Raw genomic sequence first — 42,058 nt, 5'->3', positions numbered from 1 at the left:
CCCCCTCAGACCGGGAGCTTGAATCACACCGTCACAGCGGGAGCGAGCAGATCAATGGGTCCTGAACCTAATCTCCAGAAGCCGGGACTTCCGATAATAGAATTGACCCCTGAGCCGATCCCTGGGGAAGGCCCAATCGTCTCCTGCCATGCTGGCAAGTCTCCGATCTGCGGACGTCCGAGATGGTCATATCAGGCACGCTTTCATCTCGTGCACGCGTCGTGCCTGCGGAGCGGGAAATGCCTTTCATTCCTATTGGAAGCAAGACCGCGATGGTGGCGACCGCCAACTGTAGCGATAGACGCCATTCGGTTCGTCATGGTGATAGTCACAATCTTGAAGAAATGGAGTGCTCTGTTGCATGAGGCAATTGAGGCTTGGACGTGTCCTTGTTCTGGACGGGCCTCTGCCACGGCTTCTGCGACAGGTGTGCCGAGAGCTGGAGCCGTTCAGGGCGGTGACACGGACGCGGTGATGCTGGCCCTCGCCGAGAGAACCACTGGCAACGCCATGACCGTCGCCGGCGGCAACATCGAGGCGGCGCTGCCTTAGCGAGCGATCGAACGGCTGTTCCGCCCTGATCGCTATGCTACCCTAAGGAGATAAATGCTCTCCGGATCCGATTGCGCGGGAATCGAAAGCTATGTACGGGAAGCCCTTGCGGGCACCACGATCCCGCTGCGATCAATAGGGCGAAGCGGCGACATAAATGAAAAATTCGGACGTGCGCGGGCAGGGCAAGCAGGGCGCAAGCTCCTCCGCTCTGCCGAACGGCAAGCCAGACATCAGGGCCCGCATCCGATCCAGCGGACTCTTCGACGCCGACTGGTACTGCGCGCAGTACCCGGACGTGACCAGTGTCGGGCTCGACCCCCTGAAGCATTTCCTGCGCTTCGGCGCGCTCCTGCGGCGCGATCCGTCCCCGCATTTCGAGACCGCCTTCTACCTCGACTCCCACCCAGACGTCGCGGCGTCGGGGGTCAATCCCCTCGTCCATTACCTCCAGACCGGATGCGCCCAGGGCCATCTCGCCCGCGCGAACCAAGGCCGGGTCGCGCTGGTCGTCCATGCCTTCCACCTCGACGTCGTGGGCGACCTCGTGCGCTATGCCGCCAACTTCCCGGCCGGGGCCGACCAGTTCGTCACCCATCCCGAGGGCCTCGACGCGAAGGCGGTCGAGTTCCTGCGCCGGTCCTTTCCCGAGGCCCGCTTGGTCGCGGTTCCCAATGCCGGCCAAGACGTGGGCGCGCTGGTCGTGCTCGCCCGGCTGGTGGACCTGGGACGCTACGAGGCGATCTGCAAGGTCCATACCAAGAAGGATGCGAATGAGCCGCTGCGCTGGCGGCACGCGCTCCTGCGCGGGGTGCTGGCCAGCAAGGGGCAGGTGCGCCGGACGATCAAGGCGTTCGCGGAGGACCCGCGCCTCGTGCTGGCGGGGTCGCGGCAGCTCTACCTGCACGGGCCCTCCTACCTTTGGAGCAACGCCGAGACGCTGGAGCGGGTCTTCGGCCCCCTGATCGGTGGCTTCGATTTCCGGGCCTCCGACTGGGGATTCATCGGCGGCACCTGCTTCTGGATCCGGGGATCGGCGCTGCAGGAGATTGTCCGGGCCCTCGACGGCATGAAATTCACGTCCGCGGCCTATCGGGACGACGCCACCATCGCCCATTGCGCTGAGCACGTCTTCGGCATGATCGCGACGCTGAAGGGCGGACGGGTCCTGCTCCACGACGTCGAGCAGTCCGCTGGGTCCGTGACCGAAGGGCCGGGCTTCCCCGCGGATGGCGGGCGCAGCCGCATCATGATGGCCGACCTGCTTGGGCGGATCGCCTTTCCTGACTACGTCACCACGCCGCCCCCGCCGCGCGGACGGGTCCGGGCCAATCCCTCGACGGGCCGGGTTAGCGGATGGATTGCCGTGCAGGGGGACGACACGCCGCGCGAGGGCCTGATCCGCATCGGTGCCCACGAGATCCACGTGACGGCCGACCAGTTCCAGGCCGACCTGCGCAGCAACGGGATCAACCAGGGCCGGCACGGCTTTGTGGTATCCGCGCCAGACGCGCTGGCGAACGGCCAGCCGCACGAGATGGTGCTAATCGACCGGGCCACGGGCAGGGAGCTCCACCGCGCGACCGGAACCTGGGACAAGCCCACGCGGAGCTACAAGGACTTTCAGGGCTTCCTCAAGTCATCGATGACCCGGCCCCAGATCGATCTTCCCTTCGTCGAGGCCGACAAGCGCGCCTTCGCCGTTATGGAGGGCATCGCTAACCGCCTCACGCAGCGAGGGCTGGCGCTGGAGCCGAAGCCCCTGATCTCGGTCGTCATGCCGATGTTCGACCGCGCGGGCGTCGTGGCCAAGGCCATCGAATCGGTGCTGCGGCAGAGTTACGACGCCTTCGAGCTTCTCGTCGTGGACGACGGCAGCCGCGACGACAGCGTGGCGGTCGTGCGCGCCATCGGGGACCCCCGCATCCGGCTCCTGGAGCTCGGCCAGAACCGAGGCGTCGCGGCGGCCCGCAACGCCGCGCTCCGGGCGGCGCGGGGCGAGATCATCTGCTACCTCGACAGCGACAACGCCTGGGATGAACGCTACCTCGCCGCCCAAGCCGGCGCCTTCGACGAACTGCCGCAAGCCGATCTCATCTACTCGGGGGTCCTGCTCTATGAAGGCTACCACACGGAGCCGATGGCGATCCGCTACGGGCACTTCCATCCAGCCCTTCTCGAGAACCGGAACTACATCGACAACAACGTCATCTCGCACCGGCGGTCCTTCCTTGGCCTGCTGGGCGGGTTCGACGAGAGCTTGCGCCGTTTGGTCGATCACGACCTAATGCTGCGGGCGGCAGAACTGGGCCGAGTCTACTCGATCCCGATGCTCCTCTGCCATTATTACTACAACCGCATCGAGAACACTATCACCGGTGGCACCGACATGGAGGTCAATCGGGACCGGCTCCGGAGCCGCCTAGCAGAGCGCAAGGCGAAGCGCCTGGCCGAGTTGGACCGGGCCGAGCTCGACCGCCCCGTAAGCGTCGTCATCCCCAACTGGGAGTCGCTCGACGAACTGCGTGAGTGCCTCACGGCGCTCCAAGCGCGCGACTGGGGCGGCAAGCTCGATGTGGTGGTCGTGGACAACCTGTCCTCCGAGCCCGTGCGCGAGTTCCTGGCGGCCGAGCACGGGGCCGGCCGTATCGTCTTCGTCCCGCTAGACTTCAACTACGGCTTCACCTACGCCGTGAACGTCGGGATCGCCCGGTCGCGCGCGGATGCCGACATTCTCCTGCTCAACAACGATGCCATCGCGCAGCCGGGCGCAGTGCAGTCCCTCCAGCGGGCCTGCCTCGCACGGTCCGACGCCGGCATGACCGTCCCGCGCCAGATCCTTCCTGCGGGCACCCGGACGCTCCGGAGCCATGTCCCCTACGTCTCGGCGAACTACCCCTGTGACGTGAACGTCTCGGCCATCCACCAGAACGTCGCCGACATCCCCGTCTTCCATGATGGGCGCGGGCTGGAGCTGGTCTATGCCCCGTTCTTCGCCGTCTACATCCGCCGCGAGGTCATCGACGCCATCGGCCCGCTCGACGCCGAGTACGGCCGCCACTACCGGTCCGACCGCGTCTATTCCGACATGATGCTCAACCTGACGAACTATCGGATGTTCTACGTGCCGGACTCGCATTTCATCCACAAACTGCAGCAGGCGACCGAGCAACTGCGTGAGACCGGGCAGGGGGACAACAGCTTCGAGATGATGTTCCGCCGCAACCAGTGGGATGTGGAGACGGCGGCGCGGCTGGGCTACCGGTCCGCCCCGTGGGACGTGTTCTGAGCGCCGCCAGGATGACATCCACCCGGGACGCGTCCCCGGCGGGTCTACGGTCCGGGGCCGGCCCCGTGCGATGCAAGACGAGGAGAAGCTTGCTGTGACATCAACGAACCAACAGCGGGAGCGCCGGGCGCTTGTCGTTCTCGGCATGCACCGGTCCGGGACGTCCGCCTTGGCAGGGGTGCTCCACATTATGGGCGCGGAGCTGCCCCAGAATCTCATGCCGGCCACTCGCAACAACCCGGTTGGCCATTTCGAGTCGGTCGAGGTCTGCCGGCTGAACGACGCGATCCTGCGCTCGGCGAGCTCCTCTTGGAGCGACTGGTGCCCCTTTGACCGGGGCTGGCTCGACTCCTTTGCCGCCGAAACAATGCTGGACCGGGCGCACGAGGTCCTGTCCGGCGAGTGGGGCCAGAGCCGCCTGGCGCTCCTCAAGGATCCCCGCATCTGCCGTCTCTTCCCCTTCTGGCGGTCGGCGCTCGCGGGGGTAGGCTACGCGCCCGTGGTGGTCCACACGCATCGCGACCCGGCCGAGGTGTCGCAGTCGCTGCAGCGGCGCGACGGACTCCCGCCCGAGATCGGCCGTCTCCTATGGCTGCGGCACGTCTTGGACGCCGAACGCGCCACCCGCGGCCTGTCCCGAGTCTTCGTCAGCTACGAGGGGCTTCTGCGCGACTGGAGGCAGACGGTCGGCCGGATCACCGAAGGGCTGGGCATCCGCTGGCCCAAGTCCCCGGACCGAGCCCAGGCCGAGGTGTCGAGGTTCCTAAGCCCCGACCTGCGCCATCACCGCAGGGAGCGCGACTCTGCGGCGCCGGCCGGTGCCCTCGATCCCTGGCTCGAGGAGGTCCGTGCGATCCTCGATACCTGGGCCGAGTCGGGCGAAGTCGAGGTCGACCATGCCCGGCTGGACGCCGTCGCCGCGCAACTCGAGGCGGCGACCCCCGTCCTCGGGCCGATCGTGGACCTGGCGCTGCGTCTTGTGGCCTGTGCGGGAGAGTTCGAGCGGGAAGGCGGGCGGCTGCGGGCCGACCTCGATGGCGCATCCAAGGATAAGGCCGCGCTGGAGCAGCAGGTCGCCGAGTTGCGAACCAAGCTCGGTGCCCTCGAGCCCGAGCGGGACAAGGTCAGCCGCACGTTGGCCGAGGCCCAGGACCGCATCCGCGACCTCGACCGATCGCGGGCGGACGCCGAGGCCGCCGTCGAGGAGCAGGCCGATCGCCTGCGGCACTTGGAGGCCGAGGCCAAAGGGCTGCGCATCCAGGCCGCGCGATCCAGCGACGAGGTCGCGATCCTGACGAGGCAACTGGTCAAGACCCAGAAGCATCTTGCGGACGAGAGCTCGCGCCGGAAGAAGGCCGAGGCTCAGGTGTCGGCGCTGCGGTCGAGCACCTCGTGGCGGATCACGGCGCCCCTGCGCAGAACCAATCTCCTGCTGCGCCGGACCTGACCCGGGCCCAAGGGCCGGCTCCGGCCGCCGAGCCACGCTTCACCTGAACCCCGAAAGCCGTCATGAACAAAGAGCTTTATGTCGCCGTCGACTAGCCTTGGCAGGGGTGCAGCGAGATCCGCACGCATCGCTACCAGTCCGGGAACGAGGCCAACCTGGCGTTCCACATAGTCCGGGGGACGTCCGTCAGCGACGCCAACAATGCATCCTTCTGCGACTTCGGGCGCTTCGTCTTCTGGGACCAGCCGCGGCCTTGGTCCTTCGTGGCGCAGGGCGTCACGATGTTCGGCTTGGGCATGGTCCTCTGCGCCGGAAACCGGTTCATCCGGCAATCGCGCCACCTGACCGGGAACGTGCATAAGCGGGCCGAACGGTCCTGCTCGGGCCAACCGGCGAGAGACGCTCCCCAACGACCGGGTCTGGATCGTGGGCGGCCACGCCTCGACCAACAACTACTGGCACTGGACGGCCCAGAGACTGCCGTCGATCCTGCAAAACATCGACATGCTGGAAGAGGACGGCGTCCGCGATTGCGGCCTGCTGCCACCGTGAGAGGCTGGCCCGGCCCACTCCGAAGGAGCGGCACGTTCGGCTGACGGCCCCGCTGATCTGGGCGTGCTCCAGGATCCGCAGCTTGCAGCGGATCTCCCGCTGATCGTTAATCATCGACGACACTCTCCTTCTCCTCGCCGGAGATCATCGAAGGTGTCTCGCTGAATCGTGCAGTCCTACACCACTCGAGAGCCTCAAGGAGATGAGACGGGGGGCGATGTCATCGAGACTCCCCACCGAGGACAACATCCTCCGACTCATCTGCGCGGTTCTGCTTGGGTTTGCCGACGAGTGACAGCTCCAGCACTGCCCTATTCAGGTCGAAGCGATGGCCGAGCTCGATACCCCGCTCACCGAGTCTTAACCCTCATCTCCGTCAATATCGCATGATTATGGCCGCCCTCGCTATAGCAGTGATTTCTACCTCTTTGATGGTCATAAATTGGATTGCCCCTCGGCAAGGCTAAGCTGGTGCCTTGCGGAAGCCGAGGACCTGCCCGGCCGGGAGTCTGCGCCCGATGGGCGCCCGACCAACGCAGGATCTGTAAACTTTTGCTCTGTCGTTCGGGAACTATCGGCCCCTCTCAGGCATTCCTGTGGGGCGTGTTGGACCATACCGGGTTGCATAACGAAACCCTTTTGACCCTGGCCGACCTCACCGAGCCCCTTGATGACCACCTTACGGGATCGTCTGCGCGCTGACACCGCGCCTTGGCACGAGCGCGTCGATGACGCCTATTCGGTACTGGACCTGAGACAGACCGTCGACCTTGGCCGTTTTCTCAGGTCGCAGCTGTCGGTTCTGCTTGCTGTCCGATGTGGGCCAGGGCGGCACGCCGAGGATGCCGAGCGTCTCCGGAGATCCATGATAGGAGCGCTCCAGGCGGACCTGCGCCATCTGGACCTGAAGGCCGTCCGGCCCGCCACAGAACGACGGCTCGATGCAACGGCCGTCCACTACATTCTTCTGGGCTCACGCCTGGGAACGCGGGTCCTGCACAGGCGCTGGCTGGGGGCCACGGATGCCGCGGTCGCGGGTGCCGGACGCTATCTGGGAACGACGCCACCCACGGCGGCTTGGCGCAAGTTCTGCGCCGAACTGCTGCAAATGCCGGATCAAGGGACTGAAGCCGACCGGATCACGCATGACGCCTGCATCCTCTTCGATCTTCACCTCGACGTCCTGCCTGCCCTCGCTCCTCTTCGTCAGGGAGAGTCCGATGCCGCATGACCACACCGCGCGAAGCGACCGCTTGCCCGACCTGTCGGAGTGCGCTCGCGAGCCCATCCAGTTCCTGGGGCACGTGCAGGCGTTCGGCTGCCTGCTGATCATCTCCAACGACTGGGTGATCCAGAACGCTTCGGCTAACTCGACGGAGATCCTGGGCCTCACCGCAGGCGACCTGATCGGGACGCGCCTGCTCGACCACCTGTCCCCCGGAGCGATGCACGACCTCAGGGGCAAGTTCCAGACCCTCAGCGGCGAAGATGAGAGCGGTCGGGTGTTCGGCGTCGACCTGATGGGGAACGGGCGGTGCTTCGACGTGGCCCTGCACCGAACGGGTCGCAGCTATGCCATCGAGTTCGAGCGCAAGGCCGGCGACCGCCGGCGCGATGACATGGCGCTGGTGCAGCCGCTTCTGGCGCGGGTCCGCAAGGGCCGCACGCCTGTCGAGATGTGCCAGTCCGCGGTCCGGGGGCTCGCGGCGCTCACAGGGTTCGCTCGGCTGATGGTCTACCGCTTCGAGCCCGACCAGCACGGCGTGGTCATCGCCGAATGCCTCTCGGAAGGCATGGAAAGCTACTTGGGCCTGCACTTCCCTTCGGGCGACATCCCGCCCCAGGCGCGGGCACTCTACACCAAGAGCCTCCTGCGGATCATCGCCGACGTCGATGCGCCGGTTTCGCCCATCCTGCCTGACCGCGATCCGGAAGGACGCGTGGTCGATCTCTCGCTTGCCGTGACGCGGGCCGTGTCGCCCATCCATCTCGAATACCTGCGGAACATGCAGGTTCAGGCCAGCATGTCGGTCTCCATCCTGCGTGACGGCCAACTCTGGGGCCTCATCGCCTGTCATCATCCCGAGCCCCACCATATCGACTACGAAACGCGATCGGCCGTCGAGCTGTTCACTCAGCTCTTCTCCTACGAGCTGAACCTCTGCGAGGAGTGGGCCGAGCGAGCGCAGGTCGAGCGCGCCCATGACCTTCATGAACGCCTTGTCATGCTTTTCGAGGCGGGCGTCGACTTTGGCACCGGACTCGAGCAGATCGCCGAGGCGATCGGAGGTGTGGTGGGGTTCGACGGACTGGCCCTGTGCGCCAACGGATCCTACTGCACCCAGGGCCTCGCGCCCACCGAGGCGGAGTTCGGCCGCATCGAGCGTCATCTGGCGCGCGCGCCGGCCGGGCGGATCTTCGTCACGGACTTCTTGGATCAGGCCTGCCCGGAGGCGGTCGCGCCGGAGCGGCAGATCGGAGGGCTTCTGGCTCTTCCCCTCAAGCAGCATCCACGCCGGTTCCTCATGCTGTTCCGCCGCGAGGTGGCGCGCGACGTGGTCTGGGCCGGCTCTCCGACGAAGATCTCCGAGGAGGGTGGCCGCATACATCCTCGCAAGAGCTTCGCCGCTTGGGCCGAAACGGTGCGAGGCCGCAGCGCTCCCTGGTCGCCAGCCGAGCTGCGCGCAGCCGACTTGCTGCGCGTCACGCTTCTCGAACTGGTGCTGAAGCTGACCTCGGATCAGAATGCTGCAGGCCAGAAGCGCAGCCGCAAGCAGGAGGTGCTGATCTCCGAGCTCAACCATCGCCTCCGCAATGTCTTCGGCCTGGTCAGCGGCATCGTGGCCCAAGCGGACCCGGAGGGGCAGGCCAGCGGGCGCATCCGCGCGCTGGCCCGCGCCAACGATCAGCTGACCCAGGCACGGCGGGGCCGCTACTCTCTCATGAAGCTGATCCGGGACGAGGCCGTCGCCTTCGCGCCCGACCCGACGCGCGTCCTGGTCGAGGGGGGCGATGTCCTCCTGCCCGCCGCGACGGGGGATACATTGTCGCTGGTGGTCCATGAGCTGGTGACCAATTCGGTCAAGCACGGAGCTCTGGGAGTTCCGACGGGCGAGGTCCGCATCGCCTTCACGCGCACGGCCCAGGGTGGCGTGGAGTGGCGTTGGCACGAAGCTGGCGGACCGCCTGTGACACCGCCCGATCGGGTGGGCTTCGGCAGCACCCTGATTGCCCGTTCCATTCCTCACGAACTCGGCGGAGAAGCGGAGATCGACTACTGCGCGGATGGCTTGCGCGCCCGCTTCTACCTGCCTCCAAGGCACGCCGAACTCATGACGGGCCCTTCGGTGGCACCTCCAGCCTCGGCCGGCGAGCCGGAAGCGGCCCGCGACAGCATCCGCCTGTCGGGCACGGCCCTGGTGGTGGAGGACAACCTGATCATCGCCATGAACGCGGCCGATGCCCTGCGCGGGCTTGGCGCCGACCATGTGTTGACGGCAGGCACTCCGTCCGAAGCCCTTCGGCTCCTCGACGAGCACCCTGTCAACCTGGCCATCCTGGATGTCGATCTGGGCGGATTGACCTCCGCCCCGGTGGCGGAGCGGCTGAAGGAACTCGGGGTGCCCTATCTGCTGGCCACGGGTTATGATGCCGACCTGGCGGCCAAGGAAGGTGACGTCCCGGTGGCCCATGTCTTGGGCAAGCCCTATAGCAACGAAGGCATAGCCGAGATCCTCGGTCGCGTCGGCAGCAGAGGAGGGCAGGGGCCGGATGTGTAGGTGGAACTGCCCCGGCGGTCATCTTCGGCCATGGCTCAAGGCCATGTGGCTCGTGAAGGATCTCGTCCAGATGAGGACGGCACGGACGTGACACTTCCGAACGGCGCAGACGTGTCTCTTGCCTCGGTCGCGATGGGCGAGCGAGCCTTCCTGACCGGTGGCGACATGGGCTCGCGCATCCAGGCCTTCGATTGGGCGGCCACGCCCTTGGGCGCTCCCAGGGACTGGCCTGTCTCTTTGAGGGCCGCACTGTCCATTTGCCTGCACTCGTCGTTCCCGACGGCCATCTACTGGGGACCGGATCTTCGCCTTCTCTACAATGACGCCTGGGCGCCCATCCCGGCCGAGCGCCACCCGGGCGCACTGGGTCGGCCTGCGGCCGAGGTCTGGGAAGATATCTGGAATGTCGTCGGCCCGCAGTTCGCCAAGGTTCTTCGCACCGGCGAAGGGTTCTCCACCTTCGACCAACTCCTGCCGCTGGAGCGCAACGGCCAAGTCAGCGAGACCTATTGGAATTACAGCTTCACCCCGATCCGGGGCGAGGATGGCCGCATCATGGGTGTGTTCAATCAGGGTCACGAGGTGACGGACCGCGTTCTAGGGGAGCGCCGCAACCGGTTCCTGCTGAACCTCAGCGACCGTCTGCGCGCCCTCTCGGATGCGGGCTCCATTATCGACACGGCGCAGGACGCCTTGGGGCGGCATCTCCGTGCCAACCGCGTGGGCTATGGCGACGTGGAGGAAACGGCACGCTATTTCACCACCGGCAGCAACTGGACCGATGGCACGGTCCCGAGCCGGGTCGGCATCCACGATCTTGAAGGCTTCGGACCCGAGGTCCTGGCGGCGCTCCGCGCCGGAGTCCCGCTCCTCATCCAGGATGCCGCCTCGGATCCTCGAACCAGTTCCCCCGAAAGCCTGGCCGCCTTCGATGCGATCGACACGCGGGCTGTCATCACGGCGTCACTGGTCAAGGAGGGGCGGATGAAGGCCGCCCTTTACGTCCATGCGCGCGAGCCGCGTTCTTGGACCCAGCGCGACGCCGAACTCGTCACCGAAGTGGCCGAGCGCACCTGGTCGGCAGTGGAGCGCGTCAAGGCCGAGGCCGAGACCCGAGCCAGCGAGGAGCGGCTGCGCGAACTCAACGAGACACTGGAGGCGCAGGTCGCCGCCCGCACGGAGGAACGGGACCGCATCTGGCAAGTCAGCCGGGACATGCTCGGCGTCGCGGACGAGAACGGTGTCTGGAGCAGCATCAACCCGGCCTGGAGCCACACGCTTGGCTGGGAGGCCAACCAGATCCTGGGCCGCACCTCCGAATGGCTGGAACATCCGGACGACCGCGCGAGAACGCGGGCTGAGATCGCGCAACTCGCCCAGGGCCGCACCACGCTGGCGTTCGAGAACCGCTTTCAGGACCGGGACGGCCGCTACCATGACCTTTCGTGGACAGCCGTGCCCGCCGATGGCATGCTTTACTGCGTGGCCCGCGACGTCACCGAGGAGAAACGTCGCGCAGCCGATCTGGAGGCCGCCCAGGGGCAACTCCGCCAAGCCCAGAAAATGGAGGCGGTAGGGCAGCTCACGGGCGGTTTGGCGCATGACTTTAACAACCTCCTGACGGGAGTCATCGGAAGCCTCGACCTGCTGGGCCAGCGCCTGGCCCAAGGCCGCCTTGGGGATGCCAAGCGGTATGTCTCCGCCGCGCAAGACGCCGCGCAGAGGGCGGCGGCCCTGACCCACCGACTGCTTGCCTTCTCTCGCCGCCAAACGCTCGATCCCAAGCCCACGAACATCAATCGGCTGGTCGGCGGCGTCGAGAACCTCGTGCGGCGCACCGTCGGGCCTGCGATTGCCGTGGACGTGGCGGGCGCCACGGACCTGTGGCTCACGCTGGTAGACCCTCCTCAACTCGAGAACGCGCTCCTCAACCTTTGCATCAACGCCCGCGACGCGATGCCGGATGGGGGGCGCCTGACCATCGAGACGGCCAACCACCTGTTCGGCGAAAGGGAGGCCAGTGAATATGATCTCGTCTGCGGTCCTTATGTCGGCCTGAGGGTGACCGATACCGGCACTGGAATGCCGGCCGAGGTGATTGCCAATGCCTTCGATCCGTTCTTCACCACCAAACCACTGGGTCACGGCACCGGCCTCGGACTGTCGATGGTCTACGGCTTTGTGCGACAATCAGGAGGGCAGGTCCGGATCGCGTCCCGGCTGGGCCAGGGCACAACAGTGGACCTTTACCTGCCACGACATGAGGGTCAGGCGGACGAAGCCGACCATTCGTCCCTCGCTTCTCGACCGCCTCGGGCCCGGAAGGGGCAGACCGTGCTCGTCGTGGATGACGAGCCCACCGTGCGCATGCTGATCGCGGATGTTCTGGACGAGCTCGGCTATGGCATCATCGAGGCGGCCGACGGTGCATCGGGCTTGGCCGTCCTCCGCTCCGACGCGCAGGTCGACCTGGTCGTGACCGACGTGGGCCTGCCCGGTGGCATGAACGGGCGGCAGATGGCCGACGCGGCCCGGGCCCGCCGTCCCCACCTCCTGGTGCTCTTCATCACCGGCTACGCGGAGGCGGCGGTTATAAGGGGCGACCAGCTCGAGCCGGGAATGCAGGTCATGACCAAGCCGTTCAACCTTGATGATCTGGCGACCCGTGTCTGCAATCTCCTCGACTCGGGACCGGGCTCGCCTCGGCAACATGGCCATGAGGCGGGCGATGAAAGACCTGAGCAAGCCTCTGTGTCCGATAAGGATTGAAAGGAGAGGGCCCGGCTCGGCCGCAGGAGTTGAACTCCGTCTGACCTGCGGGCGCCGGATCGGTGGTTGGCATGACGCCGGCGTGCAGGCCGGGCTTCATCCTATGTGCCTGGAGCACCTTGCTGAAGCCGAGGCTACTTCACCGCGCTTCACATTGCCCGCCGCAGTGGAGTCCCGCCCGGCGGGCATAGCTCAAGATTCCCACGCCTACCGCGGGCCCGTCTCGCAGACCTGCACAGGATGCGCTGCTGCCTCGCGCCGGGCGGCGCCCCCTTTCCAACGGCGGGCCCGTCGATGCCGCCCGGTCGGGCCGGGCCGATCCCAGGCCGACGGCCCACCTCGGACGGGGGCCTTCCTCCCGCTCGCGCGGGATGCCGATGATCCGCTCGTCGCTGAACCTCGATCGCGTCAGGGTCCGTCCTGCCTCCGGGCAGGATTCCAGCTCCACCCAGCGGAACAGTCAGGGGGCAGGGCACGGCCGATCTTCCTCCAGCGATCGTTTCATTCTCCGCCGAGCAAGCACAACCTGTGCCGAAGGTGCCGGTCAGGCCGGCAGAGAGCAGCGTGGCCGTGCTCAGGCCGTTCCAGATCGGAACCCCTGAGTTCGACCATCCTGCCTGCAGCGTCCGGGCTGTGGAATTGGGCGCGAGAGTCCATTCCGCAGGTCGATCCTTGGTCTGTCGGAGGAAAAAACTCCGCCATGGGCTCATACCTTTTCGATGAGCCTCGACAGGCTAGTTCCCGGAGCGGCGCGCCACTCTGAAAGGCATGAAGCTGCGATCTTTGCGACGACAGCGCGGACGACGGGCGGCGCCCCTTCTCCCTGCTTGGGCGGGTCTTCTCGTCTTGTCTGGCTGCGAAGGACCGCAATCGGTCTTTCGCACGGGCGGCTCCGACGCAGCGCAACTCGAGCACCTCTTCCTCGTAATGCTCGCCGGGGCCGTCGTCCTTTGGCTGGGGATCAACGGCCTGTTCTACTACGCTTCGCGCGTGAGCGCGCGGCCGGTCTCGCGGGCGCGGGTCGAGGCCCTGATCCTCGGAGGCGGTGTGGGCCTGCCGGTCGTGGTCCTCACGGCGCTCCTCGTTTACGGTCTCTCGATCATGCCTGACCAGCGGGCGCCCGGCGATGGATTGCGCCTGCGCGTGACCGGTGAGCAGTTCTGGTGGCGGGTCGAGTACTGGCCCGAGGGGGCAGAAGCGCCGGTCGTCTCGGCGAACGAGGTTCGCCTGCCCGTCGGGCGGCGCACCGAGATCGAGCTTGCCGCCACGGATGTGATCCACTCCTTCTGGCTTCCGGCACTTGGCGGCAAGACCGACCTGATCCCCGGTCGGGTGAATCGCATGTCGCTCGAGCCGACCGAGGTAGGCACCTGGCGCGGACAATGCGCCGAGTTTTGTGGCCTGTCGCATGCGCTGATGGCGTTTCAAGCTATCACGCTGGAGGAGGCCGAGTTCGGCGCCTGGCTGGCGCGAGAGGCGCAAGGGCTGGCGCCGGAAGCACGAACAGCCGAGGGTTACGCGATCTTCACGGCGCAGGGCTGCGGCGGCTGCCACGCCTTGCGGGGAACCGAGGCGCGGGGGACCGTCGGACCGGACCTCACCCATGTCGGAGGGCGCGCCACCCTCGCGGCGGGCATCCTGCCCATGACCGCCGACGCGCTCACCGACTGGATCCGCGATCCCGCCGCCTTCAAGCCGGGGGTGGAGATGCCGGGCTATGACCACATGGACCCGGACGAGCTCGCCACGCTGGCGCTCTGGCTGGAGGGGCTGAGATGACCGTCGCCGATCCCGAGCGGCTCGGCCGCCCGATCCCTGCCGCTGCGGACCGCTTCGCCGCGCCGGCCCCCTCGGGCCCTTTCCCGCCCACGCCCGAGATGCTGGCCGAACCCGTCCCGCCCGATCTGGCGGCTGCGCAGGAGGACCGCCTTCGGAAGGCTTGGAAGGCGCCGAGTGGCTGGCGTTATTGGTCGGCCGTCAACAACTCCGAGGTCGGCGTCTGGTATACGCTCACCTGCCTGGCCTTCATGCTGGGGGCCGGTGTCCTTGCGCTCCTGATGCGGGTGCAGCTCGCCGTGCCCGAAAATGGGTTTCTCTCGGCTGACCGCTACAACCAGTTCTTCACGATGCACGGCTCGGCGATGATGTTCCTCTTCGCTGTCCCGATGTTCGAGGCCGTGTCGATCCTGCTGCTGCCAGCGCTCCTTGGCGCGCGAGACCTGCCCTTTCCGCGGCTGTCGGCGTTCGGCTACTGGTGCTTCCTGATCGGCGGCGTCTTCGTACTGGGCTCGGTATTCTTCGACGCTGCCCCCAACAGCGGCTGGTTCATGTACCCGCCCGTCTCGCTCCAGCAGGAGGGGGTAGGCCCGGACATCTGGCTGCTCGGCCTTTCCTTCATCGAGGTGGCCTCCATAGCCGCCGCCGTGGAACTGATCGTGGGCACGCTCAAATGCCGCCCGCCGGGGATGCGGGTGAACCTCATGCCGCTCTACGCCTGGTACGTGATGGTGGTGGGCGGCATGATCCTCTTCGCCTTCCCGCCGCTCATCGCCGGGGACTTCCTCTACGAACTGCAGAGCGGCTTCGACTGGCCCTTCTTTGACCCCGAGCGCGGGGGCGACCCGCTTTTGTGGCAGCACCTGTTCTGGATCTTCGGGCATCCGGAGGTCTACATCATCTTCCTGCCGTCGATCGCGCTCACGGCGATGATCGTGCCGACCTTCGCGCGCCGGCCAATCGTAGGTTATTCCTGGATCGTGCTGTCGGCCGTGGGGACGGGGTTCCTGAGCTTCGGGCTCTGGGTCCACCACATGTTCACGACGGGGCTCCCGGCGCTGTCGCTCGGTTTCTTCTCGGCGGCCTCCGAGGCGGTGGTGATCCCCACCGGCGTCCAGCTCTTCGCCTTCGTGGCCACGCTGCTCGCGGGCCGGGCGCGGATGGGCCTGCCTATGCTCTGGATCGCGGGGGCGCTTGCCATCTTCACGGCCGGGGGGCTGACCGGCGTGATGGTCGCCATCGCGCCCTTCGACTGGCAGGCGCACGACACCTACTTCGTGGTGGCGCATCTCCACTATACGCTCTTCGGCGGCTTCGTCTTTCCGGTGATCGCGGGCGCCGTGTACTTCTACCCCGTCGTGACGGGGCGGATGCTGTCCGAGCGGCTCGGGCGCTGGGCCTTCTGGCTCATCTTCGCGGGCTTCAACATCGCTTTCCTGCCCATGCACCTGACAGGGCTGATCGGGATGCCGCGGCGGGTCTTCACCTACCCGGCCGAGATGGGCTGGGGCGGGCTCAACATGGTTTCGACGTTGGCTTCCTTCGTCATCGCGGCGGGCTTCGCCGTCCTGGTCTGGGATCTGCTGCGCGCCGCCTGGGTGGGGCCTCGGACGTCGCGCAACCCGTGGAACGCCGGCACGCTTGAGTTCGTGCCTGATCCGGACGAGAACTGGGGTACCCGCTCCATCCCTTATGTCCATACCCGCTATCCCGCTTGGGAACAGGAAGCCTTCGTCGAGCGCGTGGACTCGGGTCGCTTCTACCTCCCCGACGCGCCCGAAGGCCTACGCGAGACGCTCGTCACCTCGGTCATCGACGCGCGCCCCTTGCAGGTGCTGCGCGTGCCCGGGCCAAGTTGGATCACTCATGTCGCCGCGCTCTTCACCGCCGGGGCCTTCATCCTGCCGGTCTACCACCTCTACTGGGCCGCCGGGGTATCGAGCGCCCTCGCCATCCTGACCGTCTGCGTCTGGCTTTACCTCTCGGCCCGCAGCCACCCCGAGGCCGAGACTAAGGACGCCGGGCTCGGCCTGCGGCTGCCGCTCTATGTGTCGGGGCCGTCCTCCGTGGGCTGGTGGGCCATGTGGATCACCATGCTGGGCGACGCCACGGCCTTCGCGAGCCTCGTCTTCGGTGTCTTCTTCTACTGGACGGCAAGGCCCGACTTCCCGCCCGAAGGCGCCGCCATGGCCAGCGGCACCCTTGCCGTCGCGGCGCTTGTGGCCTTGGCCCTGAGTTGGGCGCTGACGCTCACGGCACGGGTTGTCAACGCCCGCGGGCGCCCGTGGACGGCAACGCTCTGCCTGGCCGTGGCACCGCTCCTCGCGGTGGCCGGTGGGGCGGCGCTGCTCGGGTCGGTCTGGCTGCCCGACCTCGATCCCACAAGTCACGTCTATCCGGCCATCCTTTGGGCGATCGTCATTTGGACGCTCGTCCATGTCGGCGGGGGCATCATCATGCAACTCTTCTGCCTTGTGGGACTTTTGGCCGGAGACTTCACGCCCCGACATGACGCCCCGCTTTGGAACATTACGCTCTTCTGGCACTTCTTGGCCCTCACGGTGCTCGTGACCGTGGCGGTCGTCGCTGGCCTGCCGAGGCTCCTGTGACCGCGCGCCGCCATTCCGCCGGAGGCGAGCAGGAGTTCGCGGAAGAGCGCGCGAGCCTCGTCCGGATTACCTTCGGGCCGCTGATCTGGGCCATGCACTTCCTGCTGAGCTATGCCGGAGCCGCCGTCTTCTGCGCCAAGTTCCCCCATGCCTCCGAGCATCTCGACCTGCTGGTCTGGGGAATCGGCCTTGCCACGCTCGTGGCGCTGGCGGGGATCGCTTGGCAGGGCCAGCGCTCCTTTCACCAGTGGCGCAAGGGCAATGAGGACTCCCTGATCGAAGAGGACGCCGACGGATCGAGCGAGGACCGCCATCAGTTCCTAGGCCACGCGGCGCTGCTGCTCGCGGTAATCTCGGCCGTGGGCGTGATCTACACGGCGCTGCCTGCCTTCCTGACGGCGACGTGCCGATGAGTCGGGCGCTGCGCCTTCCCGCGCTCCTCCTGCTTGGGGTGGGGATCACAGCGCCGCTCGGAGGCAATGGCTTCCCGTCCCACATGCTGGGGCACATGACGCTTGTGGCGCTGGCCGCCCCGCTTCTCGTGCTGGCCTGGCCCGCTGCCTTCGCCCGACTGGAGGTTCCCCCGCTTGCAGGCGCCGTGATCGAGTTCGCCGTCGTCTGGGGCTGGCACCTGCCCGCGCTCCACGGCGCGGCACGGCTCTCGGGAAGCTGGTTTCTAGCCGAACAATTGCTGTTTCTCTTGGGTGGCCTCGCGGTCTGGATCAGCGCGCTGGGGGCTGCACAGCCGCTCGCCGGGGCAGGGGCATTGCTCCTGACCTCCATGCACATGACGCTTCTTGGTGCGCTCCTCGTGCTCGCACCCTCCGATCTCTACGCGGCCATCTGCGGGACGCCGCCGGACGTCTGGGCGCAGGGTATCGGAGGACTCCTGATGCTCGGGATCGGGACGCCGGTCTACCTGATCGCCGGCCTCGCGCTCACCGCCCGGGCGCTGCGCGGCGACAATGAGGAGCCTGCATGAGGACCGTGGTCTGGACCATCGCCACCCTCGCCCTGCTTGGCCTCCTTGCCGGTGGCGCGGTGGTCAGCTTCGGGCTCTACAACATCGCGGCCCGGGCAGGGCACTGGCCTATTACCGCCTGGGTGCTCCACACCACCTACCGCCGCGCCGTCGACCTTCGCGCGCCGGCCCCAGGCACGGCGCCGCCGCTGACCGAGGAGATGGCCCGGCTCGGCGTGCGCCACTTCGACGGGGCCTGCCGGATGTGCCACGCGGCCCCGGGCCAGGCGCGGACTTGGACCATCCGTTCCATGGAACCCGAGCCGCCGCCTATCGCCGAGGCGGTGGGCGACTGGTCCCCCGAAGAGCTTCACTGGATCATTTACAACGGCGTGAAGATGAGCGGCATGCCCCACTGGCCCTCGGTACGCGAGGACGACGTCTGGGCCGTGGTGGCTTTCCTGACCCGAGTGCAGGAGATGGACGCCGAGACCTACGCCGACTGGGCCGCCGATCCGCCGGTGCCTCCCGGGGCGCCGACCGGCCTTGCCTACTGCGCCGGCTGCCATGGTCTCGACGGACGATCAGGCAACGCCCGCATCCCTCGCCTCGACCTGCAGTCCGAAGCCTACCTCGCTCAGGCGCTGCAAAGCTTCCGCGAAGGGCGGCGCGAAAGCGGAATCATGGCGCAGGCCGCTTCGGCCGTACCAGCCGAGTCGCTGCCCGCGCTCGCCGCCTGGTTCGCCTCGGTCCCGCCCGCGCCGGAGGCGGCGCAGGTCGACGAAGACTTGGCTGCGCGAGGAGAGGAACTCGCCTGGGCCGCGACGCAGGATCCGGAGGTCCCGGCCTGCAGCGGATGCCACGGCCCCGAAGAGAGCGAAGTCCGGCGTGGTCCCGGCCCCGCTCTTGCCGGGCAGCACGAAAGCTACCTTGCCGAGCAACTCCGGCTCTGGCGCGACGGCCTGCGGGGGGGAGGTCCGGCGGCGGAGTTGATGGCCAAGGCCGCCCAGCACCTGGACGAGACGGACATTGCGGCGCTGGCAGCCTACTACGCGGGCCTTGAACCCGAGGCGGAGCGGCGCTGACCGGCATCCCACCGGCCTACGGAGTTGCCGGGCCTTATCCTTGGCCAAGTTGCCCATGCGGCATGACTGGCCGTGGCAATGCCCCCTTCCGGGCGGCCTCTCGCCCGTCTGGCTCCCGCCGTCGCATAATGCTTCAAAGCGCTTATCCTGCCGCTCGCCGCGCTGTCCATCTTGGCTGCCTCGGAGTTGACCGACGGACCCGTCCAGGAGGCCTCGGACGCACGCCCAGCGTGACCAATGGCATCAGCGAAACGAGCATTGCGCCCGAGATGGTGGGAGCTTCATCGGGCGCTGCGGCAACAGCAGGTGAGATACAGGGAGAACACCACTCTCACCGGTGCTAAAGGCCGCAGAGCATATTGAGGATGGCACCAAAGATCGGACGGGACGAACGGGGCGCCTTTCGTTGGGTCGGCCCAGTTGTCGGGCGTGGGGCTCAAGATCCCGCAAAATGCGGGGGTTCAATCCACGCCCCCGTGGCCAGGCTGACCGGAGCGCGCCATGTTTCGGCTTGCGCGGCGCAACTCATCCCGAAGGACCGTGATTTCTGTAGGTAGGACTCCAGGGGCCGCCGGTCCCGGGGTCTCGCTGTTCAGAGTGGCGCCCCACGGAAAGGATGTGAAGCTCGCCGGCATATGGCCGAGGACAGCGAAGCCTTGTGACTCGAGCAGGAGGCACAGGTTCCAACCTTCCGCATCCGTGGCCAGAACTCTGAGCCCATGGTCGCGACCAATTCCCTGTCCACTACAGTGCCTCGCCGTAGCTGGAAACACCGACCTCGATCCCGCGATCCGGCTCGAATTCGACCGTGCCGGCGGCGGTGAGTAGGATGAGGAGGACGGACGTAGGCGAGCACTCCGCCAAAATCCGTTTCGGCGCAGGCTGGTACGCAGGGCGATCATGCGATGGTTGGCCGTGCCCACGATCTGCACGGACCGCGCGCCAGAACGAGCCGGGCAGGACGCAGGAAGCGCAGGCTTCAAAACAGGCGTAAGGCGGACATGACGAGGTGGGTGCACCACAGGAAACCCTGGCGTTCCAGGAATCTGCACCGATTACGACGCCACTGGCTGCATCTTTCACTCCGGCGACAACAGGGTCGAGACAGACAGGATGCTCTGGTCGCGTGCCCTTGACCGCTGCTGCGGGTCAATTGTTAGGACGATTGCGGTCGACATTTGCCGCACACCGACAACCGCCGAGGCCGACCTGCACTGCGCGCCGAAGGCGGGCCCCAACCTCGTGCTACTCAACGGGTCTGCGCCTCGTCGTCGAATGGGCGGGGTGGATCATGCCTTCGTGACGGCGCACGCGTATGGCTACGACGACCCCGCCTGTACGTTGCGGGACTACACGCGCCCGCGAGTCGAGGGAGTCTTCGGCAGCCTACCATCCGTCGAGGGAAAGTCTTATCGGGATCATCTCGTCCGGATATCCACCGGGCGGGTCGTCTTTCATGCCCAGCCCCCATGCGCACCGACCGCTCACCCGATCTGCACGTCGCTCGGTCCGACCACTGGGTACGACTCCAATTTGAGAGCGGTGCCAAGCAGGGCATTGCCAAGGGCGACCGGGGGCAGATCAAGTTCCGCTGAGTTGTCAGCGAGGCGCCTGCGAAGATCGGCGACATCCCGAAAGATCGGGTTCCTTTGCCACCGCATCGGCCAACCATGCGACAGCGCCTTTACGGCCACCTAAAGCAGGATATGGTTCGCCCCGATCCAAATGGGATCGTCCAAGTGAACGATGAAATCGGGCCGGCCGTCGCCATTGGTGTCGCCCCGCAGCCAAGTATCGGTTGCGGTTCGGACGCATCTCAGTTCGCTCGCCCGACCGGAGAACGGATCGGTCCCGACGAAGTCGAAGCCCTGGTTGCCGGACCGCCCGGAGTCGGCATCGATGCCACGAAGGTCGATGCGGTCGCCAGAGGACGGCGAGAAGTCGTGGATCGTGTCTCGGGCCGAGTGGCTGGGTCCCGAATCCCGGGCCGAGCGGAACACAAAGCGGTCGGCGCCGGGACCACCCGAAAGGTGGTCCGAGCCTCCCCCGCCGCCGATCGTGTCGGCGCCACGCCCGCCCGAAAGGCGATCAGCACCGGTACCACCGTAAAGAATGTCAGGCCCCCCCCGTCCGTCGATCCTGTCCCGCCCGCCCAGCCCCTCGATGCGATCCGCCCGCATGGATCCGCGCAGAACGTCATCGCCATCGGTCGGGATCACATAGGGCGACCCACCATCGTGGGGGCCGGCCAGACGGTCCAGGTCGCGGCGAGGCGCGGCATAGGGGATGAAGCCGTCCTCCCGAGCCTGCCGGATGAACTCGGAGACGCGGGCGCCGCCGTTCACATAGTCAACGGCGAAGACCGGCTTGCCATGACTCAGGAAGTCCCGCTTGAGCACCGCGATCGTGGCTTCGTCCGGGTCGAGCGGGTTGTTCTCGTCGGCGTTTCCCCCGAAGTAGACGTCCTCGACGGCGATCCCCCCGATTGCGTCGAGATAGGCCTTCCTTCGCGTCGCATCGGAGCCGAGATCGTCGAGGATCCAGGCCCCGTTCTGCGGGATCACGAAGAAATCGGGATTGGTTTCCCGCGCATGGGCGGTGAGATCGACAATGAAGTCGACCATGCGCCGGGCGGCCTGCCGGGCATCGGCCGGATCGCCCGCTCGGCGTTCCCGATCAGGCACTTCTTCCGCCCAGAAGTAATACGCGTCGACGATGTCGAGATAGGCGGCATCAAAGCCTGCGCGCACGATGGCGTCGATCTCGCCGGTGTGACGGTCGTTGAAGATGATGTCCTGCCAGCGCTCGTTCCAGTAGCGGACCTTGCGCGATTCCGGCCAGTCGGGGTTCACCGGCCCGAGCCACTCCGGCGCCTGATCGGTTCGTCGCCCTGAGGCGGTGCCAGTGTCCGTCCAGCCGTCGCGCCAATAATCCCGATAGTCGGAGGCCTCGCCGATCGAGATGTAGGAGGCGACCACCGCCCGGCCGCCAAGGCCATCTTTCATCCGCACGATCTCGTCGTCGCGGAAACGGCCCGCATCGGTCCCGTCGCGCGAGGCGTCGATCACGAGCAGGTCATGAACCGCCGAAGCCAGCCTGTCGGAGCGTAAGGGGGAGCCGTTCCTTCCTTGCAGGACATAGCCCCAGTCGTCGACCGCAACGGGGCCGGTAGAGGTCTGGAACGTCACCACGCTGCGTCTCCCGTCAATCTCTGCCGTACGATCATCGTCTTCGGTCCGGTCGCTGGCGAGGCGCAACGGCTACCTGACGGCCGGGAGCTTGGGCGCCGGCCGAATCGCACGGCAGTGCGCCGCATCCCTCGATCGATGGGAGAAGATAGGGCTTAGACGCCTTCCTGGCCGGGGCAGCGGCCCTCTCTTCATCGCCGCTCCGGTCCAGCAGGGTCAGCAATGCGAGGCTGTCGATCATCCGGTGGCTGTCGTCGTCTCGCTCCACGGGAATCCGTTCGAGCGCCTCGGCCAGCGTCGCGATGGCGTCCTCATCGCCGTTGCGGACAGACAGGCCATGCCGGTCGAGGATGTCCACCAGCCGTCGAGCTGCCCGCACGACACCGAGCAGCGCGGCCCGCTCGGTCTGCACCCCGAGCAGGCTCTCCCAAAGGGCAGCCCAAGCCTCTCGCCTAGGCGGGCTAAGGTCCTGACCATGAAGGTGCCCGAGGGCCAGGATGGTGCGGCAGAGGGGATCGTGCATGGCAGGGCCTCGCGGGATGTCCCGGCATTGATGACGGGACCGTAGGAAAGGTTTGCCGGCATGGCTACTAGGGACGATCCGATCGAGGTTACACCCGTCCTTTCCAAGACCAGGGCAACTGTCGTCCATGCCCCAAACTTGGACAACTCGGGGCACGGACGCCACCGCCCAGAAGGACAGGGGCGCCGCCGCCGCTCTCCTCCTTCCGGGTCGGTCCGGCGCCTGTGCCATCGGGCATCCACCCCGTCCCGGATGGGGGGCGACATGGCTGATCGACGGCGTTGCGCTCGATCGGGGGGGGGCGACGACGCCAGGGTGTCATGAATCCTTGGTCCGCTCGGTCCAACCCGCTCTCGCAGTAAGGTCAGGGGCGGGTAGTCAGCTTGCTCTCTGAAGGACAAGGCAGCTCGAATGATGATGTCCCTCCGACCAGCTTCTCAGGGTGCCCGGCGCAGGTCATGGTCCTGCTGCGAAGCGCCCAGCCTCCTGGCCCCTTGGAGGAAAGCGAAACACACTGCGAGCCGAACATCCCCCGGCAAGCTGCACATCACGGCTCCGCGCCGCTTCGCCCCACACTTCCTGCCAACTGGGAGGTGTGGGGTTCCAGTATGGTCCGTTCACGGGTTGCCCCGACGCTGTCCGGGCGCCGTCGCCAGCGGCACCCGCCCGCACCTGAAGCCTTGGCCGCAGGTTGGTAGACGGGCGTCGGACTCAGAACTCGCCCACAGGTTCAATGCGGTGCGGCTTGGTCGCACCACGGCAGATCGCCGGCGCGGAGCGATCGACTGCTTGCATCGGGCTCCTTGCCGCTCGGTGCCGCAAGATGCCTCGGTCTGGGCAGATCATCCTTTGGGATCTTCATTAAGGCAGTTGGGAGGGTCTAAACGATCCATTTGTCGTAGGGCCACCGCACCGAACGAAACACCCGGGAAACAGAAGCGGTAATGCCCAAGAAACTTGAGACGGTGGTGGGAGATCCGCCAAGACGAGAACAACGTTGGAGAAAACCGCCATCACATATGTTACGTGAGGTGCCTGTCGCGGGTCGTCATATCCGTGCCAATCAATCCTGCGCAGCTGAGCACTTTCAGTGACGAAGAAACGTATCACAGACTTGTGAACGCAAATTGGCCGGAGGTGGTTCGCCTTCCAAGAGGTCAGGAGAGGCCTATATGCCTGACACGACACACTTTGTTGCGCTATAGTGAACAATAACTGGCTACAGCGAGCATCTGCCAGGAAGCTTTACTTGGTTCCTTAGCGTCATCTACTCTCTTTCTCAGGGGAAAACGGGACCGAGAGATGGACGCCAAGCCTCGGTCCTAGTCATGAGGGGATGACATGACTGGAAGCCGCGCCTGCGAAACCGCCCGATTCACGTCAAGGCGGCATACGTCTCACTACAGTTGATGGACGAAGGGGCCGAAGACGGTCCTGGCTCGGGACGTCGCGGCCCGAGTCGCAGTCAGGGCGCGGGTCGCGCGGCGGCGGTCCCGACCGTCCTCGCGCCGGCGCCGGTCGGTCGGCCTACGGATGCACGATCAAGGTGACCGGCGATCATGGCGCCGGCTTTGGAGGGCAAGCCCGTCAAGGGCAGGGCGCCCGTACCTGCGACAGGCTGATCCGCGGCCTTCCACTTGGCCGTGGCGGACGAACGTGACGGCAACTGCAATGCACTTCGAGCCCGAGGCCTGCGGCCTCAGGACCGCGGTGGTGTTCATGAGAGGTGGAAAGATGTTGGAATTCTCGAAGCAGCTGATCGTGGTCGACGATCATCAGTTCCGAGGGGACGCCGTGGCCGCGATCCTCGCGAAGCAGGCCCAGGGCGCGGGCCTCGGCCTGACCCAGATTCGGGCGCATGAACTGGCCAAAGACAACGGCTCGCTGCCGGATGGCCAGATCGCCGCATGTATCTATGTCATCGGGGGAGCCTCGATCTCCCATCCACAGGTCATGCAGACGATCGAGGCCTGCCGAATTGCGCTTCACGAGCGTCCGATCGTGGTGCTGGCTGACGAAGTCGACTCCGATGCGATCGACATGGCCATCGGTCTTGGCGTCTGTGGCGTCATTCCCACGCACCTGGCCTCCGACGTCGCTATGGCTGCCATTCAGCTCATCCTGGCCGGCGGGCGCTACTACCCGGACTCGGCTTGGCCCAGGCGATCTGCGTCGATCTCCGTCGATCGTCATGGAACGTCGGGCGCCGCTCGGGGAGAGGCGTCGATGCGGTTCGCTCCGGGCCGGGCCGCGGATGGGCCGATGCGCTTGCCCGACGACGAGGACCTCCTTGCGCCGAGGTCCAACGCCCAGCCGGATGGCACCATCGACGAACGCTGTGTCGAGGTTCACATAAACGGCCGTTCCCTGGTCCTGACGGCGCGACAGGTGGACGTGATCCGACTTCTCGAGCAAGGCTTGTCGAACAAGGCCATTGCCAAGGCGCTCGACCTCTCCGAGTCGACCGTGAAGCTGCACGTGCGCCATCTTCTCCGAAAGCTGAAGGTGAGCAACCGAACCCAGATCGCGCTTCTGGCGTTGTCGATGGAGCGGGAGCCGTTGGCGCCCTGAGCGATTGGCCGGACCTCAGTGGGGGCCTGCCGGGAGCTCTGGCCAATTGGAGGGTCACCGGGCGTAGAACGAGTCGTTCTCGCCCAGGAACGTCAGGTAGTCGAACTTCGACAACGCCCGATGGGCGACCACGAAGGCCATGACGGACATCACGAGGGCGCTGATGAAGAAGGCATAGGCCGACAGGCCGACCTGGGCCTGGAACACGAGGCTGGCTGACACATTGAGCGCCAGGAAGGCCGCCTGCATCAGAAGATAGAGCCGCGTCCGGTTGCACAGGAGCAGGACGGCGCAGCTCAGGTAGAAGAAGGCGTGCAGGAACACCGCGATCAGGCCGACCCGAAGAGTGATGATCTGATCGAAGCTGAAGTCGAGCGCCGCAGCCAGCGCCGGCGCCATGAGCACCATGCAGGCCGTCAGGGCGGCCTGCAAGTAGACGATGGCGAACACCCCCGACCAGACTGTCTGCCCCAGCGCATCGACCGAGGCGCGGATCCGAGCATAGGTCGAACGGTCACCGAGCCGTGCCCGGAAGGTTTCGACGCTACCCCGCAGGTCCGAATCGTGGAACACGAGCAGCGCCGCATAGCTGGGAATGGCCGACAGGTGCGCCAGGAACATGACGCTGTCGTACGGGCTGTAATGCGCGAAGCCCGCCGCCGACCGCGCCGCCCCGGGCGAGACCCAGTAGACCCACTTGTCCGCCCAGGCGGCGGTGATTGCGCAAAGCACGCCGAGCGCAAGGGGCCAGAGCCGCCGCATTTCCCGCCGCGTGTCGCCGAGCGCCCGCACCAGGTTTCCGTCCGATCCTCCTGCCGCCCGACGCAGGCGGATCAGCGCCAGACACACGCAGAGCGCAATGCCCGCCGTGAACGACCAGATCAGGGTTTCGGTGTCGACCCGGCCGCGCGTGGCCAGCATGATGGCGGCAACCGCCAGGGCCATTCCGCCCGCGAAGGACCAGATCAGCAGCCGATAGGCTCTGAGCGCCGTAAGCGCCGCGAAGCTGGTCCAGAGCATCGCGGCCGCTCCAGTCAGGAACACGAAGGCGAGCGCGACTTCGAGCGGCCCGATCCCGAGAAGCATTACCACGACGACCGCCAGGACCTCGGCCGCGAGCGCCGAGCCGACGGCGGCGGCCAGGAACAGCGCGGGAACCTGCCCGATGTCCCCCGAGTCCAGCCCGGCCCCGATCATCCGGGACACAGTTGCCCCCACCGGTCCGGCTGCCAAGGGGGCGAGACAGAAGGCATAGATCACCGTCAGGCGCAGATCTTCGACCGCCTCGAAGCCCAGGACCGGGGTCATGGTCACGGACACGACTGCCAGCGCGATCACGGACACTAGCCACGGGCCGGCAGCAACGACGACGGCGGCCATCAGGCCACGCGCCGGGCGCAGCAGGCCGCTGCCCATCCACCAGCGTAGCGCCTTGGCGGCCCACAGACCGCCCGTCGCGTCGCCGAGGTCGGTGCGGTTGCTGCTCATGCGGTCATCAGCTCGGCATAGAGGGCGCCGTAGCGCGCGGCCGACAGTTCGGATGTGAAGTAGGTCTGGACCCGCTGGCGCAGGGTCTCGCCGCAGCGGCGGCGCAGTTCGGCGTCGGCCAGCAGCTCGATGATCGCCTGTCCGATCGCCTGGGAGTCCATGGGGGGGGCCACGCGGCCGGCGCTCCCGAGATTGGGGGCCTCGTCGGGCGCCCCTTCGATGATCTCCCGGCAGGACCCGACGTCGGTGGCGACGCAGGGCACCCCGGCCGCGCCGGCCTCCAGCAGCACCAAGGGCTGCGCCTCGCTGATCGAGGTCAGCACGAGCACGTCGATGCGGCCGAGATAGTCCGCGATGTTAACCTTGCCGGTGAAGACGATGGTGTCGCCCAGCCCGAGCTCGTCGATCTGCCGACGGCAGAGCGCGAAGTAGTCCTCGTCCTCGTCCGTCGGCCCGATCAGCAGGAACTGCACGTCCGGGATTGCCTTCCTGACCACTGCGGCGGCGGCGATGAAGGCTTCGATGTCCTTGATCGGCACCACGCGGCCGATCAATGCCGCCGTCGGGCGCGACGACCGGCCGCCCTGGATGCCGCTGAAGCGCTCCAGAACGATGCCGTTCGGGATCACGCTCAGCGTCTCCTCGCGCGCGCCGAGCGCTCTCTGGAACGACTGGTTGGCGCCATAGAGCGTCGTCACGCGGTCGGCGCCAGCATAGACGAGGCGGGCATAGGCCTCGAAGGTCTCGATCCAGAAGTCGCGGACATCCGTGCGCTCCTCGCCACCTCCGAGGCCCGTCCGGATCGTGTCGGCGATCCAGTCCGCCATCACCAAGTCGATGCGCCGCTCGTTGGTGTAGATGCCATGCTCGGTGATCGCCGAGCGGGCCCCGTGCTGACGCGCGGCGCGCACCGCGTAGAGCCCGGCATAGCCCGTCGAGATCGCATGATACACGCGGGCCGGCGGCGCCGGGGCCGTCGCCGCCGAGATCATCCCGCCCACAAGGTTCCGCCAGGCCCAGAAGAAGTCGGGAAAGGAGGCGTGCGGTGCAACCTGCTGGTAGCAGGCCACCATCGCGGTCCAAGCCGCTTCGGAGGAGATCAGGTCGGACACGCTGGGCGGCGCGGGTCGGACGAAGCGGCCCAAGCCCGAGCGCAGCACAGGGCGGTCGGCCAGCGCAGCCAAGGCAAGAAAGGCATCCAGGCGGCCCTCGCGCGTTATGCCGTGGAGCAGGTCGGTCAACTCCTCCGCATCGATCAGAGGCTGCGTCAGCCCGGGTTTTCTCAGGCGGGGGGCGAGCGCCACTGCCTGGAAATGCGAGACGTTCTCGGGAAGCGTGTACTTCATCCCGCGCGGGCGGTCGTCGGACGTCAGGGCGACGACGCCGAAGGTCGTGTCGGGCTGGCTCCGCATCAGCCAGTCGAGCCAGGACGAGACTCCGCCCGCCACGAAGGGATAGCAGCCCTCGACGACGATGCAGACATCGAGCGGGCCCGCCGCCGTCATGCGACACCCCCGCAGGAATGACGCTTGAGCCGGGGCGGGCGCAGGAGTGCGTCCCTCGACCTGCGCGGCCGGTCGGCGGGAGCGCCGGAGACGCGTGCGGCCTGGGCCCGAAGTTCGGCCGCGGTGTCCGGGTCGACGAAGCCCGAGGCGGCGACCGCTTCGGCCTCGGCCGCCAGATCCGGGGGCAGGGGGCCCGCGACCGCCGCCGCGCGCAGCGCCTTGGCGCGTTCGCCGAAGCTGCCCCGCAGCTTGGCGAAGACCGCGGCCGCCTGGACCCGCAGCGCCGGCACCTCCGAGGCCAGCGCCAAGCGGAGCGCTGGCAGCATCTGCGGTCGATAGCCAAGGGAGATCGCGGCGATGGCTTCCTGCTGCCGGGCCAGGGATCCGGAGGCGAAGACCTGCGAGAAGGGTCTGGGCACCGAGGCGCCGACGCGTGGACGGCGGCCCTGCAGGATTTCTGCATGGACCAGCTCGGCCCGGGAGGGTGGCGCGACCCGGGGGGCCGGCCGGGCGATCGGCGCCGGTTCCCCGCCGCGACCGAGATCGCCGATGACCAGGGCGACACCACCAAGCGGGCCCAGCAAGAGGGCCATCAGGAGAGCCGCCGCGATATCCGTGCGGTCGGGCCGGCGCAGCCTCAGGGCGAGCCCACCGGCCAGCCCGACAGCGGCGGCATGAGCCGCGACGACCTGGGCCGTCGACAGGGTGTCCACGATCCAGAACCATGCGAGAGAGATGTCCACCGCGGCCAACGTTACCGACAGAATCCGCAAGCCGCTGCCCCGCCGCATCATGGCACCAGAGCCATCAGGGCCGGCGCCTGCCGGTTCGGTGGGCGGAAGCCGGAAAAGCCGATCGCGGCCGCCAGCGCTGCGAGCCGGGTGACGGCTTCCGGCGCAGACAGGGCCGGCGTGGCGGTTCCCTCCGTCGCCGTGTCGCCAAGCCCTTCGCTTCGAGCCGGGATCATGGCTGCGACGAAGGCATCGTCCCCGATGCGAACGGCGACCTGCCACTGATCGAAGGCTCCGGCTTCGCTGGGCCGGACCTCGGCCGCCCACCGGCCCAGCCGCTCCAGGTCAGTGGGGGTCAGGCTGGACGCCGACCCGGTCCGGACCGGCTCACGTCCTCGCACGCAGAACGCGGCGCCCCCCAGGCCCAGGGCCACTACCGCGTCGGCGAACGCGGCCTCGAAGTCGTCCGGGCAAGCTCGGGCCAGGGCGGCCAGCGCCGCCAGTCCAGGCTCCGGGACGCGATCGCCCTCTCCACCGGAGTTCGAGTCGGCGGCCTCGACCTCCATCGTGGCCAGATGCAGTTCCAGGGCGGCCACCGTCGCGTCCATCCGCTGCACCTCGGCAGCCAGATCCTCGTTCATCTGCCGGAGCCGGACGTTCTCCGCAGACAGCGCGGCTTCGTCCCGGATTTGACCTTGACGGAAGCCGCCGATGACGATCGCAGCGAGAAGCCATTGCACAGGCACGACAGCGAGCTCGACATAATGCGCGGCGATGTCGACCCCGACTGGCCGCGGGGGCCAATCCATCGACATCGCCGCCGCCGCTGCGGTGGCCACGCCCACGAAGAAGCCGCCCTGCACGGAGGCAAGGATCACCACGAGCCAGAACGGGTGGATCGCCAGGGTCGCATAGAACCCCTGGCCGAAGAACAGTGGCTCGGCCGCCCGCGCCACCAGCAGGAGCGTGACGGCCCCCAGGAGGTCGCGCAGGACCGGCGCCCCTCCGGCCGGGGGCGGCAAGGCTTCGGAGAGCTGGGGCATGGAACTGGGGGCCTCGCTCAACGCCACGACACGGGGGTGACAGGATCAGGAGGAAGGGTGCGGCGCCCGTCCGCGGCCGGTATCTCGGCCGGCGCGTCGGCGGGGGTCACAGTCACGAGATCCCCCGGGCGGACCCGCGTCTCGGGATCGGCCACGAATCGCGCGACGCCGTCGATCTCCGAGCGCTCGATCGTCACCGCGAAGACGCGCGCGTCGCGGCGTTCCATCGCAAGCTGCGCTCGAACAGCGCGCAGCTGCTCGCCCACCTGCGTGCGCTCTTTCGTGGCCTCGAGGGCCAATATCGCCAGCCGGTTGTGGCGCTCGGCCTCGCGCAGCGCCGCCTCGTGGCGGGCCAAGCGTAGCTCTCCTTCCAGTTGCAGAAGCGCATCGCGACGTTCGAGCACGGTCTGCTCCATGTCCATCCTTTGCATCGTCGCTGCGTCGACGGCATCATCTGTGGCGAGGCCCCGCTGCATCCGGTCGGACAGTTCCGCCTCGCGATCGCTCAGGTAGGCAAGATGCGTCTGAGCAGCGGCTAGGTGGGCCTGGGCGGCCGACAGCCGTCCGACCAAGCTGTCGATGCGGTCCGACGCCCGCTGTTCCTCGGCTTCCTCCTCGGCGATTTCGGCCAGCAGCACGCCGCGCTCGATCCGGACCCGGTCGGCGCCCAATGCTTCCTCCACGGCGTCCCAAGCATCCGGGTCGTCGGCGAGTGCCCGTTCGCCGGACAGGGCCGCGTCGATCCGGGCCCGCTCGAGGATCAGGCTCGCGGCAAGGGCGTCCAGCTCGTGCTCACGGGCGCGCAGGTCGTCCCGCTGCGACGGCGTGAGCGGATCCGCCTCGATGGCGCCCGCCTGCGCCAGCACGCGCTCGACCGTCAGGCCCGGCGAGTAGGCGTGCTCCCCGGGCGCGCGCACCAGACCACGCACCAGCACCGGAGGTCGCGCGGCGAAGGCGGCGCTGACGCTGCCGGTCAGCCGCAGGCGCTCGCTCGCGGCCAGAGTCACCAGCGCTTCGACGCAGGGCAGGCTCCGGCCGATGACGTCGACATGGCCGATGGCCGGCAGCGACACCGCGCCGGAGGTCCCGACCTCGAACGAGCCCGAAAGGTCGAGCCGTTCGAAGACGATGCTCTCGCTCCCCGGCGCCCCGTCCATGGAAGGGGCCGAGGCCAGGGTGCTGTGCTCGAAGAAGCGCAGGGCCAGCCGGTCGCCCAGGACCACCACATCGCTGTTGTCCCCAGGCGAGTCGCATCCGGCCAGAATCGGGCGCTCCGGCTCGGGCTGAGCGACGGGAACAATGTCTGCGCGATCGGCTTGGGATGCCTCCGGGGCCGGGTCGGACACATGTCCAACGGTTGGCGGCACGGTCGCGACGGCCGACGCGGCGCCGTCCGACCGCCAGCTTTCGGCCAGAACGGCCAGCCGAGCCTCGGCCGCATCGCGGAGCGGTTGCAGACGCGTGGCCATGGCCGCCACCGGGGCGGTGATGACCTCGGGTCCCTGTGTCGAAACCACGTTCTCGATCGCGATCGCACCCGCGCCCAGACCCAGAATGGCGGTCGTCCCGAGAAAACGCCTGATACCGTGCCAAGACATCTTTTCATCCCACCAAGATGTTTATGGATATCGTCGTGCGCTTTCGCCTTCGCAGTGCTTTCTGGATAGGATACAAGCGGAAACGGCTCAACACCGTGGTTGGCGAGGGGGGCTTCGCATTGGGATTAGTCTCCACCTGTCCGAAAGGGCTATCACCTTTTGGAATTTGGCTCCAATCGCTCCGAAAGGGGTATGGTGCCATTGGTGCAATCGCAATAATGGCAATTGCCATTCTGTCCGCGCCCGCAGCGAACGCGGCCTGCCGCGACGAAGGCGAGGTGCCGCGCACGGTTCTTGCACTCTACGATGGCGCGCGCGTCCCCGGCCCGCGCGCCACGCGCATCCATCGCTACGCGGAGATGACGCTCAACCACCTCGGCTACCGGCTGGTCTATGTCGACGTCTCGGAGGTCGCGGCGCGGGCACCGGCCCTGCCGGAGGCTCCGTTGGCGGCCACGCTGTCCTGGTTCGATGCTCCACTGGACGACCCCGGCGGTTTCGCGGCCTGGCGCGCAGGGCTCGCCGACGCCTGCGGCGCACGCCCCGCCACCGTCGTTTTCGGACACACCGGCCTGTCGGAGGCGGCCGCCGCGTCCGAGGCCGGGGCGACCTATCTCGGTGGGCTCGGCCTGACCTGGGCGCCTGGCGAGATCCCCGTGGGCGCCCACTCCTCGGTCGAGGTGATCGACCCGGACCTCCTAGGGGCAGAGACCGCGTTCGAGCCGCATCCGGGAGCCTACGCCAGGATCGAGGCGTTGGACCCCGGCCAGAGCCATCTCAGGCTGCGGAGCGGCGGCACCGCGATCGACCTGCTCATCCTGGGGCCGCGCGCCGCATATGTGGAGGACAGCGCCCTCGTCCGGGACGACCCGCGCGGGGGCCCGCTCTGGACGCTCGACCTTCCAGAGCTTCTGGAACGCGTGCTCGACCGGCCGCCCTGGCCCATCCCCGATACGACCACCCTCAGCGGGCGGCGCATGTTCTTCGCCACCGTCCAGCCCGAGGGCTGGCTCATGCCGCTGCCGGCGCGCCAGTTCGGCGAGCGTCCCCCCCTCGCCTCCGAGGTCTTGGAGACCGAGGTCATCTCGGCCTATCCCGATCTCCCGTTCACCGTGGCGCCGCTTGCGGGGGACCTCGACCCGGCCATCGCCGGGCCCGCGGCCGACCGGGCGCGCCCCGTCGCCGAGCGGATACTGGGGCTGCCGCAGGTGCAGGTGGCCACGAGCGGGCTCAGCATGATCCAGGACTGGACCTTCTTCGCGAGCTACAGCCCGGATGCCGAGCGGGAGGCGCTCGCCTCCGGCGCGGTCCCGCGCGAGGATCGCGCGATTCTCTCCACGGCCTTCCGGAACCTCGGCTCCGCCTTCGCGGACCCGACGACCTCGGCGCTCGACATCGCGCCGGGCGCGCCGCGCAAATACGCCGGCCTGCCCTTTGACCTTGCGGCCGAGACCAATGGCGCCATCGCGCGCATCGCCGCGCTGGCGCCGGACGACCGTTGGCCGCGGATGTTCCTGTGGACCGGCAACGCCACCCCCTTCCCGGACGCCATAGCCGCCGTGCAGGCCGCCGGCGCCTGGAACATCGGCGGTGGCGGCGGGCTCGCCCCCGACACAAGGCCCTCGCTTGCAAATCTCTGGCCTTTGGGCCTGGAGACCCCGGGCGGCCTGCAGATCTACAACGCCCTCAGCAACGATGAGCCCTACACCGACTTCTGGACCGGCAACCTGAGCGGCTTCCAGGCTCTGGCGCAGACCCTGGACCGCACCGAGACGCCGCGACGTCTCAAGCCCTTTCATCTGGCCTTCAGCGCCCGCTCGGTCGTCGACTTCGCCGGACAACAAAGCGTGCTGCGACATCTGGAGCGCGCACGCGCCGCCGAGGTCGCCCCCGTGTCGGCCACCCGCTACGCGGAGACCGTTGCCGGTTTCCAACGAATGCGCGCCGTCGCCGAGGGCGCGCTCGCCTGGCGGATCGAGGATCGGGGCGGTCTGCAGACGGTCCGCTTCGACCAGGCTGCCGGGCTCGCCCTCGACCTGGACGCCAGCGATGGCCCGATCGGGGCGCGCCGCCACGGGACGTCGCTCTACGTGGCGCTGGACCCGGCCGACCCGGACCCGCAGATCGTCTTGGCCGAGGTGGACGCGCCGACCGGCATGATCGCGACCGATCCGGCGCCGGCGCTGGTGCAGGCCCGCGCCGAGGTGCTCGCGGCGAACCATGACGCCTGCTCCCTTCAGGCCACGCTGCTGGGCTACGGGCCGGTCGATACGGAGTGGCTCGGGAAGCCGGGGCGGATCTACGAGGTGACCCTCTACGACCGCGACGGCCGCACTCGCCGGCACTGGGAGCAGGTCACCGCCGACGCGAACGGCCTCATTGCCGTGCCGCTTCCCTTGCCACCAGGGGTCGCGGCCGAGGTTTCCATCGCCACCCCCTGCTCACCGGGACAGTGAGGCCATGCAGCGCTACGCCTTCGCCCTTTTCGCCATCTGCGCCGTAGCCGTCTACGCCATCCTGGTGCTTCGGCCCGATCCGGCGGTCGAGTTCGAGGCCGAACTCTCCGGCATGGAGCCGGCCGAGGCTTTGGCACGGCTTGAGGCGCGCGATGGCCGCGTCGATCTCACCGAGAACCTTCGCCTCCTGCAGGCCCGGCTCGCGACGGCGGCCGGGGACCTCGACGCTGCCAGGGCCGCCTACGAGGAGATCATCGCGACCGGCAGCCCAACCGCGCGGCTGTTCGACGAGCTGGCCGATGTGGCCGCGCTCTCGGGCGACCTCGCGGCGGCTGCGGCCTTCAAGGCGCGCGCGCAGGACATGGAGCCCCAGGCCGACCGGCGGCAGGCGCTCGGCTACTGGTATCGCCTGCTCGGCGACGAAGCCGAAGAGACCCGCCTCTTGGTGGCGACGGCGCCGGAGCGGCTGACCGACTTCGAGCGCGAGCGCCTGGCCGCTCTCCTTCTCGCCCGCGGCGAAACCGACGCCTATCGCGACCTGCACATGGCGATCTCCGAGACTGGCGGCGAAGGCGCGCTCGCGGCGCGGCGCCGACTCCTTGAGCTGGGCATCGACGCTGGCCGGCCGGACGAGGCTCTGGAACTGGCGCTCGGCTGGTTCCGCATGGAGCCGCATCGGAAGGAGGGGCTTGATGCCAGCCTGAGGACTCTCGTGGGCCGCGGAGCCTTGGATCAGGCCGTACGTCTGGCCACGGTTGCGGTGGGCACCGACCCCGAGATCGGCCCCGTCCCGGTGACGGCCTTCATCGACACCGGCCATGGCGGCATCGGCCGCCGCCTGCAGGCGCTCTGGCTGGCCGGCGACGCCGGGCTCGACGGGCAGGACTGGCAGGCCTTGGTCCGCGTGGCCGAACGGACGGGGGACCTGACGGGACTGCGAGAGGCGCTCGCCCGTGCCAGCCATCGAAGATCCCCTGACGGAATCGCTGCGGACGCTCCGCCGCCGGCGACCGTCTTCCTCCAGTTCCTCCGCTACCAGGGCGCGCGGGCTCTCCTGCCGTATCAAGGCGCGATGACGAGCCAGACCTTTGAGGGCGCGCCGCTCGTCGGGGCGGCCTGGTACGGGTGGCTCCGCCAGCCGACCGCGACCTATGACTACCTGCTGGCCGCCGCCGAAGGGCCGCTGACCGACTGGGACCGGGCGATCTGGATGTCGGTCGCAAGCGATCTTCGGGGCACCCCGTTCTTCCGCAGCCTGCTGGCGGGCGCACCGCGGGATGCGGGGCTGCGCGAGCTTCTGAGCCGCGACGTCCGGTCCCCGGTCGCGACCGACGCTAGGGCCGAGTCGTCGGCGCCCACAGGCGGTTGAAGCCGGTGTCCTCGACGACATAAGGGACGAAGCCCGACCTCCGGGCCTCCTCCGCCACGCGCTGCTGCTGGGCCGCGGTGTCGTGCCCTCCGGTCAGGGCCACCGCGTCAACGGTCAGGATGGGCAGGCCGCTGTCGAGGAAATCTTCCTTCAGCGCCGCGCGGGTGTCGGGGTGGTCGGCCGACGACAGCGCGTTCTCCACGAGAAGGCCGTCGATGGCGTCGAGATAGGCGGCGAACGCCGGCCGGCTCCCGTCGTGGCCCGGGGGCTCGCCGGCGTCGCGTCCGATGAAGACCCCGTTGTTGACGATGACGAGGGCGTTGCAGTCCCAGGTCCGGACGCGCTCGGCGATTGCAAGGACGAGTTCCATCATGGCCAGCGCCAGACCCGGCGCGTCCTGCGGCCCCTCGGGCCGGCCGGGCTCGGGCCAGGACAGGCCTTTGTCGGTCGCATGAGTGTAATAGTGCAGGACGTCGTCCAGAAACAGCCCGTCGACGCCCAAGGCCATGAGTCGGTCCACCCGGGCCAGCATCACGTGGCGCCAGGCCGGCGTCCAGTAGGCGGACAGGTGGTCGCCGTGCGCGGTTCGCGGGCCCAGCCATTCCGGCGGCACGAACGCCTCGGCCTGGTCGCGCCGGGTCGACATCTCGACCCAGTAGTCCCGATGATCCTCGATCTCCCCGACGTTCAGGTAGCCAAGGGCCGGGCGCTCGCCGTCATGCGTGATCATCGCGATCTCCTCCGGCGTGAAGAACACCTCGCGTCCCGTGTCGCTGTAGGGCGCGCCGACCTTCGTCCCTTCCATGATGAGAAGCCCGTGCGGCTGGTCGGCCAGGCCCTGGGCGGTGTAGCGCTCGCCCCAGTACTGCACCCCGAACCCGGCCTCCAGGGCGCGGCGGAGGCGAAGGGCTCGGGACCGGTCTGCGCTGGCCCGGCAGGCGCGTTCGGTCGGATGAGGTGGAGACCCCGTTGCCGCATCTCCTGCGGGTGCGGGCACGACCCCGCTGGCCGGGACGACGGCATCGTCGGCCAGGGCCGTGGTGCTCGCGCAGAAGAGGCAGATCCACGTCAGGGCGCGCATGGCGATGGGCTCGCTTTCGCAGGCGATGTGGCACGTCCGGAGCCGACCATAGGCGGTATCGGCGTGGCGATCCACGGAAAGGTCGCCGGTCTAGCTCGCGCTCGCTTCCTTCGCCGCCGGAGCCCGCGCGTCAACCGGGCGCGGCGCGGGCGGTGCGCTCTGCAGCTGGAACGCCCAGTGATCCCGGCACATGGCTTGCAAATCGTGCTCGGCGCGCCAGCCCAGGAGTTCGGCCGCGAGGCTCGGGTCGGCCAGCGAGACGGCCACGTCGCCCGGCCGGCGATCGACGATCTCGTAGGCGATCGGCCCGCCGCAGGCCTGGGCAAAGGCATCGATGACCTCCAGGACCGTGTAGCCGCGTCCCGTCCCCAGATTGATCCGCCGATGGGACAGTGGCCAGCCTCCGCTGCTCCGCAGGAGCAGGTCGACGGCGCGGACATGCCCCCGGGCCAGGTCGACGACGTGGATGAAGTCGCGCACCCCGGTCCCGTCCCGCGTCTCATAGTCGCCGCCGAACACGCGGACCCGCTCCCGCAGGCCCGCCGCGGTCTGGGCCACATAGGGGAACAGATTGTTCGGGACCCCCCGCGGGTTCTCGCCGATCAGGGCGCTGCGGTGCGCGCCGACCGGATTGAAGTAGCGCAGCGAGATCGCCCGGAAGCCACGCCAGGACGCCGCGACGTCGTCGATCATCTGCTCGATCATGAGCTTCGTGCGGCCATAGGGATTCGTGACGCCGGTGGGCGCGGATTCGTCGATGGGCAGCACCTTGGGAAGCCCATAGACCGTCGCCGAAGAAGAGAACACCAGATGCGGGACCTTGGCCGCCCGCATCCCCTGCATCAACGCGACCGCGCCCAGCAGGTTGTCGTGGAAATAGAGCAGCGGGTCGGCGACCGACTCCCCGACCGCCTTCTTGCCGGCCAGATGGATCACGGCGTCGACGTCATGGGACCTCAGGACATCCTCGACGGTCGCCGGGTCGCGAACGTCGCCCTCGACCAGCGCGACATCGCCGCCCGGCGCGATCCGGGATATCCGCGACAGGACGCGCCGGTCGGAGTTCTCGAAGTTGTCGAGGATGACCACCCTGTATCCGGCCGACAGAAGCTCGACGGCAACGTGCGAGCCGATGTAGCCGGCGCCCCCGGTAGCCAGGATGCAGCGGCGGCGCGGCCCGACTTTTCGATCCACGTGTCCCATGGTTCCCTTCCCTGGCTTGTCACTCGACGGTGACCGATTTGGCGAGGTTGCGCGGCTGGTCGACGTCGGTCCCGCGTGCGACGGCCGCGTGATAGGCCAGGAGCTGGATGGCCACGGCGTAGGCAAAGGGCTGGATCAGCGGATCGCAGCGGGGCATCGCCACCGAGCGCCAGGCTTCGTCGCCCAGCTCCGCACGGGCCTCCGCGTCGCCGATGACGGCCACCCGGCCCTTGCGCGCCGCCACCTCGCGGATGTTCGACAGCGACTTCTCCAGCAGGTCGCCCGAGGGCAGCAGCGCGATCACCGGCGTTGCCTCGTCCACGAGCGCGATCGGCCCGTGCTTGATCTCGCCGGCCGCGTAGCCCTCGGCGTGGATGTAGGTGATCTCCTTGAGCTTCAGCGCGCCTTCGAGCGCGATCGGGTACATCAGGCCGCGTCCGAGGAAGAGGGCGCTGGTCGCCGTCGCGATCTCGCGGGCCAGGGCCGCAAAGCGATCCTCCTGCGCGATCGTCTCGGCCATGAGCCGCGGCACGCGCGAGAGCGTCTCGATCGCGTCCCGTTCCCCGTCCGCGTCGATCGCGCCGCGCTCCCGCGCGACCATGACCGAGAAGGCGGCCAGACCCATCAGTTGCGCGGTGAAGGCCTTGGTCGAGGCCACGCCGATCTCGGGCCCGGCATGTGTCGCCAGCGCCAGGTCGGCCTCGCGCGCGATGGTCGAGGTGGTGACGTTCACGAGCCCGAGCGTCGTCTGTCCTGCCGCCCTGGCATAACGCAGCGCGCCCAGCGTGTCGGCCGTCTCCCCGGACTGGCTGATCACCAGCGTCACGCCGCCCGTCGGGAGCGGCGGCTCGCGGTAGCGGAACTCCGAGGCGATCTCGATCTCCACCGGCAGGCGGGCGATCCTCTCCAGCCAGATCTTGGCGACGTGGCCAGCCAGATGCGCCGTTCCGCAGGCGACGATGGTCAGCCGCGGGACGGACCGCCAGTCGATCGTCTCGGCAGGCGACGCGATCCGGCTGCGGTCGTTCGATGTCCAGGCCCCGAAGGCACGCGCCACCACCATCGGCTGCTCGTGGATCTCCTTGGCCATGAAATGCTGGTGCTGGCCCTTGTCGGCGACGATGCTGTCCGGCGCGATCCTCTGCACCGGCCGCTCGGCCCGTGCGCCATCGGCCGCGTGGATGCGCACGCCCTGGCGCGTGACCACCGCCCAGTCTCCTTCTTCGAGGTAGCAGATCCGGTCGGTCAGGGGCCCCAGGGCGATGGCGTCCGAGCCCACGTAGGTCTCGCCTTCGCCGAACCCGATCACGAGCGGCGAGCCGCGGCGAGCGCAGATCAGCAGGTCGGGCGCCCCCTCGAACAGGAAGCAGAGTGCATAGGCGCCCCGCAGGCGCGCGATCGTGGCGGCAGCGGCGTCCTCGGGCTCCAGGCCGCGCCGGAGCATGGAGGCGCAAAGGGTCGCGACCACCTCCGTGTCGGTGTCGGACTCGAAGCTCGCGCCCTCCCGCGCCAACTCCGACTTCAGCTCCCGGTAGTTCTCAATGATTCCGTTGTGGACCACGCAGACCGGCCCCGAACGGTGCGGGTGCGCATTGGCCTCGCTTGGCCGGCCATGGGTGGCCCAGCGGGTGTGGCCGATCCCGCTGCTGCCAGGGAGAGGACTCTGGCCCAGGAGGTCGGCCAGGGCCGCGAGCTTGCCCAGCGCGCGCCGCCGGTCGAGCCGCCCTGCGTCGACCGCCGCCACGCCGGCGCTGTCGTAGCCGCGGTATTCGAGCCGCCGCAGCGCATCCACGAGGATCGGAGCGGCCGGTCGCTCGTTCGCGAGGACGCCGATGATTCCGCACATGGTCCTTGTCTCCTCTCCGGGTCGGCTACGCCGAGAGCCGCACGGCCGGGTCGGCGACCCCCCTGAGGATCGCCGGCACGCCGACCAGCGCCGCCCCGATCTCGTCGGCCATCCGCGCCAGCAGGTCCGCGTCCTCGCCCTCGGCCATGATCCGGATGACCGGTTCGGTCCCGGATGGGCGCACAAGGATCCGGCCGGATGCGCCAAGCTCGGATTTCGCGGCATCGATCGCGCGACGCACGCGTTCCTGGTCGAGCGGGCGAGCCCCGTCAGCCACCCGGACGTTGCGCAGCACCTGCGGCAGGGGCTTGAAACGGGCCAGCGACTTCGAGGCGGTCTGGCCGGACCTCCGCATGGCGGCCAGCGCCTGCAGGGCCGCGATCAGCCCGTCGCCGGTCGTGGTGTGGTCCGACAGGATGATGTGGCCGGACTGCTCGCCGCCGACATTCGCGCCCAGCCGGCGCATCTCCTCGACGACGTAGCGGTCGCCGACCTTCGTGCGATGGAGGCTGATCCCGAGGCCCGCCAGATGGCGTTCGAGGCCAATGTTGGACATCACCGTTGCGACGACCGTGCGGCCGGCCAGCGCTCCGCGCGCCAGGGCCTCCTCCGCGATCGCCGCCATGAGCTGGTCGCCGTCGATGACGCGCCCGGTCTCGTCGATCAGGTGTACCCGGTCCGCGTCGCCGTCCAGGGCGATGCCTAGGTCCGCCCCGTGCATTCGCACCGCCTCGCAGGCGGCCTCGGGCGCGGTCGAGCCGCAGGCCTCGTTGATGTTAAGGCCGTCGGGGGCGGTGCCGACCTCGATGACCTCGGCGCCCAGTTCCCAGATCAGCCGGGGCGCGACGCGGTAGGCCGCGCCGTTGGCCGCATCGATCACGACCTTCAGCCCGTCAAGCCGCAGGTCGCGCGGGATCGTCCGCTTGGCGAACTCGATGTACCGGTCGCCAGCGCCGTCGATCCGCTGGGCGCGCCCGATCCGCGACGGTTCGGCCATGGCCGGGCTCAACTGGAGCCCGGCCTCGATGGCGGCCTCGTCCTCGTCCGAGAGCTTGTATCCGTCCGGGCCGAAGAGCTTGATGCCATTGTCCGAGTAGACGTTGTGGGAAGCCGAGATCATCACGCCGGCATCGGCGCGCATGGATCGGGTCAGCATCCCGATGGCAGGCGTCGGCAGAGGCCCGGTCAGGACCACGTCCATGCCGGCGGCGGTGAAGCCCGCCACGAGGGCGTTCTCGATCATGTAGCCCGAGATGCGGGTATCCTTGCCGATGACGACGGTGTGGCGGCGGTCGGATCGCGTGAAGTGAAGCCCCGCGATCTGACCGAGCCGGAGCGCCAGTTCCGCAGTCATCGGCCAGGAATTGGCGCGTCCCCTGACTCCATCGGTTCCGAAGATCCTCATCATGACCGATACCCTCGCCTTAACCATTGAACAGGAGCGGCCGGCGCCCTTTCAACGGCGCGGACCACCAGCAGGACGGCGCCGGAACGCCCCGGAGCGGTGAACGATGGATGAAGAAACCCACCCGGAGCCGACGCACGACGGTTCGCCGCGCCTGTCGCCGGTCCTTCGCCGGCTGTCGGAATATCGGAAGGATTCGCCCCCACGGCTTTGCCCCCAGGGCCACAGTCGGCCACGGCATGCGAGAACGGCAACGATCCTTGCGAATGGCTGACCCAAAGAGTCCGGGGGAACGGCCCTGTCTTTGATCACCGCAATACGCCCGGACCGTGGCCGCGCAGGGCAGGGGACCCGCGTCGCCGTCGGTCCGTCCGGGGCCGCGCCGGTGCCGTCGGGCTGTCCGATAGGTCAGCCCTGACGGTCGGCTACGCTCCGAAAGGCCGGGACTGCCGCTCAGATGCCTCGTCCGGAAGAGTGGGGGCGCCCCGCTGTTCGGTTCTTTCGTTCAGCCTCCCTCAAGGTCCGTTGCCGCGTCCGATCCCCTTGGGGGACTGTCGCTGGGAGGCATGCTTCGGGGGAGAGCCGCCATGTCGACTGTCATCACCATCATCGACGGCGTGCTCGGAGCCGAGGAGTGGCCCGCGGCGGACCTGCTTCATGACAGCGCGCCCGGCGACACCCCCGGCTACCGGCTGTATGGCGCCGCCGAGCCGGCGGCCTCGGGCGACCGCTTCGTGCTGGCGATCGAGAGCGAGCTTGTGCCCACGGCCGGCGCGATCGGGCCCGGCACCACCTTCTGGCTCGACACCGACCTGAACCTCGACACCGGGTACAAGGTCTTCGGGGCCTACGGGACGGAATACAACATCGATTTCAGCCTTGGAGCCGACGGCCAGCTTTTCGCCGGGCTCTACACCGGCGCCGCGGGCGAGACCCTGGTCGCGCCCCTCACCTTCGCCGTCGCCCCGGACGGGTCGGTGCTCGAAGTGGAACTGCCAGCGTCCCTTCTGAATGGCGGCCCGCGTGCGATCCGCGTCTTCGCCGACGTGAACAACCAGACTTTCCTGCCCGACCCCTATCCCGGGAACTTCGTGGTCCAGCCGGAACTGCCCGCGACCGGCGATCCGCAGGTCCGGATCGGGATCGTGTATTCCGAGACCACGGCGGCCAACTACTACAACATCACGAACTACGGCCAGTTGTTCATGGCGGCCCAGAACCAGGCGATGCAG

26 protein-coding genes (1 of these 26 only partly in view) are annotated in these 42,058 nt (G+C 68.1%); 15 read left to right on the top strand and 11 right to left on the bottom strand.

All coding sequences use genetic code 11. The features are described from left to right. Window positions 1-709 precede the first annotated feature (709 nt). The 11 genes from FHG71_RS02390 to FHG71_RS02345 all read left to right on the top strand — a co-directional run bounded on the left by FHG71_RS02390 (window position 710) and on the right by FHG71_RS02345 (window position 18,819). Window positions 710-3,841 (top strand): glycosyltransferase, encoded by a 3,132-nt coding sequence (locus tag FHG71_RS02390; protein WP_139079985.1) that lies wholly within the window; start codon window positions 710-712, stop codon window positions 3,839-3,841. Between the two features lie 169 nt (window positions 3,842-4,010). After that, window positions 4,011-5,288: a sulfotransferase family protein gene (locus tag FHG71_RS02385; RefSeq protein WP_139079984.1), complete on the top strand. Its 1,278-nt coding sequence runs from the start codon at window positions 4,011-4,013 to the stop codon at window positions 5,286-5,288. A gap of 426 nt (window positions 5,289-5,714) precedes the next feature. After that, window positions 5,715-5,840 carry a hypothetical protein gene (locus tag FHG71_RS24525; RefSeq protein WP_281281934.1) on the top strand — a complete coding sequence of 42 codons (126 nt, stop codon included), beginning with the start codon at window positions 5,715-5,717 and terminating at the stop codon, window positions 5,838-5,840. 670 nt (window positions 5,841-6,510) lie between these two features. Beyond that, complete coding sequence (locus FHG71_RS23350; RefSeq protein ID WP_176559246.1) at window positions 6,511-7,071, top strand: heme oxygenase-like domain-containing protein; 561 nt, start codon at window positions 6,511-6,513, stop codon at window positions 7,069-7,071. Beyond that, window positions 7,061-9,619 (top strand): GAF domain-containing protein, encoded by a 2,559-nt coding sequence (locus FHG71_RS02375; RefSeq protein ID WP_176559245.1) that lies wholly within the window; start codon window positions 7,061-7,063, stop codon window positions 9,617-9,619. Before FHG71_RS23350 ends, FHG71_RS02375 begins: the two co-directional genes overlap by 11 nt. A gap of 87 nt (window positions 9,620-9,706) precedes the next feature. Further along, a complete protein-coding gene (locus FHG71_RS02370) occupies window positions 9,707-12,388 on the top strand; it encodes a GAF domain-containing hybrid sensor histidine kinase/response regulator (protein WP_218014010.1) in 2,682 nt (893 codons plus the stop codon). Between the two features lie 768 nt (window positions 12,389-13,156). Next, a complete protein-coding gene (locus FHG71_RS02365; protein ID WP_139079981.1) occupies window positions 13,157-14,167 on the top strand; it encodes a cytochrome c oxidase subunit II in 1,011 nt (336 codons plus the stop codon). Window positions 14,168-14,265: 98 nt separating this feature from the next. Beyond that, complete coding sequence (locus FHG71_RS02360) at window positions 14,266-16,773, top strand: cbb3-type cytochrome c oxidase subunit I (RefSeq protein WP_246045314.1); 2,508 nt, start codon at window positions 14,266-14,268, stop codon at window positions 16,771-16,773. After that, entirely contained in the window at window positions 16,770-17,186 is a 417-nt protein-coding gene (locus FHG71_RS02355) for a hypothetical protein (protein WP_139079979.1), read from the top strand. The genes FHG71_RS02360 and FHG71_RS02355 overlap by 4 nt, the downstream gene beginning before the upstream one ends. Next, window positions 17,183-17,755, top strand: a complete 573-nt coding sequence (locus FHG71_RS02350; RefSeq protein ID WP_139079978.1) for a cytochrome c oxidase assembly protein — start codon at window positions 17,183-17,185, stop codon at window positions 17,753-17,755. Before FHG71_RS02355 ends, FHG71_RS02350 begins: the two co-directional genes overlap by 4 nt. Further along, a complete protein-coding gene (locus tag FHG71_RS02345; protein WP_139079977.1) occupies window positions 17,752-18,819 on the top strand; it encodes a c-type cytochrome in 1,068 nt (355 codons plus the stop codon). The genes FHG71_RS02350 and FHG71_RS02345 overlap by 4 nt, the downstream gene beginning before the upstream one ends. A gap of 1,694 nt (window positions 18,820-20,513) precedes the next feature. On the opposite strand, the gene FHG71_RS02340 is transcribed toward FHG71_RS02345, so the two are convergent. Then, on the bottom strand, window positions 20,514-22,076 hold the full coding sequence (locus FHG71_RS02340) for an MJ1477/TM1410 family putative glycoside hydrolase (protein ID WP_139079976.1): 1,563 nt from the start codon (window positions 22,074-22,076) through the stop codon (window positions 20,514-20,516). Next, window positions 22,042-22,419: a hypothetical protein gene (locus FHG71_RS23345; protein ID WP_176559243.1), complete on the bottom strand. Its 378-nt coding sequence runs from the start codon at window positions 22,417-22,419 to the stop codon at window positions 22,042-22,044. Before FHG71_RS23345 ends, FHG71_RS02340 begins: the two co-directional genes overlap by 35 nt. A gap of 1,845 nt (window positions 22,420-24,264) precedes the next feature. On the opposite strand from FHG71_RS23345, the gene FHG71_RS02335 reads away from it, so the two are divergent. Next, on the top strand, window positions 24,265-25,101 hold the full coding sequence (locus FHG71_RS02335; protein ID WP_246045304.1) for a helix-turn-helix transcriptional regulator: 837 nt from the start codon (window positions 24,265-24,267) through the stop codon (window positions 25,099-25,101). A 54-nt stretch (window positions 25,102-25,155) separates the two neighbouring features. Here the strand turns inward: FHG71_RS02335 and pelG are convergent, their stop codons facing one another. From pelG to FHG71_RS02310, 5 genes are read right to left on the bottom strand one after another with little or no spacing between them, the layout of a single operon-like run. Further along, complete coding sequence (pelG, locus tag FHG71_RS02330) at window positions 25,156-26,589, bottom strand: exopolysaccharide Pel transporter PelG (RefSeq protein ID WP_139079975.1); 1,434 nt, start codon at window positions 26,587-26,589, stop codon at window positions 25,156-25,158. Further along, on the bottom strand, window positions 26,586-28,094 hold the full coding sequence (gene pelF, locus FHG71_RS02325; protein ID WP_139079974.1) for a GT4 family glycosyltransferase PelF: 1,509 nt from the start codon (window positions 28,092-28,094) through the stop codon (window positions 26,586-26,588). The genes pelG and pelF overlap by 4 nt, the downstream gene beginning before the upstream one ends. Continuing rightward, on the bottom strand, window positions 28,091-28,867 hold the full coding sequence (locus FHG71_RS02320) for a hypothetical protein (RefSeq protein ID WP_218014009.1): 777 nt from the start codon (window positions 28,865-28,867) through the stop codon (window positions 28,091-28,093). Before FHG71_RS02320 ends, pelF begins: the two co-directional genes overlap by 4 nt. A 17-nt stretch (window positions 28,868-28,884) precedes the next feature. After that, a complete protein-coding gene (locus FHG71_RS02315) occupies window positions 28,885-29,868 on the bottom strand; it encodes a hypothetical protein (protein WP_139079972.1) in 984 nt (327 codons plus the stop codon). Window positions 29,869-29,885: 17 nt separating this feature from the next. Next, window positions 29,886-31,466, bottom strand: a complete 1,581-nt coding sequence (locus tag FHG71_RS02310; RefSeq protein ID WP_139079971.1) for a polysaccharide biosynthesis/export family protein — start codon at window positions 31,464-31,466, stop codon at window positions 29,886-29,888. Between the two features lie 218 nt (window positions 31,467-31,684). On the opposite strand from FHG71_RS02310, the gene FHG71_RS02305 reads away from it, so the two are divergent. Then, entirely contained in the window at window positions 31,685-33,922 is a 2,238-nt protein-coding gene (locus FHG71_RS02305; RefSeq protein ID WP_139079970.1) for a polysaccharide deacetylase family protein, read from the top strand. Window positions 33,923-33,926: 4 nt separating this feature from the next. Further along, a complete protein-coding gene (locus FHG71_RS02300; protein ID WP_139079969.1) occupies window positions 33,927-35,291 on the top strand; it encodes a tetratricopeptide repeat protein in 1,365 nt (454 codons plus the stop codon). Here FHG71_RS02300 and FHG71_RS02295 read toward each other — a convergent pair. From FHG71_RS02295 to glmM, 4 genes are read right to left on the bottom strand one after another with little or no spacing between them, the layout of a single operon-like run. After that, window positions 35,257-36,447, bottom strand: a complete 1,191-nt coding sequence (locus FHG71_RS02295; RefSeq protein ID WP_139079968.1) for a glycoside hydrolase family 191 protein — start codon at window positions 36,445-36,447, stop codon at window positions 35,257-35,259. The two genes, FHG71_RS02300 and FHG71_RS02295, sit on opposite strands and share 35 nt — an antisense overlap. Window positions 36,448-36,462: 15 nt before the next feature. Continuing rightward, window positions 36,463-37,575, bottom strand: coding sequence for a UDP-glucose 4-epimerase GalE (gene galE, locus FHG71_RS02290; RefSeq protein ID WP_139079967.1), 1,113 nt, complete (start codon window positions 37,573-37,575; stop codon window positions 36,463-36,465). Window positions 37,576-37,594: 19 nt separating this feature from the next. Then, window positions 37,595-39,421 carry a glutamine--fructose-6-phosphate transaminase (isomerizing) gene (gene glmS, locus FHG71_RS02285; RefSeq protein WP_139079966.1) on the bottom strand — a complete coding sequence of 609 codons (1,827 nt, stop codon included), beginning with the start codon at window positions 39,419-39,421 and terminating at the stop codon, window positions 37,595-37,597. Between the two features lie 25 nt (window positions 39,422-39,446). Beyond that, the gene (gene glmM / locus FHG71_RS02280; protein ID WP_218014008.1) at window positions 39,447-40,829 is read right to left on the bottom strand and encodes a phosphoglucosamine mutase; all 1,383 of its coding nucleotides are present in this window, start codon (window positions 40,827-40,829) and stop codon (window positions 39,447-39,449) included. Between the two features lie 584 nt (window positions 40,830-41,413). On the opposite strand from glmM, the gene FHG71_RS02275 reads away from it, so the two are divergent. Continuing rightward, a protein-coding gene (locus FHG71_RS02275) for a hypothetical protein (protein ID WP_176559242.1) crosses the window boundary here: on the top strand, window positions 41,414-42,058 show its start. 3,825 nt of this gene lie beyond the right edge of the window; only the first 645 of its 4,470 coding nucleotides appear in the window; its start codon is at window positions 41,414-41,416; the stop codon falls past the right edge of the window.

Origin of the sequence: Rubellimicrobium roseum, from assembly GCF_006152145.1 — a bacterium.
GTDB lineage: Bacteria > Pseudomonadota > Alphaproteobacteria > Rhodobacterales > Rhodobacteraceae > Rubellimicrobium > Rubellimicrobium roseum.
Note: the sequence above shows the minus strand (reverse complement) of the source record. Positions and strands in the feature narration are given on the sequence as shown.

Excerpts from the sequence above, each read along its gene's own strand:
- FHG71_RS02375 (WP_176559245.1), top strand. The coding sequence starts at position 7,061 with ATGCCGCATGACCACACCGCGCGAAGCGACCGCTTGCCCGACCTGTCG.
- FHG71_RS02305 (WP_139079970.1), top strand. The coding sequence starts at position 31,685 with ATGGCAATTGCCATTCTGTCCGCGCCCGCAGCGAACGCGGCCTGCCGC.
- FHG71_RS02310 (WP_139079971.1), bottom strand. The coding sequence starts at position 31,466 with ATGTCTTGGCACGGTATCAGGCGTTTTCTCGGGACGACCGCCATTCTG.
- FHG71_RS02335 (WP_246045304.1), top strand. The coding sequence starts at position 24,265 with ATGTTGGAATTCTCGAAGCAGCTGATCGTGGTCGACGATCATCAGTTC.
- glmM (WP_218014008.1), bottom strand. The coding sequence starts at position 40,829 with ATGATGAGGATCTTCGGAACCGATGGAGTCAGGGGACGCGCCAATTCC.
- FHG71_RS02315 (WP_139079972.1), bottom strand. The coding sequence starts at position 29,868 with ATGCCCCAGCTCTCCGAAGCCTTGCCGCCCCCGGCCGGAGGGGCGCCG.
- pelG (WP_139079975.1), bottom strand. The coding sequence starts at position 26,589 with ATGAGCAGCAACCGCACCGACCTCGGCGACGCGACGGGCGGTCTGTGG.
- glmS (WP_139079966.1), bottom strand. The coding sequence starts at position 39,421 with ATGTGCGGAATCATCGGCGTCCTCGCGAACGAGCGACCGGCCGCTCCG.
- pelF (WP_139079974.1), bottom strand. The coding sequence starts at position 28,094 with ATGACGGCGGCGGGCCCGCTCGATGTCTGCATCGTCGTCGAGGGCTGC.
- FHG71_RS02300 (WP_139079969.1), top strand. The coding sequence starts at position 33,927 with ATGCAGCGCTACGCCTTCGCCCTTTTCGCCATCTGCGCCGTAGCCGTC.
- FHG71_RS02365 (WP_139079981.1), top strand. The coding sequence starts at position 13,157 with ATGAAGCTGCGATCTTTGCGACGACAGCGCGGACGACGGGCGGCGCCC.
- FHG71_RS02345 (WP_139079977.1), top strand. The coding sequence starts at position 17,752 with ATGAGGACCGTGGTCTGGACCATCGCCACCCTCGCCCTGCTTGGCCTC.
- FHG71_RS02360 (WP_246045314.1), top strand. The coding sequence starts at position 14,266 with ATGCTGGCCGAACCCGTCCCGCCCGATCTGGCGGCTGCGCAGGAGGAC.
- FHG71_RS02390 (WP_139079985.1), top strand. The coding sequence starts at position 710 with ATGAAAAATTCGGACGTGCGCGGGCAGGGCAAGCAGGGCGCAAGCTCC.
- FHG71_RS02350 (WP_139079978.1), top strand. The coding sequence starts at position 17,183 with ATGAGTCGGGCGCTGCGCCTTCCCGCGCTCCTCCTGCTTGGGGTGGGG.
- FHG71_RS23350 (WP_176559246.1), top strand. The coding sequence starts at position 6,511 with ATGACCACCTTACGGGATCGTCTGCGCGCTGACACCGCGCCTTGGCAC.
- galE (WP_139079967.1), bottom strand. The coding sequence starts at position 37,575 with ATGGGACACGTGGATCGAAAAGTCGGGCCGCGCCGCCGCTGCATCCTG.